Source organism: Siphonobacter sp. BAB-5405, from assembly GCF_002872335.1.
Taxonomy (GTDB): domain Bacteria; phylum Bacteroidota; class Bacteroidia; order Cytophagales; family Spirosomataceae; genus Siphonobacter.
On record NZ_NJAG01000041.1, the window covers coordinates 1 to 57,671 of the forward strand.

General features: G+C 48.8%; 43 protein-coding genes and 1 tRNA gene (1 of these 44 running past the window's edge). 7 read left to right on the forward strand and 37 right to left on the reverse strand.

Features of this window, described 5'->3' with window-relative positions; all coding sequences use genetic code 11:
• Positions 1–188 precede the first annotated feature (188 nt).
• From BWI97_RS21180 to tnpA, 6 genes are all read right to left on the reverse strand, one after another.
• Entirely contained in the window at positions 189–1,679 is a 1,491-nt protein-coding gene (locus tag BWI97_RS21180) for a RagB/SusD family nutrient uptake outer membrane protein (protein WP_102202697.1), read from the reverse strand.
• 27 nt (positions 1,680–1,706) lie between these two features.
• Positions 1,707–3,299, reverse strand: a complete 1,593-nt coding sequence (locus tag BWI97_RS21185) for a TonB-dependent receptor domain-containing protein (protein ID WP_369826629.1) — start codon at positions 3,297–3,299, stop codon at positions 1,707–1,709.
• Between the two features lie 9 nt (positions 3,300–3,308).
• Positions 3,309–4,880 carry a SusC/RagA family TonB-linked outer membrane protein gene (locus tag BWI97_RS21190; protein ID WP_102202699.1) on the reverse strand — a complete coding sequence of 524 codons (1,572 nt, stop codon included), beginning with the start codon at positions 4,878–4,880 and terminating at the stop codon, positions 3,309–3,311.
• Between the two features lie 297 nt (positions 4,881–5,177).
• Positions 5,178–5,969 (reverse strand): SDR family oxidoreductase, encoded by a 792-nt coding sequence (locus BWI97_RS21195; RefSeq protein WP_102202700.1) that lies wholly within the window; start codon positions 5,967–5,969, stop codon positions 5,178–5,180.
• Positions 5,970–6,140: 171 nt separating this feature from the next.
• Entirely contained in the window at positions 6,141–7,067 is a 927-nt protein-coding gene (locus BWI97_RS21200; RefSeq protein WP_102202701.1) for a polyketide cyclase, read from the reverse strand.
• Positions 7,068–7,168: 101 nt separating this feature from the next.
• Positions 7,169–7,642: an IS200/IS605 family transposase gene (gene tnpA, locus BWI97_RS21205; RefSeq protein WP_094814211.1), complete on the reverse strand. Its 474-nt coding sequence runs from the start codon at positions 7,640–7,642 to the stop codon at positions 7,169–7,171.
• 559 nt (positions 7,643–8,201) lie between these two features.
• On the opposite strand from tnpA, the gene BWI97_RS21210 reads away from it, so the two are divergent.
• Positions 8,202–8,274: transfer RNA gene (locus BWI97_RS21210), tRNA-Met, on the forward strand.
• 55 nt (positions 8,275–8,329) lie between these two features.
• On the opposite strand, the gene BWI97_RS21215 is transcribed toward BWI97_RS21210, so the two are convergent.
• From BWI97_RS21215 to BWI97_RS21290, 15 genes are all read right to left on the reverse strand, one after another.
• On the reverse strand, positions 8,330–9,748 hold the full coding sequence (locus BWI97_RS21215; protein WP_102202702.1) for a polysaccharide lyase family 1 protein: 1,419 nt from the start codon (positions 9,746–9,748) through the stop codon (positions 8,330–8,332).
• A gap of 247 nt (positions 9,749–9,995) precedes the next feature.
• Entirely contained in the window at positions 9,996–10,286 is a 291-nt protein-coding gene (locus BWI97_RS21220) for a hypothetical protein (RefSeq protein WP_146010997.1), read from the reverse strand.
• An 836-nt stretch (positions 10,287–11,122) separates the two neighbouring features.
• Positions 11,123–13,486 (reverse strand): FdhF/YdeP family oxidoreductase, encoded by a 2,364-nt coding sequence (locus tag BWI97_RS21225; protein WP_102202704.1) that lies wholly within the window; start codon positions 13,484–13,486, stop codon positions 11,123–11,125.
• A gap of 80 nt (positions 13,487–13,566) precedes the next feature.
• On the reverse strand, positions 13,567–14,409 hold the full coding sequence (gene fdhD, locus BWI97_RS21230) for a formate dehydrogenase accessory sulfurtransferase FdhD (protein ID WP_199182056.1): 843 nt from the start codon (positions 14,407–14,409) through the stop codon (positions 13,567–13,569).
• 257 nt (positions 14,410–14,666) lie between these two features.
• Positions 14,667–15,212: a cupin domain-containing protein gene (locus BWI97_RS21235; RefSeq protein ID WP_102202706.1), complete on the reverse strand. Its 546-nt coding sequence runs from the start codon at positions 15,210–15,212 to the stop codon at positions 14,667–14,669.
• Between the two features lie 452 nt (positions 15,213–15,664).
• Complete coding sequence (locus BWI97_RS21240; RefSeq protein WP_102202707.1) at positions 15,665–15,988, reverse strand: toll/interleukin-1 receptor domain-containing protein; 324 nt, start codon at positions 15,986–15,988, stop codon at positions 15,665–15,667.
• Positions 15,985–16,473, reverse strand: coding sequence for a hypothetical protein (locus BWI97_RS21245; protein ID WP_102202708.1), 489 nt, complete (start codon positions 16,471–16,473; stop codon positions 15,985–15,987). Before BWI97_RS21245 ends, BWI97_RS21240 begins: the two co-directional genes overlap by 4 nt.
• Before the next feature lie 64 nt (positions 16,474–16,537).
• Entirely contained in the window at positions 16,538–17,380 is an 843-nt protein-coding gene (locus BWI97_RS21250; RefSeq protein ID WP_102202709.1) for a hypothetical protein, read from the reverse strand.
• A 212-nt stretch (positions 17,381–17,592) separates the two neighbouring features.
• Complete coding sequence (locus BWI97_RS21255; protein WP_102202710.1) at positions 17,593–20,817, reverse strand: S41 family peptidase; 3,225 nt, start codon at positions 20,815–20,817, stop codon at positions 17,593–17,595.
• Positions 20,818–21,430: 613 nt separating this feature from the next.
• The gene (locus BWI97_RS21260) at positions 21,431–21,982 is read right to left on the reverse strand and encodes a pyridoxamine 5'-phosphate oxidase family protein (protein ID WP_102202711.1); all 552 of its coding nucleotides are present in this window, start codon (positions 21,980–21,982) and stop codon (positions 21,431–21,433) included.
• Between the two features lie 91 nt (positions 21,983–22,073).
• Positions 22,074–23,162, reverse strand: a complete 1,089-nt coding sequence (locus tag BWI97_RS21265; protein WP_102202712.1) for an AI-2E family transporter — start codon at positions 23,160–23,162, stop codon at positions 22,074–22,076.
• A gap of 55 nt (positions 23,163–23,217) precedes the next feature.
• Positions 23,218–24,819, reverse strand: coding sequence for an alpha-amylase family glycosyl hydrolase (locus BWI97_RS21270; protein ID WP_102202713.1), 1,602 nt, complete (start codon positions 24,817–24,819; stop codon positions 23,218–23,220).
• A 157-nt stretch (positions 24,820–24,976) separates the two neighbouring features.
• Entirely contained in the window at positions 24,977–25,822 is an 846-nt protein-coding gene (locus BWI97_RS21275) for an aldo/keto reductase (protein WP_094814412.1), read from the reverse strand.
• A gap of 447 nt (positions 25,823–26,269) precedes the next feature.
• Positions 26,270–27,214, reverse strand: a complete 945-nt coding sequence (locus BWI97_RS21280) for an AraC family transcriptional regulator (RefSeq protein ID WP_102202714.1) — start codon at positions 27,212–27,214, stop codon at positions 26,270–26,272.
• 586 nt (positions 27,215–27,800) lie between these two features.
• On the reverse strand, positions 27,801–28,685 hold the full coding sequence (locus tag BWI97_RS21290; RefSeq protein ID WP_369826630.1) for an SMP-30/gluconolactonase/LRE family protein: 885 nt from the start codon (positions 28,683–28,685) through the stop codon (positions 27,801–27,803).
• 367 nt (positions 28,686–29,052) lie between these two features.
• Between BWI97_RS21290 and BWI97_RS21295 the strand changes: the two genes are divergently transcribed.
• Positions 29,053–29,475, forward strand: a complete 423-nt coding sequence (locus BWI97_RS21295; protein WP_094814418.1) for a DoxX family protein — start codon at positions 29,053–29,055, stop codon at positions 29,473–29,475.
• Between the two features lie 59 nt (positions 29,476–29,534).
• On the opposite strand, the gene BWI97_RS21300 is transcribed toward BWI97_RS21295, so the two are convergent.
• The 5 genes from BWI97_RS21300 to BWI97_RS21320 form a co-directional block, all read right to left on the reverse strand.
• Positions 29,535–31,271, reverse strand: a complete 1,737-nt coding sequence (locus tag BWI97_RS21300) for a cellulase family glycosylhydrolase (RefSeq protein ID WP_102202717.1) — start codon at positions 31,269–31,271, stop codon at positions 29,535–29,537.
• A gap of 36 nt (positions 31,272–31,307) precedes the next feature.
• A complete protein-coding gene (locus tag BWI97_RS21305) occupies positions 31,308–32,162 on the reverse strand; it encodes a family 16 glycosylhydrolase (RefSeq protein WP_094814465.1) in 855 nt (284 codons plus the stop codon).
• A 53-nt stretch (positions 32,163–32,215) separates the two neighbouring features.
• Entirely contained in the window at positions 32,216–33,751 is a 1,536-nt protein-coding gene (locus BWI97_RS21310) for a RagB/SusD family nutrient uptake outer membrane protein (RefSeq protein WP_102202718.1), read from the reverse strand.
• Between the two features lie 74 nt (positions 33,752–33,825).
• The gene (locus tag BWI97_RS21315; RefSeq protein ID WP_233207938.1) at positions 33,826–36,861 is read right to left on the reverse strand and encodes a TonB-dependent receptor; all 3,036 of its coding nucleotides are present in this window, start codon (positions 36,859–36,861) and stop codon (positions 33,826–33,828) included.
• Between the two features lie 416 nt (positions 36,862–37,277).
• Positions 37,278–40,169, reverse strand: coding sequence for a triple tyrosine motif-containing protein (locus BWI97_RS21320; protein WP_102202720.1), 2,892 nt, complete (start codon positions 40,167–40,169; stop codon positions 37,278–37,280).
• Positions 40,170–40,565: 396 nt separating this feature from the next.
• Between BWI97_RS21320 and BWI97_RS21330 the strand changes: the two genes are divergently transcribed.
• Positions 40,566–41,057 carry a hypothetical protein gene (locus BWI97_RS21330; RefSeq protein ID WP_141217538.1) on the forward strand — a complete coding sequence of 164 codons (492 nt, stop codon included), beginning with the start codon at positions 40,566–40,568 and terminating at the stop codon, positions 41,055–41,057.
• 190 nt (positions 41,058–41,247) lie between these two features.
• Positions 41,248–42,009 carry a ThuA domain-containing protein gene (locus tag BWI97_RS21335; RefSeq protein WP_102202723.1) on the forward strand — a complete coding sequence of 254 codons (762 nt, stop codon included), beginning with the start codon at positions 41,248–41,250 and terminating at the stop codon, positions 42,007–42,009.
• Positions 42,010–42,027: 18 nt separating this feature from the next.
• Here the strand turns inward: BWI97_RS21335 and BWI97_RS21340 are convergent, their stop codons facing one another.
• From BWI97_RS21340 to BWI97_RS21390, 11 genes are all read right to left on the reverse strand, one after another.
• Positions 42,028–43,059: a YhcG family protein gene (locus tag BWI97_RS21340; RefSeq protein WP_102202724.1), complete on the reverse strand. Its 1,032-nt coding sequence runs from the start codon at positions 43,057–43,059 to the stop codon at positions 42,028–42,030.
• Between the two features lie 75 nt (positions 43,060–43,134).
• Positions 43,135–45,285: a molybdopterin cofactor-binding domain-containing protein gene (locus BWI97_RS21345; RefSeq protein WP_102202725.1), complete on the reverse strand. Its 2,151-nt coding sequence runs from the start codon at positions 45,283–45,285 to the stop codon at positions 43,135–43,137.
• Positions 45,286–45,289: 4 nt separating this feature from the next.
• Entirely contained in the window at positions 45,290–45,748 is a 459-nt protein-coding gene (locus BWI97_RS21350; RefSeq protein WP_094814439.1) for a (2Fe-2S)-binding protein, read from the reverse strand.
• 79 nt (positions 45,749–45,827) lie between these two features.
• The gene (locus BWI97_RS21355) at positions 45,828–46,388 is read right to left on the reverse strand and encodes a 4'-phosphopantetheinyl transferase superfamily protein (RefSeq protein WP_158242814.1); all 561 of its coding nucleotides are present in this window, start codon (positions 46,386–46,388) and stop codon (positions 45,828–45,830) included.
• Positions 46,381–46,632 (reverse strand): acyl carrier protein, encoded by a 252-nt coding sequence (locus BWI97_RS21360; RefSeq protein WP_102202727.1) that lies wholly within the window; start codon positions 46,630–46,632, stop codon positions 46,381–46,383. The genes BWI97_RS21355 and BWI97_RS21360 overlap by 8 nt, the downstream gene beginning before the upstream one ends.
• Positions 46,629–47,897, reverse strand: coding sequence for a beta-ketoacyl synthase (locus BWI97_RS21365; protein WP_102202728.1), 1,269 nt, complete (start codon positions 47,895–47,897; stop codon positions 46,629–46,631). Before BWI97_RS21365 ends, BWI97_RS21360 begins: the two co-directional genes overlap by 4 nt.
• Complete coding sequence (locus BWI97_RS21370; protein WP_102202729.1) at positions 47,890–48,327, reverse strand: 3-hydroxyacyl-ACP dehydratase FabZ family protein; 438 nt, start codon at positions 48,325–48,327, stop codon at positions 47,890–47,892. Before BWI97_RS21370 ends, BWI97_RS21365 begins: the two co-directional genes overlap by 8 nt.
• Before the next feature lie 31 nt (positions 48,328–48,358).
• Entirely contained in the window at positions 48,359–49,411 is a 1,053-nt protein-coding gene (locus BWI97_RS21375) for a type III polyketide synthase (RefSeq protein WP_102202740.1), read from the reverse strand.
• Positions 49,408–50,121: a methyltransferase domain-containing protein gene (locus tag BWI97_RS21380; RefSeq protein WP_102202730.1), complete on the reverse strand. Its 714-nt coding sequence runs from the start codon at positions 50,119–50,121 to the stop codon at positions 49,408–49,410. The genes BWI97_RS21375 and BWI97_RS21380 overlap by 4 nt, the downstream gene beginning before the upstream one ends.
• A complete protein-coding gene (locus BWI97_RS21385) occupies positions 50,102–51,220 on the reverse strand; it encodes an NAD(P)/FAD-dependent oxidoreductase (protein ID WP_102202731.1) in 1,119 nt (372 codons plus the stop codon). Before BWI97_RS21385 ends, BWI97_RS21380 begins: the two co-directional genes overlap by 20 nt.
• Positions 51,221–51,806: 586 nt before the next feature.
• On the reverse strand, positions 51,807–52,769 hold the full coding sequence (locus BWI97_RS21390; protein WP_102202732.1) for a TIGR03885 family FMN-dependent LLM class oxidoreductase: 963 nt from the start codon (positions 52,767–52,769) through the stop codon (positions 51,807–51,809).
• 475 nt (positions 52,770–53,244) lie between these two features.
• Between BWI97_RS21390 and BWI97_RS21395 the strand changes: the two genes are divergently transcribed.
• From BWI97_RS21395 to BWI97_RS21405, 3 genes are all read left to right on the forward strand, one after another.
• On the forward strand, positions 53,245–53,709 hold the full coding sequence (locus BWI97_RS21395; RefSeq protein ID WP_094814455.1) for a MarR family winged helix-turn-helix transcriptional regulator: 465 nt from the start codon (positions 53,245–53,247) through the stop codon (positions 53,707–53,709).
• Between the two features lie 151 nt (positions 53,710–53,860).
• On the forward strand, positions 53,861–54,886 hold the full coding sequence (locus BWI97_RS21400) for an aldo/keto reductase (RefSeq protein WP_102202733.1): 1,026 nt from the start codon (positions 53,861–53,863) through the stop codon (positions 54,884–54,886).
• Between the two features lie 268 nt (positions 54,887–55,154).
• A protein-coding gene (locus BWI97_RS21405; protein WP_102202734.1) for a M14 metallopeptidase family protein crosses the window boundary here: on the forward strand, positions 55,155–57,671 show its 5' portion. Its footprint extends 243 nt past the window's final position; the window shows 2,517 of its 2,760 coding nt (coding positions 1–2,517); its start codon is at positions 55,155–55,157; its stop codon lies beyond the right edge, outside the window.

A 57,671-nucleotide genomic window follows, 5' to 3' on the forward strand; every position in this document is an offset into this window, starting at 1 on the left:
CCGTGAAACTGGAAGACTTCGCCAAAGAATTTGCGGGGGCTTATCAGCAAGGATAGGTTTTTACGAGTTATTAGTTATCAAGGGTTGAGCTTATTGAAAATAACATCCGTTTATCGAAACCTTTGATTTAGATACGCAAAACCCCGTAAGTGAAAGCTTACGGGGTTTTTGCCTCAAAAAAGCTTTACTTATTGGGGATTCTGTACGACAACCCCGTTGGAGTTGTTGATCTCATCCTGCGGAATCAGAAACTGCCAGCGAATGTCTCCGGCGGGCACCTCGAATACGCCGTTGTTATAAGCCGCATTGTGGTTTCCACCGTTCCGGTTCAGGGGAGCATTGGTGCGTTTCAAATCGTAAAAACGGAAGCCTTCCCCCCAAAGCTCCATCCGGCGTTGCGTCATGATTTCTTCAATCAGAGCATCACCCGTTTTCGTGGATTTCACGTATTGCGGATCGCGATTAACGGCCAGGGGGTACAGTACATCCGCCGCCTCGGCATTTTTCCCCTGCCGGGCCAGGGCTTCGGCTTCAATCAGATACATCTCTGCCACCCGCATGTAGGGAACGTCTCCGATACTCAGGGATTGGTCTGCTACGCGGAATTTCCTGGAATGATAGGCATACCGCTGAAAGTTGGAAGCAGGCAGGGGGAATTCTGCCGTATTCCTGCCCGTGGGATCCCAGAGTTTTTTGCGAATATCCGTTGCGGAAATTTTGTCGTACAAGGCCGAAAAAATCAGTTTCGGGGCCGAACGGATAGCCGTTGAGTTGTAATTATTGGACATGTACGCGAAAAACGAATAGAAATAATTCGTCTGATCGGCCACAATGCGGGAAGACCACATCCACTCTGGATTGCTGTAGTTGTTAAAACCCGACAGATAATCTTCATTCGTCATGAGCGTAAACCGGGCCCGAGCCTCTTTCGCAAACTGAGCCGCCGTCGCGTAATCCTGCTGGGTCAGTGCTACGCGAGCCTTGATGCCTTTCGCTACGTTAATGTCAAAGTGCGATTTGTTGGTGCGGGTATAGCCATCGAACAGTCCAATCGCTTCCGTCAGGTCCTTGTGAATCTGGGTGTATACTTCCGCTACCGTATTCCGGGGCGTCGGCGTCGTTTTGGGTTCTAATACCAGCGGAATGCCCAGACCACTGTTCGGCTGTCCGGCTACGTAACGTTCCCCGTACAACTGCACCGCCTGAAAATACGCCCAGGCCCGGTACGTCAATGCCTCCGCCTTGATGGCTTTTTTATCGGCTTCCGGACCTTCGGCGTTATCGATACCAGCCAGCAGCATGTTTACGTTGCCAATGATGACGTAGTAAAATGTGTAGTTGTAGAAGGAACTGCTACTTGACGGATTTCGGTGGTTGATCCAGCGGTACTCATTCAGCAAACCATTGTTGGAGGCATTGGGAAACACGACGTCCTCTCCCATAATGTCCATATACATCATATTTCCCGACTGTCCCCCCTGTACCTGCGTACCAAAGATTTGGGAATACAGAATCCGGTGAATCCCGTTGAGAGCCGCCCAGGCATTCTTCGTCGAGGTAAACGCGTCGTCCGTCAGTACCTGATCGGTGGGTTTTTTTTCCAGAAAATCTTTATTACAGGAGGCTAACAAGCTCAGTGCCAGTACGCCCATCATTCCACTTTTCACTATATTTTTCATGATTCAATGCTTCTGTTAAGTGGTTTACTAAAATCCCAGGCGGGCTCCGATGGACAATACGCGGTTAAAGTTGTAGGTATTGTCAACCGTTCCGTTGAACGAGCCCGTTACGTTCATACCGCGACGGGTCGAGAACAGAGCCAGGTTTTCTCCCGCGAAATACAGACTGGCCGATTTGGCTCCAATACCTGATAACCAGCTCACGGGCAGCGTGTAACTAAGGGTAATGTTGTTGAGCTGGAGGAAGGACGCATCCGTCAGGAAGCGGGTGCTTTCGCCGGTCAGGTTCGCCACATCGCCGTTATCGAAACGAGGTACATCCGTTACGTCACCGGCTTTCTGCCAGCGTTTGAACGCATCTTTGTGCAGAGCCGTGCCGTACGTGCCGCCGTGCATCAACTGACGATACGCGTTGTCATACACTTTACCTCCCACCTGGAACGTCAGTACAAAACTCAGCGAAATGCCTTTGTAGGACAGGTTATGATTCATGGAACCATAGAACTTGGGAATCGACGAAAAGCCGGTATAGCGGTAGTTGGCTTCTGAAATCACTCGCGTCAGCGTATCCGCACCCACGATTTTTGCGTTGGTCGTCAGGGTGTTGGTTTTGTACATCGCTAAACCCGTTTCCGAATCAATCCCGTGGAATTCCCGCATGTAGAAATCATAGATGGAATGACCCACGCTGTACGCTTTGGTACCCGTCTGAATCAGGGGCTGACTTTCGGGCATCTTGGTAATTTTGTTCTTGAAGGACGTTAGGTTGAGCGTTACGGCGTAGCGGAAATCCTGCGTCCGAACCACCTCGCCCGTCAGTTGAAGTTCAACGCCCCGGTTGTATAAACTACCGATGTTGCGGTTTACTTCAAACTCTCCACTGGTCGTACCGCCATTCGCCAGGGCCAGGGGTACGCTAAAGATCAGTCCGTCGGTAGCCCGGTTGAAAAACTCCACGCTACCCGACACCCGGTTCCGTAGTACGCTGAAGTCAATGCCAACGTCGAAGTTCTTGGCCGTCTCCCAGGTCAGCTGGTAGTTGGCAATGGAAGCCTGCGTAAAACCCGGCTCGGCGTTGTTGTTACGGGCCAATTCATACAAACCCTGGTAGGGATAATAGCCGAGATCGCCGAGGTCTTCGTTACCGACCACGCCGTACGAGGCCCGCAGTTTCAGCATACTCAACCAGTTGATATTCTTCAGGAAGTCCTCTTTTTCGATGTTGTAAGCCGCTCCCAACGACCAGAACGTAGCCCAGCGTACGTCTTTGTAAAACTTGGAGTTCCCATCCCGCCGGATCGACGCATTCAGTACGTATTTCTTGTCGAAATCGTAGCTGGCCCGGGCAAAGTAACTTTCAATCCCGTAGTTATCTTCCCGCGAGGAAACGTTGAGTACCGTGGCGAAGTTGGGCAATTCCGTAATACCATCGACGATGATCCCCGCCCGGGCTCCGACCATGTAGTTATATTTGTATGTATAACTTTCGTGGCCGCCCAGTACATTCAGGTTGTGCTTACCGAAGGATTTATCGTATTCCAGCAACTGATTGAACGTACTGCTCATGGTCCGGTACAGGTAGTGGTACGAACGGCCCGCCGGAGCACCATCGCCAATAATGGGGTTGTCTTAGGTACGACGGTGGCGATCCTGCAAATCGAAGCTGATGTTGGACGTAGCTTTTAAACTGGGCAAAATGTTGATCGTGGCATAGGCCCGGCCACCGATAATGCCCGTTTCTTCTTTTCGGTCATTCAGCTCATTTTCCCAGACGGCGTGACGGCCACTGGAGAAAGGACGACTGTCGCCCATATCGTATACTTTGTTGCCGTCTTTATCCAGCACATACGCTCCCGTGGCCGGATCATGTTTGTAGACCGGGTAGATCGGCCCCATGAAACGGGTGATGTAGAAGGGATTAATGAAAGACGTTCCACCCGTACCAGCATCGGTATTGGACCGACTGTAGCTTCCGTTCAGGTTGAGACCCGTTTTGAACCATTGGGTCGGCTGCGTATTCATATTAACGCGAGCCGTAAAACGCTCAAAATCAGATTTCAGCAAATAGCCTTGTTCTTTCGTATACCCAACCGAGGCGAAGTAATCGGATTTATTCGCTCCTCCGTCGTAGGAGATGTTGTAATTCTGACGACTCTGTCCACCCCGCTGAATGGCTTTAACCCAGTTCAGATCTTCGGGATACAGCAACTGGGCATTGGGATTCAATACCCCATTCGCATCAACAATCTGATTATTCGCCACATTGAAGGGATTGTACTTCAACAGATCGTAGATGCCCGTATAGTTTCTTCCCAGATATTGAGTAGTCTGACCAGCGGCAATGCTTCCGGCTACTTCTTGTGGAATTCTCAGCGAACCGTATTGCAGCGTATTCCGCTGAACTTCCCACATCAGGGGATAGTATTCCTGAGCCGAAACGGTTTCGTATTCGGGTAAGCCCCGGGAAATGGTTCCTACGGATGCGTTGAAGTTCAGATTGTTACGGTTATTCTTTCCTTTTTTGGTCGTAATCAGGATTACCCCGTTGGCTCCCCTTGATCCGTAGATGGCTGTTGTAGAGGCGTCTTTGAGTACGTTAATGGACTCAATATCATCCGGATTGAGACTGCTGGTATTCATGTTGAAAGGCACACCATCTACCACGTACAAGGCCGAGTTGGAGGCCGAAATGGAACCGAATCCCCGAACGCGAATGGCAGGTGCCGAACCCGGAGCCCCGCCCGACTGGATGGTCTGAACGCCCGGAGCCGCTCCCACCAGTGCGTTGAGTGCATTGGATACGGGTCGCTTGGCAATGTCGATGGCTTTTACCTGAGCGGACGATCCGACGTGTGTTTCCTTACTGACGGTACCGTAACCCACGACCATTACTTCATTGAGTACCTGCGATTCTTCCTGTAAGATGACATCAACCGTGGTTTTGTTAGTAATGTCGATTTCGGACCTGGTAAAACCAATGTTACTGAAGACCAGAACGGTTTGCCCTCTGGGGACAATCAACGTATAACGTCCTTCGGCATTGGTAACGGTTCCGGTAGTGGTGCCCTTTACGGCTACGCTGACACCCGGTAAGGGTACGCCTTCCTGCGAAGAAGTCACGACCCCTTTTACAGTAGTTTGTGCATAGAGAAAGCTTCCTGTCAGAACTAGGAACAGAAAGCTGAGTAGAGATTTACTCATAGAGCGAGTGAATTAATAGTGGTAAGGGAGTACGAAAGAGCCCTAAAACTAGGTTCACTTGCAGGTAAATAAAAATTTGTCAAATAAGTTATTCGAAAAATCTTATATTAAGTTTATATATTAAAATAAAATTAAATTTCGTCTTTTCAACAAAGACCATACATATCCTTATATGAAAGTAGTGAATACATACTATCTATAGTTTAAGATGGCTACCAAGCAAAAACTCCCGCCAACGCTGGTTGACGGGAGTTTAACGGTGTGGAATTCCACGCATTACCTTATGAACTATATCCGCTATACGAAACCGTAAGCATTCGACTGACCACCATCAATGGCGATGGTTTGACCATTCACATAGCCACAATCTTCGCTTAACAGAAAAACAACCAGTTTCGCTACCTCTTCGGGCTGACCCAGCCGTTTGGTGGGGTTAAACGATGCGTATTCGGCTTCGGCCTTTTTCGGATCTTCGGGATTGATCTGATTGAAAGCCTCGGCCACCATCGGCGTCAGGATAGCTCCCGGAGCGATGGCGTTGGTCAGGATACCGAACCGACCGTATTCGAGTGCCGCATTCTTGGTGATGCCACTGACGGCGTGTTTGGTAGCAACGTAGGGCGTTTGGTTCATCACACCCCGAATACCTCCGACGGAAGCCACGTTCACAATGCGTCCGTACTCCTGCGTTTGCATGACCGGAATGATGTAACGTAGCCCATAATACGCACCCATCAGGTTGATGTCGATCACCTTCTGGAATACGTTCAGATCGTAATCCGTCAGTGAAGCCTGACGCCCCTCAATACCTGCATTGTTATAAAAACCGTCGATTCGACCGTATGCATTTACGGTTTCCTCGACGTAATTCTTCACCGCTTCTTCGCTGGAAACGTCCGCTACGACGGTCAGCACTTTCGCTTCCGGATAGCTCTTTTTAATCTGCTGCTGGGCCTTTTCCAACGCCTCAGCATTATAATCCACTAACGATAGGATGGCTCCTTCTTTGGCCGCTTCCAGGGCGGTAGCCAAGCCTAAACCCATGCCTGCACCCGTTATGACGATTACTTTGTTTTCTAGCTTTTTCATATCATTATAGTAATTGTACTTACTAAATAACCCTCTTACCAGCAGAAAGGTTTAGATCTTTTGAAAACTATCTGTATCTACATATAATTTCACTTTACGAGTGAACGGATTGTATGCGAGATTTCTTAACCCTGAGCACCAGACAGGTCTGGCCAGAGTTGTCTGACTTTACTAACGTCTGAGGTCTTTCGTGAGGTTGGCAAATACGTAATCATGCTCCTGACGGATGCCAAGTTTTTCCAGGGGCTCCCAATACCAGCGGGGCGTCAGTACGGACGTATAGGTGGTAATGCGGGTTAGTTTACAGGCCTTACCCTCTACGGCGTCGAAGTAATAGATGGCTTCTTTGAAACCCAGCCATTTCCGGCCAATGAGGTTATAGTCGATAACATCCATTTTCAGCACTTTACCTCGTTTCAGTTCGGTAATTTTCTCGACGATGGTTCCGCCACCAAAGTCGGAATTACTAAGTTTGCCACCTTTGAAATAACAGGTCCGCAGGCCCCCGACTGCTTCTTTTTCCAGGACACATTTCACGGGAATCGGTAAATCAAAATGCATCAGAAAGGGCTTTTCAGCATCCAGCGTATCGACGGATTTGATGGCGTCGTATACCTGTTCGGGCGTGTAAGGAAAGACTTGCTCCGTCCGTACTTCAATAATGGCTTCTTTGTCAGTATTCAGAAAATGTTCCGCAGGGGCGGCAATCAGGAACGGAATCAGGGGAAGCAACAGAACCGATACCCGATCGGTACTTTTCATCTGATCATACCGTTTCACCAGATGCGAAAGTACGTAACCGAAGAAGATCAGGGGTACGATCAGGGGCAGGGTCATGACAATACAAAGCAATCCGGATAAGCCGGGTATATACAGGGCCAGCAGCACGATCACGGTTGTACCAATCGCTCCCCAGAGCAGATACTTCTTGTTAGGCATAGCCCCGATGGAAATTCCCAGGACGAGGGGTAGTAGAATAAATAAAACCCAACCATAGTTAACCAGACCCAGGAACAGAAACGCAATGCCCGTACCCAGAAAAAGAAGCGTCACCAGAATGGAAATGCGAAAACTGCGGTCCGCTAAAATAGCTTTCATAAATCAGAAAATCGTTTTACCTGTCAGGACTAGAGGGCATCGGAGATGCAGAGAGGATTCAAAGTTACCACTTCTATCACTTGGCAGAACAAGACATTCAGTTATGAATTCATTAAGTTTTGAAACCCGTACGCTTCATTGAATTCAATCTGAAATTTTTCCAGTAAGCTTCGGTATTCGTCCTGAAACGTCTGCGTAGCGTGGTGCTTTTCCTGGTTCTGGATGTAATGATAAACGCTCGCGATTTGTGAATGGCTGTAAGAAAAGACGCCATAGCCCCGCTGCCACTCAAAACGCTCCGGCGTCAGTTGCTGGTCATTGATGTATTTAGAAAATTTGGCCTTGACGGTTTTCATTAACTCGGAGATCGATACGACTGGCTTCAGACTTATCAGGCCATGGACATGATCGGCTACCCCATTTACCAGAATCGTTCGGCAACCAGATTCGTTGATCAGGTTGCCGATTACTGCAAAAACTTCCTTCCGCCAGTCGTTGTGTAACATTGCCTGCCGATATTTTACAGCAAAGACCAAATGCAGGTAGACTTGATGATAGGTATTAGCCCTAATCATAGGGTTGAGAGGGCTAATGTATCGGTTGGGAAAGGGGGGTTGGAAGGGGTATTGGAAATTTTGATTGAAGGCTAGTTGGAAGGGAGGAGCGTCAGGAGTGGGATTTGGTCTTGGTATGTTTTGTCTTTAGATGTGGAGAAAGGGCGTTAAAATGCTGATAAAAAGGACGTAGGGTTGAAACCCTACCCTACAGGATGGTTCGAGCCTACGGCTCCTGTTTGGACTTTTTTATAGGAACTTACTTTTCTTGATGCCTCTTTATCTCTCAACCCAATTAATAAGAGCCATAGGCTCGACCCATCCTGTAACCTTGGTATTTTAATCCAAGTAAAGACTCTACAACACAGATTGAGGATTAAGTCTATCTGTGCTCAATCAGGCAATACCTTGATTTTCATTTACATATTCTTCCTACCGCTTCAAAATATGATAGTACATTTTACGCCTTCCGCATGTACTATAACCCATTCAAACCCGCTCATAGAAAAAGTATTTTCATAAATAGTAAAAATAAATTAGCTATTCGAGAAAAAGTGTTTACCTTTGTATCACAAAACACCGCGGGATGGAGCAGTTGGCAGCTCGTTGGGCTCATAACCCAAAGGTCACAGGTTCGAGTCCTGTTCCCGCTACTAAAAAAGCCGATCAGTACTGATCGGCTTTTTATTTTGTACCTACCTGGCTACACTACAGCGTATTCAGATAGACTTCCAGCATGGTATATCCGCTCTTATGAATTGTATTGCGATCCTCCGCATTGTTAGGATTCAGGCCATTCGCTTCCTCCCAGCGATCGGGCATTCCGTCTTGATCGGAGTCTAAGGGGGCCGCGGCAGTAGCGTACACGGGCCAGCCGCCTACCGCATTGGGATGATCAATGATACCAGGTTTGCCAAAACTACCCGAGCCCGAAGCCGAACCTGAGCGGGTTTCATTCACAACCCGACTATCGACGACATCGCGTTTGGGCAACGTAGCCCCCGCTTTCAGTAACACCGATTCAAACGCCTGAGTAGCCGATTCCTGTTTGATGTCGGCCACGGCAAAGGCAGTGGTTGACTTGATTTTCGGACGTTCGGCTTCGGGAATAGGAGCCGCATCCAGTCCCAGCCAATTGTCATTGGTCAGATCGGCCCGTCCTTCCATGATATTTCCCGACAAGTGCCATCTTCCCACCCCATACTGACCATTCACGTCATAATCGCAACGCATAAACTTAATGGTATTGGGTGCCGCAGGGCCGGGTTTGTAATAGTTGTTGACCATGTTGATCTCCGATTTTCCACCCGGAATATTGACGCTCCCTCCCGCACAGGCATTGTTATTCCCCCAGTTGTAGATTACGTTGTTCCGGTAATCAACCACTGCGGTAGTATCATGAGCCCGGGCTCCATTGAAGCGTATCGTACGGCTGTTCTGATGAGCAATCAGGTTGTGATGATACGAGGCGTACTGACCGCCCCACACCCCTCCGTACGATCGCGTTCCCTTGGCGTGACCGGCGTTGTACAGGCCTTCACTGACGATACTCCATTGTACGGTAACGTTTTTCGTGTCATACATCGCCGCACACTCTTCGTTGGCCCAGCTAAACGAGCAGTGATCCACAATGACGTTATGACAATTCTCCATGTCGAACCCATAAATACCTTTGGGATTATCGCCCCCCGGACGCGAACGCAGGTAGCGAATGATGATGTTTCCGTGATTGCCGCCCTGGCTGGCCGCCCGGGCTCCGTTGAGAATAAACGAATGCCCTTTCAGACAAATGCCATCGCCGGGAGCCGTTTGGCCGGCAACGGTAAAGTTGGATCGGGTTACTTTAATCTCAGACTGAAGTTCAATCGTCCCTCCAACCCGAAACACAATGGTGATCGGCTCACCAGGAAAAGCCCGCAGAGCCTCCCGAAAGCTTCCCGCACCACTATCGTTGAGGTTGGTGACTTCTACCACCTTACCGCCCCGGCCTCCAGTGGCATAGCGGCCAAAACCTTCCGCTCCGGGAAAAGCTAAGAGTTTTGCAGGTTCTTCCGGATTTACGTGGTCGGTACAGGAACTGGAAACCAGCGATAAAGCAAGGAGAGAAGTAATGGTTAATGCTTTCATGAAACTCAGGTTTTGTTTGAGCCGCAAAATTCAGCCCCACTCCACCCTATTCTCTGTACTATTTTTTCATTGTATAGTTAAATTTTAGCAATGTATGAACTAGTATCTGATAATTTTGCCTGTCTATCTTCGTAGCTAGGAAAGACCTCTTTCGAAACAACTGATGATTTTTTATAAGAATGCCCTGCCTATACTGCTTCACTTGACACTTAACGTAAACTGAGATTTCCTATGTGACTTAAGCTCATTAATCCGTAGGTTTCATCCTGCCAACCGTTTCCACTTTTCCATCTTTATAGTTTACTTCTATCTGGGATGATTCAAAAGTGAAACCTGGTTTTTTTCCCATAAAATATCTCCAGGAATCGCTCTTTAATTCATTTCCCTCTAGTCCTACTATTTGAACAACCTCCGCTTTTGTTTTTCCGACCAATAATTTGTTATTGATAAGATCATCTTCCATCTCATAACGCGTCTCTTTTTCTGTAGCCCACCTATTTTCTGTAAAGGCGTGTTTAGGATAATAACTTGTAACCATAAAAAAAAAAGACAATACAACTTACAAAAAATACAGGCGTAGATAAAATCGTCAACAACCAAAGCATTAGCCTTCTATTCGTCTTATTTTCAATGCGTTTCTTCAACAAGTGATGGATTAAACTATATACAGGAATACCAAAAAGAGAAAGAATACTCAAGGGAACTAAAAAAAACATAACAGTTGCTGTGGCAATGAAAAATGTTTGCATACCGATAGGGATAATTCAATAAAACGTTCATTATCAGAAAATGTGGATTATTTTTTATAAAGGTAATCCACTATAACCTGAATTGCAGATGAATCCTAGTTGCTTTATAAACATAATTTAACGCTGAAATTCTATCTATTCTGAAACAACTTTAGTAACAAATAGTAGATTAACCCGTTAGACTACATGCCACCACTTCTAAACGGAACATGGTATACGTTTTTAGCTTCCCGGTTCATTCGTTCCAGCCTCGTAAACCCTTTGGCTAATCGCTTCTCTTTCTAATACACCCTGGCTACATGGGCATAAGTCTGGATGGATCTGATCCATATACCTCTCCAACTTCTTTTAGTTTATGGTAAACCAGATCACTACCCCGCTTGCTACTTATCGCCGTAAAGGTAAACGCATTTACTTTGCAATTCAAAGTTCTTTGAAAGATATTCGCGATTTAAATCAATCATAGCCCAAGCATGTATCCGGGAAAATTTTAATCTGTAAGTGAAGCAAGTGATAAACTATAATTTCAAGTGTCTCATTAACGCTTAAACGAACAGGTGCCTATGTGTTAAACCCATACCTAGGTACAGATTTAACACATAGCACCTGCCACTACTAGCACCTATTAACCTACCGTCTTATCCAGTTCAGGCTTATGCCTACGAATCTTAATCTTAACATACTTGGATGCCGGCATATTTGCCCCTTTCACCACATTATTAATCGATACCAAGACATTGGCTTCCGGGAAATACGTCATCGTACTTTTTTGCGGAATCGAATATTTTACAACGATAAATAACGGAGCAACCCGCTCGATTCCATCATCATAATTGAACAAATCCACCTTATCGCCTTCTTTAAGTCCGGCTTTCGCCATATCTTTTTCGTTCATCATCACCACTCTCCGTTCATTGAAAATCCCGCGGTACCGATCGTCTAAACCATAAATAACGGTATTGAATTGATCGTGGGTTCGAGTCGTTCCCATCAGATATTCGTCGTCGGCCAGCGTATTATCCGGAATTGGGGTTACGTTAAACGCTGCTTTTCCGGGATATGGTTCGCTATTGAATTTACCATCTCTGGCTGAATTCGGCAGATAAAACCCACCCTTCTGCACGACGCGTTCATTATACTTTTCAAAGCCCGGAATACACTGCTCGACATCATCACGAATGGCGTCATAGCTGTTCATGAAACGATCCCAATCAATCACGGAACGTTCACCCAAAACCGCTTTCGCCATTCGGCAGGCCACGTGCGTTTCATTAATCAGGTGTTCCGAAATGGGTTCCAGTACGCCACGTGACCACTCGATTACGCCCATTGAGTTTTCCGTACTCACGTGTTGCAGTTCGCCATTTACTAGGTCTTTTTCACTTCTGGAAATAACCGGAAGGATCAAGGCTTCTTTGCCGTGAACCAAGTGATTACGATTGAGCTTGATGGAAACGATTACGGACATTTCCAGCTTTCGCATCGCTTCGGCGGAATAGGTAGTATCGGGAGCGGCGGATAGGAAATTTCCGCCCATGCAGAACATAAATTTCACCTTCTCCTCGTGCATGGCTTTCAGGGCCTTCACCACATCGTAACCACCCGCTCTGGGAACGTTAAATCCGTAAAAGGACTCCAATTTATCCAGTTGTTCTTTAGTCGGATGGTGATTGATCAGTAAGGTTCGGTTGCCCTGCACATTGCTATGACCACGCACGGGACACACCCCTCCCCCTTTGATTCCGATACTGCCTTTCATTAGCAACAGATTCACGATGTTGTAGATCATTTCCACGCCATTGTGCTGCTGCGTGATTCCCATTCCCCAGGCAATCAGGATTCGTTTTCGGGCGGCAATCATTTGGGCCGCTTCGCTCAGTTTTTCAACCGAAACGCCACAGGCTTCCGAAAGAAAATTTAAATCATACTGCTTTAACTCCTCCACCAGGGCGTCAAAACCCGCCGTTTCGTTCGCGATGAATTCATGATCGAGTACTTTTCCGGGATTTTTGGCTTCTTCTTCCAGCAATAGGATTTGCAGGGCTTTCAGCAGGGCCATGTCTCCGTTGATTTTAACCGGAAGATACAGATCCGATAATTCGAGCGGTTTCCTGAGCAGGGCACTCGGACTTTGCGGATCTTTGAAACCCATTAACCCGGCTTCCGGAAGCGGATTGATGGCCATAATCTTCGCTCCATTTTTCTTCCCTCGGGCTAATGCCGAAAGCATCCGCGGAGAGTTGGTACCCGGATTTTGTCCGATAATAATGATGAGTTCGGAGTCATAGAAATCTTCCAGCTTCACCGTCCCTTTGCCAATACCAATGCACCGGGTCAGGGCGTAGCCGGAGGTTTCGTGACACATATTGGAGCAGTCCGGGAAGTTATTGGTACCGAACTCGCGGGCGAATAACTGATACACCCAGGTCGCCTCGTTACTCGTTCTTCCCGACGTATAGAAGATGGCTTCATTGGGCGAAGCCAGGCCGTTTAACTTTTCAGCAATTTTAGCGAAGGCCCCTTCCCAGCTGATGGGCTGGTAATGCGTTCCACCCTGGGGCAAATACATCGGTTCCGCGATTCGACCCAACTGACTAATTTCATAATCAGACCGTTTAGACAAGTCGTATACCGAATTTTCTCTGAAAAAATCTGCCCCGATCTTCTTGGAAGTAGCTTCCTCGGCCAGTGCTTTAGCTCCGCTTTCGCAGTATTCGCCCAATCGCGAACGCTCATCGTCGGGATCGGGCCAGGCACAGCTGGGGCAATCGAAGCCGCCAAACTGATTCATGGCAAACAACGCTTTTCCGCCCCGCAGCACCGAATCATTTTTTACCAGCTGCTCCACCGAATGCTTGACGGCCGGAGCACCGGCGGCCCAGTTTTTAGGTGATTTGTGTTTTAAATTCAATAACTGATGCGGGGGTTCTGCGGCAGGTAATGGGCTGGATGGATCGCTTAATTTTTCATTATTTTCATTCGTTTTCATAAGGCGGGTAGCTAAGATTTAAGTTTGGGTAGTAGTTAAGTTACTCGTGCGGGGTATCGGCTATACGAAAGCAAGCACTTTCAGTATCCCTCAATGTTAAAATGGCTTCCGGAATGGTACATATTGAATCGATTATGACGCATAAATCCCAGTAAAGTAATATCAAATTCCTTGGCCAGATCCACGGCTAAACTGGAAGGAGCCCCGATCGCTGCTACTACCGAAATACCAGCCATGGCTGCTTTCTGAATCAGCTCGAAGCTGGCTCGGCCGCTTAGTACCAAAATCCGATCCCTGAGCGGTAATTGCCCGGTAAGGAAAGCATTTCCGATGAGTTTATCCAGGGCATTATGCCTTCCTACATCTTCCCGCAGGGCCAGCAGATTTCCCTCAAAATCAAAAAGTCCCGACGCGTGGATGCCGCCAGTAGCACTGAAATTGCTCTGAAAGGGTTGTAATTTTTCAGCGAGCTGATAAATCGTTTCGAGGCGAACGACCTGCGGCTTTTGGTCCAGTTTTTGAAAGGCACTGACCGTTCGGATCGAGGCGATGGAGCCTTTGCCGCAAACGCCACAGCTGGAAGTAGTATAAAAATTCCGATCGGCATGCATCAGTTGGGGCACGAAACCCGCGGCAAGTTCAACGATGATCACATTCTCAGCATTACGGGAACATACCGCCCGAGCATGACCAACGCTCCGGATCTGCTGCGGATCCGAAAGAATGCCTTCCGTGAATAAAAACCCAAGGGCCAGCTCGGCATCATCGCCCGGCGTCCGCATGGTTACGGATATATTTTTGGTGATCGTCGTGGCCTGATCCTCATACGAAATTCTGATTTCCAGCGGCTCTTCCACGGAAACCGCATCGGTATAAGGAAAACGCTCGTTCTCCGTCACTTTGACAATTTCGATCGTTCGCACAGAGTTTTGTTTCAAGGTATGGGCTTTCATGCCAATAAAACCGCTAACCCTGGGGTTTTGTTGTCTGCTGCTCACCCGATGGATATAAGCCTAACTCAGCAGGTTACTTCTATAGAACTTAAAAGGAATCGTGAAAGGAAAGAAAGAGCGGATGTAAACCTAAAGTACCAACAAACGCAGTAATAGAGGATTCACCTGGAAAAGTTGCTGGTGATGCTTCACTAAACACCAAAAACGGCGGTTAGCCGTATCGATAGCTAGACGCAATACTTTTGAATCAAGGCTTCTTCAATCCCCTTCTTACGTCCCAGATAAGCCAGCACGCTAACCAGGGGCGTAGTGATGAGTCCTGCCAGACCCGTCAACCGCATATCGCTCATCACCGCACCTATTCCCATATGATAGAGATTACTGGGAATATTCGCTTTTGAATACTGTCCATCCTGAGCTAAGCCACACAGAATTCTTAGCGTATTCTCCAAGCCCGTAGAACCGGGGACTACTTTATTGGTAAAGGTAATGGGATGGTCGTTCTGATTAAAGAACCGGTGATTTTCTCCTTTTTTTACTAAATACGATTCTCCCGGTTTCAAAAATATCTTCTTCCCATGCTTCAATTCCATGCCCAATACGCCTTCCTGTGCGGTAAATAGTTCCGTATACGCTTTGTGATAATGCATGGGATTGCCGCCACCCGGTTCCAGAGAAATTTCAAGTTCAGAGTATGCACCGGAAGTTTCTTCAGAGGTCGTCACGAATATAATGGTTTCCTTCAGTGCAGGGTTGTAAATCGTTCTTTTCATATCTAGTTTATGAATTATTAAGCCTTTATCGATGAGATCAGTTAGGCTGTTATCTTCTTGGTTTGCCCGCCGTTGTTGGTATTTAGTGAAGCGTCACCAACAAATTCCGCTTAAGAATTATCCATATAACAATGATCCAAGATCATGCAAACTAATTTAGTTTATTAAGAATAATAGGAATTGTCTACACATGCAGTGATTAGATCCTCTTAGGGTTATAATCATTCCAGTATATTATATCGAAACGCTGATCACAGCAATACTTCTACGACAAAGGGTTTATTTTTGTTAATAAATGAATAATTTTTACTTGTGTAAAGTTTAAAATTAAAAGGTTTAAGTGTATATTAGACCCACTTCGGAGAAATTGTTGGTGACGCTTTGCTAAACACCAACAACGGCGAGTATCTTGAGACTATTTTATAAAGAAAAAATAAATTTACTCAACTCATCTAAACATCATTTTCTATTCTAATATCTGCAATAGTTGGATAAATTTCAAAAATATTTAAATATAAAACTGGTATCTCTAAAATAGTAGCAGTTTGTAATTCAAACTTTACCCAATTAGATTTTAATGCGTTTGGAGTATTAATCAAGACTACTAAATCTGCTTGGTGGAGCTCTTTTACAACTCTCTCCTGTTTATCAAAAGAATCATTATCTATCAAATCAATAAATACTTTACCAAAGAAACTTATTTGCTCCTTCAAGTCTTGAAGTAATTCAATAGTAACTTCATTTTCATGCGTTGTATAGCTTAAAAATATATTCATTTTATTATATCTGTTGCATATAATACAAAAGCAAATGTATTAAGTATTAATATAACAATGTAAAGAGATATTGAAACATTAAAAATAGATCTTATAAATCTATTTTTACTTGTTCTATCGTTGTCTAAAGTAAAATCTATATTTTCATTCTCTACAGATGAAAGTTTATCAGCATTTCTTGCTTTAATAATTCCGAAATGTTTATCCATTTTTTCTCGTAGCTTTTCTTGAAAGAAATATGTAAAGCTATCTAGAAACCAAAAGGTAAAAGATAGCAAATATATTGTAATAAATAGAGACGTATCTAACTTATCACCTGCCAACTTAATCAATGAAGGAACGCATATACCGACTAGTATAATTAACAACTTTTTTAATTCTAAACTTGTAGTTGAAAAATTTAAAGTTGCACTATGTAATTGATCTATTATTTTCCAATCAATCTCATCATCTAAGGATTTTACGTACTCTTTACTTTGTTCCATAAGTCATTAATTTTATATTACATGAAGTAATTTTTATAGAATTGCATTTATTAAACTAATTAGCTTAACTAGTAGCCTTTTTATCTAATCCCGTATTTTTAAAAAAACTTTCAAATACGCAAATAAACTCACTTTTGTTTAGTTCAGGAATAAATTTCAATGTATTATTCCATAATAAATCATCATCAAAAGCCTGTTTTATATTATATAAAGTATTGTAATCCATAATACTTGATTTTCTTAATCTATTAGTTGAATTGATCAAAGCTGTCAAATCAGTACTTTGGCTAATTGTTAAAAAAATATCTAATGAATCTCTATATCTTTTTTTTACAGAAACACTACTTGACTTAGTTATTAAAGTTCCGAGTTCTCCCATTAATGGAACATTTTGATTCAACTCTATCCCATCCTGAGCCGTAATTTTCAAATTATAGTTAAAAAAAATATCATTATCAAATAGAATCTGAGAACTTGGCAATGCAATTGACTTCATCATAAAATTACGTCGTCTATACTTATTAGCTGGAATCTTTAAATCTATATGTTCTACATATAGATTTTGTGGATTTGTAGTTTCTAATGGATGAAGCAAATCAATATTATATATAAATTCTCGACCTAATACATTTATTAATTTAAATAATTGAAAATCGTGTTTTGCAGATAAAATAAATTCATTTTCTAAAAATGCATCAATTACTTCTTTTAACTTTCCTTTCTCATAGGCACCATCAAACAAAACATCTACATCTTTTGTACCCGGGTGTTCGATAGGCTTTGAATTAAGAAGAAAAGGAGCCCAACCACCAACAATTATATACTTCACATTAAGCTCATTTAGTAAGCTACAAGTGTCATAAAGCAGCCTAAGTGCTCCTGTTTGAATATCTTCGTACTCGATCATAAATTTATAAATTCTAAACAAGTTAAATGGGTATAAAAAAGACTTAATACATTATACTTCAAATTTAATTAGATCTAATAAAAATAATCAGACTTTTAGATAATAATTTATATTTACTAACCGTGAGATTGTTAAATGTGCTCTAATTATTTGATTTTTTATGGTCCTAGCTCCAAAAATAGCTAGGACCATAAAAAATCAAAATAAACTTCTTACTTCACCTCACCCAACAACACCTCAACCGCCTTTTCCAGCTGCTGATCTTTGCCGGTGCTTACCTGCTCGTAGTCGTTCCAGACTTTGATGTCGGGTTCGGTTTGCCAGTTTTCGAGGTATTTGCCGTTCATGGCTTTTACGCCCAGCGGCGGTACGCCCCAGCGAACGCTGTTGTCCTGCAGGGATTCCCAACCAGCGAAGGTACAGGTGCCCGGTACGGGCTGACCTACCAGTTTGCCCAGCTTCATTTCCTGTACGGTAAAGGCGTAGCAGTGACCGTCGGAATAATTCGCCTCGTTGGCCAGCGAAATGCTCGGCTTCGTCCAGCGGAAGTTGGGTTCGTAGCCGTTACTGCGGGTATCCGTGGTGTAATCCAGGAACTTCTTGCCCGAGAGGAACATCGCCAGATCGGCCACGAGATCGCCTCCGCCGTTGAAGCGGGTATCAATGACAATCCCTTTCTTATCGGCATACTTGCCCATTACCTCCTCGTAAGTCATACGGTACGCTCCGTCGTTCATGCCCGGAATGTGTACGTAACCCAGTTGACCCTTGCTCAGGCGTTCGACTTCATCCTGATTACGTTTCACCCAGCGACGGTACAGCAGCGTACTCTCCTCACCCAGCGATACGGGCTTCACAATGATTTCGCGACGTTCTTTGCCGTCTACCACCGTCAGCAAGGTATTCTTACCCGCCTTGCGGTTCAGGTACTGGGCCAGATCGCGGGCGGGCGTAATCGTTTCGCCGTCGATAGCCTCGATGATCATGCCAGGCTTTACGTTCAGATTCGCCTTCGATAGGGGACCATTGGCCAGCACTTCTTCCACCTTGATGCCGTTTCCGCTAAAGTTCGGATCGTAGAAAATACCCAGCGACGCCGTCTGATCGGCATTGGCGTTAAAGCTTCCGTAGGAAGAACCACTATGCGACACGTTCAGCTCACCCAGCAATTCGCTCAGCATTTCCGAAAATTCGTAGTTGTTGCTGATGTGCGGCAGATACTTTTCGTAATCGGGTTTGTAGCTGTCCCAGTTGATGCCGTGGTAACCGCCCGTGTAGAAGGTCTCCTTGGTGCGACGCCATACGTGCTCGAACATAAACTGCCGCTCGGCCAGCGTATTCAACATCATTTCACCGCTGACGTTAATGCCTTCCTGTTTCGAGGTAGCCGGATCAATTTTCACGATGCGACCGTCCGTATTCAGGAAAATGTTCTTCTGGTCTTTGTCCCACACCATTGAGCCCCCGCCGGAGTTCAGCGGAATCAGCATTTTGGTTTCTTTGGTACGCAGGTTCGTCGACCACAGGTTATAGCCTTTCTCAAAACGGGCGAGGTAATACAGCGTTTCACCGTCTTTACTGATCAGTGCATCGGCCAGCGAAGCCGAGTGGATGGTCAGTTTCGCCTTACGATCCGCCAGTCCTTCCCACTCGATCAGGATATTTTTGACGCTGTCTTTCTTGGCAACTTTGGCGTCTTTCTTCTTGGTAGTATCGGCTTTCGCGTTTTTTTCGTCGATGTCCTTCGCCAGAGCCGCCTCTTCCTTACTCAGTTTAAACTTGTCAAAGGCTTCCTGCGTAAAGAACATCGCGTATACGTCTGAGGTACCGCCGCCGCTCATGGCCGCCGCCCGCAAACCGTCGCGGTTACTGAACCAGAGCATGGCTTTACCCCCCATGACCCACTTGGCCCGGAAATCCTGGAAACCGCTTTCGGTCAGGTTGCGTACCTTGCCCTTACCGCTGGCTTCTACGATACCAATTTCTCCGGCGGCGATGCCCGGCATGCTGTAATCAAACAAGAACCATTTACTGTCGGGACTCCACTGGAAGTACTGGTCATTATCCCGCATCGAGAATAATTCCTTATCGGTCAGAATACTACGGGTCTGCTTGGAGGCGATGTTGTATACCTTCAGCGTCATCCGGTTTTCGATAAAGGCGATTTCCTTGCCGTCGGGCGAATACTCCGGCTCGTAGTTTTCCTTGCTGTTGTCAATGATCGGTGTTTCCTTGATCAGCGTGGAAGCATAGAAATAGGGTTCTTCCTTGCGGGTAATCCGGGTTTCGTAGATCTTCCAGGTATTACCACGTTCGGACGCGTACAGCAGGGCTTTGCCATCGGGCGAGAAGCTAACGTCGGTTTCCTGCTCGGGGGTATTGGTAATGCGTTTGGTAATACCACCTTCAAGGGAGCTGACGAATACTTCGCCCCGGAATAAAAAGGCCACTTCTTTGCCATTGGGAGATACGGCCATACCGCGAACACCACCGCTGACGGGCAGTACTTTTTCATTGTTGCTACGGGCATCGGCGGCGATACTAATACTCAGCTTTTGCGGTTTGCCGCTGGGCTGCATCGTGTACAGATCACCGTCGTAACTAAAACAGAGCGTACCGTTCTGAGCCTGACTCAAAAACCGCACGGGGTGTTTTTTGAAGGACGTCAGGGCCTGCGGCTGCGTCGGATTATCCAGCGAAAGTTTGTAGACGTTGAAGGAGCCGTTACCTTCGCTCAGGTATACCAGACTTTTATCGTTATCGGCGAAAATCGGATTCCGATCCTCCCCAGCAAAGGTGGTGAGTTTGGTATGCTTCTTAGCTTTGGCATCGTACACCCAAATGTCCCGCGTAATGGAGGAAACGTGGTGCTTCCGCCAGGCGTTTTCGCCGCCTTTTTTATCGTGGTATACCAGCTTGTTGCCGTCTTTACTGAATTTCACGTCCTCAGCGGGCGTCGTGAAGAGCTGCTCGACGCGGCCCCCCTGTAGGGAGACTTTGTACAATTCCGGTTGTGATCCGGTTGGAAACTGCCGGTTGCTGGCCACGTCCATGCGGGCAGAACCAAACACGACCTGCTTCCCATCGGGCGTAAACTCGTAGGGGTACTCGGCCGCCGAGTGATACGTCAGGCGTTTGGCCTCCCCGCCGTCGACGGCAATGGTAAAGACATCGAAGTTTCCGTAACGATCCGACGCAAAGGCGATGGTTTTGCTATCGCGGGACCATACGGGCATGAAGTCATGGGCTTCGTGGAATGTCAGCGGTGTGGCGACACCACCCGTAGCGGCCACTTTCCAGAGATCACCCTTGTAGGTGAATACTATTGTTTTTCCATCGGGCGAAAGGGCCGGATATCGCAGCCAGGAAGGCGTTTGCTGAGCCTGCGAAACCAGTGCCCAACTTGCCAGCAGTAAGGCGGTAATAATCTTTTTCACGGGAGAATGTTAGTTTGAGACAAACAGGCAAGATAAGGGTTTTCTTCGTTTGTTTTTAGGGATTTTGAGTGGATGTGAGGAGTAGTAGGTGTTTTTCTATAATGTTTATTTTATAGAGTCAAAAACTAGGCTTCTCTTGGGGGCTTGATTTGGTTCATACAATCAGTATTTCGTCCCGCAACCATGGCTGGTTTTTTAGTCCGTATGCATTCCATGCCGGGCATCCCATGCCGGCACGCCCACCGCTGACTTCCTCTTGCTCAGGCCACCGCATTGCCGAGGGAGCCACCATGGAATGGCCCCCATGGAATGGTAGACGGCTTGAGCCCAGCATGGAATGCGATAGGACCGGGATCGGGTTTATGTCGTCCATGAAGGTATTCAACTGTAGTTAACAACTGTGAACTATAAACTATTGCTGGAAAATGAAAACCTCTCCCGCCGGTGAGCAACGGAACGACCTACGATAGCCGCAACGCGGTGGCCTAGCGTAGGCTATCGTTAGTCGTGGAAAGGCTCATCGGCTACTAGCCAGCCAGTGAGGAGGACCGCACTACGTCTAGGTGTATAACGCACTTATTTCAAACCCATTCACAAACCCCTTAAAATCTTCCTACAGCAATCCCAGATCCGTCACCAACCCATCCAGACTTTTGAGGTTGTTTTTCTGTACATACTCCGCTAGTCCGTCTTCTCCTTTTTTCTCAGCCCATTGAAAATGAATGTCGCGTTCGCCGACGTAATCGTACAGGGGTACGCCAAAACCGCAGGAAGTCTGTACCAAATCGATGTCGGCGACAATCAGCTGACGCGTACTGGGATAAATCGTAAACTGCGGAGCAAGGCTTTCCCACTCCTCGGAGCCGGGCAATACGGCGTGACCTTTACCGTACAGTTTGAGGATCAGCGGGGAGCCTTCAAACGAGCAGAACATGAAGGTAATGCGTCCGTTTTCCAGGGTATGGGCGGAGGTTTCGTTGCCGCTACTGATCAAATCCATGTAGGCCACCTGGTTTTCGGATAGTACGCGAAAACAATCCAGTCCTTTCGGTGAAAGATTAACCCGGCCATCACCGCTCAAAGGTGCGGTGGCGACGAAGAAAATATGTTGTTTTTTGATAAATGCCTGCTGTGCATCAGGAATCACGGAATAGAATTTGCCCATAATCTTGAATAAGAAAAGCCCAAAACGATACGTGGCAAAAGTAGTATTCTTTTGCCACGTATCGTTTTGGGCTTTTCAATCTACTAGTGCCTTACTTTTTCCCGAACCAGCCTTTGACTTTATCCATGAAGTTGGACTCCTTTTTCTTGGGTTCCTCGCCAATCAGGAATCCGTACGGTTTCAACGGCTCAATATGATCGCAGATAATCTTGACGATACCCAGTAGCGGCAGGGCCAGAATCATGCCCGGTATTCCCCAGACGGTTTCGCCCACGACGATAATGAAGATCGTAAACAGCGGATTGATGTTTACCCCACTGCCCACAATGAGCGGTTCGAGTAAATAGGTTTGGATAAACTGTACCAGGGCGTAAACGATGACAATCCCAATAATCGCGTTGCTATCCCCGCTCTGGGCTAACGTAATAAGAATGGTTAAACCCGTTCCCATCAGATTTCCGATAAAAGGAATGATTTCGAGCAAACCGCATAGAATCGCCAGAAAGATCGCGTGTTTAACGCCCACAATGCTAAAGCCGATTCCGTACAGCACCCACAGCATGACGATCATACTGGCCAGTCCCATGAGGTACTTCTGACCAACTTCGCTGGTTTTGGAGATGATGGTACGGGCTTCGAACTGGTCGTCGGCGGGTGTTAGTTTGAGGATGAATGTTTTGATATGACTCCGAAAGAGCATCAGCAAAAACAGGTACACCAGCATCAGTATGGTATCCACGGCCATTCCCATAACTCCGTTTAGCACGCCCGTCACCACGGAAGAAAGCTGTCCGGAACTGGAGGACTGCTGTTCTTTTACCATCTCCTGCTGCTTTTTGGCATCAATACCCAGCGTCTGACTGATGTACTGTTTGGCTTTGCTGACCATATCAGTGATTTTCTGATCGATGCCGCTCATGTCTTCGATCAGATCGGACAGTTGCCACTGAATCAGAAAGGCCAGTCCGGCAATAACCAGCAGAAAAAGGAAAATGCACAGCAGGGCGGCGGGTCCGCGACTGATCCCTTTTCGTTCGAAACGGGTACTGAGCGGCAGAAATAACATGGCCAGTAAGCCTGCAATGACCAGTGGTACCAGTACGGGTTTAGCCAGGAATAAGGCTCCAAACAGGAGAAATAGAAAAATCAGAAAGCGGGTGGGCTTTACAAGTGCTTGCATCGGACAATACGGTTGAAGGTAAAAAAATAAATTGCTAGAAAACAGTGCCAGCGGTTCATTCCAACCGGATGATCACACCCGCCTGTTTATCCAGCGTTAGGGAATTATCTTTCCACTGTCCTTCCAGACTGGTAGAAGTAGCCAGCTCCACGTGCCCTTTGAACGCATACGCTCCCGTGTGAACGTAAACGGGTTCATCACTCAGATTCAGGGCAATCAGGAAGCGGTCCCGCCCTTCCCAGCGACGAGCGTAGAGCAAGGCCTGTTCATTGGAAAATACCGGAATGTATACGCCGCTGTGCAGGGCGGGTTCGCGTTGCCGCAGGGCCATCAGTCGTTTGTACAGCCAAAGGATCGAATCCGGGTCCTGTTGCTGCGTTTCTACGTCACTTTCGAACGTACTGGCCCTGATCCAGGGGCTGACCTCACTGAAACCACCGTACACGCTGGGGTTCCAACGCATATTCGTTCGAACGGAATCACGCATGAAGTACTGACGTTCTTTCACCAGCGGCTGCGGGTCTTTTCGTTCGGCTACCGGAATTTCGGTCTGCGTCATCCCGATTTCGTCGCCATAGTACAGCGTGGGCGTTCCCCGAAGCGTCAACAGTAGCATTGCTGCCACGCGGGCCTGAGGGGCTCCTACCCGACTGGCGATGCGTCGCTGATCGTGGTTGGCCATGACCCAGTTGGGCCAGGCCTGCGGAGGTAGCAGCCCTTCGTATTCATCAATGGCTCGGGCGATTTCACTACTCTTCCAGGGTAACACCAGCAATCGGCTATTCATGGACAGGTGAGCCCCTTCGCCTTTGATGCCGTGATAAAATATGGTTTCAGGCGTAGGCAGATTCACTTCCACGAGCATTAACCGTTCCTCGTATTCATCGATTAAACCCCGCATTTTGCGAACAATGTCATAGATTTCCGGCTGATGGGCCGAATACGTTGTTAGCAACTGTTCATCTTCCGGCATATCGGGTGTAAAGGCGGAATTATGCGGATTATCCCGCCAGTGTTCGTCTTTGATGAGGTGCCAGAAGGCATCGATGCGAAAACCATCCGCTCCGCGATCCAGCCAGAACCGCATGATCCGGAGCATTTCCTGCTGTACTTCCGGATTCCGCCAATTCAAATCCGGCTGATGTTTCCCGAAGGCATGGTAGTAGTATTTTCCAACGGCAGGCTCCCATTCCCAGGCCGCTCCACCGAATTCGCTGAGCCAGTTGTTCGGCGGATATTGATTGGCCCGGGGTTCTTTCCAGAGGTACCAATCATGTTTCGGATTTTCGCGGGAAGAGCGGGATTCCTTAAACCAGGGGTGTTCGTCAGAGGTATGGTTGGGTACTAAATCCAGAATGATTTTCAGTTGACGCCGATGAGCTTCTGCTACCAGTGCCTCGAAATCGGCAAACGTGCCTGCTTCGGGATCGATGGCCGTATAGTCCGAAACGTCATAGCCAAAATCGTAGTGGGGTGAAGGATAGAACGGCGATAACCAAAGGGCCGTTATGCCCAGCCATTGGAAATAATCCAGTCGCTGGATCAGGCCTCTCAGATCGCCTACCCCATCGGCGTTACTATCCTGAAAAGATTTGATGTATACCTGATAAATAATTCCCTGTTGCCACCAACGTTGCGTAGTTGAGCTGTTTTCCATAGCTGATTCAAAAGTCCCGTGATGGGTGCGAAACGTGCTTGTATCAGGGAAACGATCTAAAGACCATTCTGTTTATACGTCATACTTTTTCGGAAAAACGCAACAGCCGAAATCACCTTGAGGTGATTTCGGCTGTTCCTAAGGTATTCTTTGTCCGCTACATCGAAAGTTGTTCAAACTCTTCCTCGGAAAGCTCAATATCGGCGGCCTTGAGGTTTTCCTGCAAGTGTTCGATGGAACTGGTACCGGGGATGAGCAGAATATTGGGTGAACGCTTCAGCAACCAGGCCAAAGCAATCTGGGCCGTAGTAGCCTGATGGGCTTCGGCAATCTGCTGAATTTTATCTTTGAGTTTGTCTGGACCCGATGCCAGCGGAAACCAGGGGATGAAGGCCATCCCCCGTTCCACGGTATAGTCGAGTACGGATTCCCATTGCCGGTTACCAAGGTTATACAGGTTCTGCACGGACACGATGGGTACCACTTTTTCGGCCTGTTCAATCTGTTTGACATCTACTTCACTCAGGCCTACGTACTTGATTTTACCGGCTTTGACGGCTTCGGCTACCGGAGCCAGCGTTTCTTCGACGGGAATTTTAGGGTCAAAGCGGTGCAACTGCCAGAGATCGATGGTATCGACGTTGAGACGTTTCAGACTTCCTTCGATATTTTCCTGAATGTACTTGGGATCACCGTTGGGTACCCACTTGTTGGGTCCCGGGCGGTTAAAGCCCCCTTTGGTTGCAATCACCAGACCCGAGGCATACGGTTGCAGGGCCTCGGCAATCAGAGTTTCGTTGTATTTAGGTCCGTAGGCTTCGGCCGTATCAATGAAGTTGACACCCCCAGCCACGGCGGCCTGAAGTACTTTTTTTGCATTTTCGCGGTCGGCTACTTCGCCAAACACACCAAAGCCGGTGAGTTGCATGGCTCCGTATCCCAGACGGTTGATCGTCAGATCTCCGCCCAAATCATAAGTCAGGGAATTGGTTTGTGTTGACATGGTCATTCATTGGTTTCAAACGAAAATCTTCTTAAGAATCTCATGCCATGCGTGGTGACGAAAGTATCCCAAAGCTCCGGGTTCTCTATTTCCTACGTTTGGGTTGTACCTAAAGCACAGAGCTTTGTATAAACATCAACGTTTGGTGGAATGGTACTCCTTAAAGTTGGGCATGCTAACCCCGAAGGGGTTCCATTTGATTAGCCCCGTATGCAATGCGGGGTACAAATGCGAGATTAAAACTCATGCGGGGGAAATTTCGATCCATGGGTGCAATGCGGGGTACTAATGCGGCATGAAAGAGAAATGCAAAAATCCTCCATGGGTACAACCCATGGCTATGGATATTGAACCCCTTCGGGGTTGGGCTTGCTAATCCTGAGGCGGTTCAATATCAATACGGGAAGCCTAAGTGCGGGACGAAGACAAATGCGTGAAAACAGTAAACTACGCCATCGTCTGCCGCTGCAACTGATGCGAACTGCGGCGGAACTCGGCGGGTGTGATTCCCGTATTTTTCTTAAAAAACAGACTAAAGTTCGGCTGATCGGCAAACCCGATGCTATAACCGATATCCTGTAGATTCCAGTTGGTCTGCAGTAAAAGCGATTTCGCTTCTTCGAGCAATCGGTTTCGAATGTGCGTACTTACGTTCTGCCCCGTGTATTTTTTGAGTAAGGCATTCAGGTAGTTAGGGTGCACCGAAAGATTGGCCGCGAACTCCTTCGCCGTTTTGATGGCAATGGGCTGCGTATAGTTGACATGAGCCGTTTCCTTCTCTAGTAAATGGAAAAACTCGTGCACATGTTTGTACTCTTCCGAAACGTGATTGGGTTCTGGAAAATCAGCGATCCGAGCACATTCAATCATCACTAGCTGCAAATATGCCTGAATAACATCTTCGTTGAGTTTCTGGCCGGACCGCTCCTCTTCCAGCATGCGTTGAAAGAGCGGATTCAGAATGGCCACCTGTTGTGGACTCAGTCGGATAACGCTCTTTTTCTTGTCGAGAAACAGGGTGTACTTGTCCAGCGTAGCTTTCAGTAGTGGGTGATGATCGAGCAGCGTCTTTTGAAAGTTACAGGAGTAGCCGCCCGCGTTACACGAGCGTTTTTGCCAGGAAATGATATCACTGGGGTGAATAAAAATAATGGTGGGGTCATCCAAATAATAGGTATGCGTACCAATGGTCAATACGCCCGAGCCCTCAGTAACTAAGAGGATTTTATAAAATTCCCGGCGGTTGGGAGACAGGTAATTCCGGCAGGGATGTTCAGCCCGGTTGATAATGCGGACGGGTAAGGTCTGAAAGTTGTCCCGAATCACGGGGATCAATTCCGGCACATCCCGTAAGGTATCAATGGTTCGCGTATCCAGGGTTTTGGGTTCCATCGGCGATAGGGAAAAGGTCAGGATGAGGTAAAACGGGTATTCGAAAATCCGAAGATTTCTGGAGGATTTCAGCCCTGCCGCTGAAATAGCTTCAGTAGCAAACGTCTGATAAAGGTTTGAACGGAAAAAGGAAAATGAAAAGTTTCCGCGTTCGGGAAATTCTGTAGGTTATTGGTAACAGAACCTTTATTTAAAAGCAAGTGCGTGTACCGTTCTACTTCATGTATAGGAAACAAACCAAAGTCCTGCATTAAGAGTAAAGGCTGCTATTGCGAACCATACCGCTTGCAATCACCAGTAATGGCCAGACTTCTCGTTTTCTGTAATTTAATCATAAAGGACATTTTGTCCATTGTACGTAAAAAACTAATTTCCAACGGATTAACAAAAAAATAACATCCTAAAAGTGAAGCAACTTTTAGGATGTGAGAGTTAAACACTATGCTTTAATTGATTGTCAGAATTTTACCCCACTCATACTCTATTCCAAGTAAAGACGAAGGGATACATCTACCTGAAAATCAGAAATCAACTGATTAGAGAAAATAGTACGAGTAAGCAGAACGGATCACTAAATGCCTCCTGATTATTTCGCACCTTTCACTTGCATATCCATCGTATATACCGCCTCGGAGGCCGTGATGAACAGGGTACGGCGATCTTTTCCACCGAAACATACATTTCCTACCCAACCCGCCGGTACGGGGATGGTCTGGATCAGCGTTCCCTGGGGACTATACACCCTGACACCCTTACCTGTCAGATAGATGTTTCCCCGTTCGTCGATGGTCATACCATCGGACCCCTGAGCCGTAAACAGTCGCCGATTGTTCAATCGTCCATCGGCAGCAATATCGTACTGGTACGTTTTGTTGGCCTGAATGTCCGCTACATATAAACGTTTCCCGTCGGGCGTTCCAATGATTCCGTTGGGTTTCACAACCGTACTATCCACGAGTTGAGCTTCTTTTTTTCCCTTGGGCAGGAAGTAGACGTACTGTCCCGGAAGTTCAGGCTTTTTTCGCTCCCAGTAATCCCGTTGGTAATAAGGATCGGTGAAGTAAAGATCCCCTTTGGGGGTAATCCACAAATCGTTGGGGCCGTTCAATCGGTTTCCGGCTTCACGGGTCAGTAGTACCGTCACTTTTTTGTCCGGACTAATGGACCAGATCTCATTATTTTCATCCGCACAGGAAATCAGATTCCCCCTGGCATCGAAATACAGTCCATTCGAGCGACCCGTTTTATCCATGAACAAGGAAAGTTTACCTTCCGTATCCACCTTCCATATCTTATCGTTGGGTTGATCCGTGAAATACACATTCCCTTTTTTATCGGCGGCGGGGCCTTCCGTAAAGCTGAACTGTTTAGCAACCAGTTTCAAGGCGGCACCCGGACTCGTTACGGAATCAGCCCGCGGGCTGATTTGACTAAACCCCGGAATTCCGGCCAGCATCAGTACGGCAAGCATTCGTTTCATATGGTAGCGTTTATGGTTAGACTTCTTGTGAATGTATTGAAAAACGGTGAGCTCTTAAATGTCGCAATCTCACCCGCTGAATGCCGGACTTACACACCTCGTTCCAGCCAAGGCTACATTACTTTTGTATTGATCATCGCACCTAAAGGATGAACATCCAGGAACTTCTTCAGAACCAGCAGCAAATGACGTAGAATTTCGTTGGGAGCTAATCCTTTTTTATCGGGTCCCTACGCAACGGCATACGTATCTGTTAAAAAAAATTCAGCAGGGCCTGTAAAAGGCCAGCAATCTTACGCATTAAACGGCATATTCTTACCCGTACTATTCTCTTCCGTTCACCTCTCATTCAATTACGATGAAACCGAAAACGATCAATCTATGGTACTGGACTCTGACCGTTCCCTTTGCCCTTCTGATGTTCATGGATGGCATAGGCGGCCTGATGCGAGCCGAAGCCGGTCAGGAAGTCATGCGGCATCTGGGCTACCCCTTGTACGTGCTCAGTATTTTTGGAATGGCCAAAGTACTCGGAGCGATTGGCCTCATCCAGCCCTGGTATCCCACGCTGAAGGAATGGGCCTTTGCGGGCTTCACCATCAATTTTATCGGAGCAGCAGCTTCCCGGGCGTATGTAGGTGATGCTATGTCGCTTATACTGATGCCCCTGGTGATGCTTGCTTTGCTGTTGGGTTTGTATGTTCTGGGAAAAAAGCGGGACCGTATGCGGGGAAAGTCGCTTGAACTAAGGTATTCGACTGACATGCGTAAACTCGCTTAATCCTATTAAACACAAACGGCAGAGAAACCCCTGCCGTTTGTTGCGGATTCTATTGAACATTACCTATTAAAATGTAGTGATTCCAGTTTAAAACCGCCTTTATCTACGTACACCCGCAGAGTATTTACACCCCGATTCAGCCGAATGGACTGAGCGGGTGTTAAGCTCCAAGCTTCGCCCTGGTTTCCCAGCGGCATTGCTTTTACGACGCGTTTGCCATTGACGTCTACTGAAAGTGTTCCACCGGGTGAAGCCACCCGAAAAGACAGTTGATACGTACCCGCTTTTTCGGCCTGAACCGTATACTGCAACCATTCGCCCGCTTCGCTATGACTGATGTAGTATCGGTCTCCTTCCCGTTCAATATCCACACCGTCGTTGCGGTACTGGCGACCTCGGTTGCCGACGGTATTGACGCCGGGTGTGTAATGATAGCTGGCGGAGTCCGTATCGAAGTACGCGGACCGCTGACGACCCAGATCGAAATCCACGGCTTTGATCACCGTATTTTCCCTGAGTTGATGGGTGGCAAAAGGTCGCGTCTGGCTGGACTGTACCTGTCTAAATAGGGCGTCCACTACATCTGGATGAAAGCGGTTATTCTCCAGTTTGAGATTTTCCAGCAATTCATTTAGAATTCGTTCGGCTTCCGCAGCGGAAGGTTTCGCTCCCTTACCGGACCAATACGCCAGGAGTTGTTCATAACCCGGCGTAACTTTGATTTCCAGCGGATTGTTGATTCCCATCTTCTTTTCCTGCCACCAGCACCAGCCGATGTCGTGGCGTTCCATCAGGCCAATGGCATCCGTGAACCAAGTATTCGAATTTTCCCCCGATTCACCCAGCCAGATGGGCACTTTATAAGTATCCCGCAGCGTAAGGAATTTCTGAATGGCTTCCTGATTATTGAAGTTTCCGTATTTGTGAAAACTCAGGGCCATGTTGGAATCCCAGGTGGGAAGAATGCCCTCGTAATTATTACCGAACCCGTTGCCTTCGATGATGATCAGGTGATTTTTATCCACTTCACGAATGGCCTGCGTAATCTCGACCATCAGTTTCCGTAACGGAATATTCTTCTTCTCGGCCGTACCCCGGACGTCTTTCGGATCTTCGAAGCCCCAGTTGGGTTCGTTGATGATGTCATACCCGCCAATCCAGGGATGGTTTGCGTACCGCTCGGCCAGCTTCCGCCACAGGGCTATGGTTTTTTGCTGATTCGCCTCGCTCTGCCACAGGGAAGGTTTACTTGGGTCGCGGTCCGAAATGGCCAGGTCATTGCCCTGTCCACCCGGCGTAGCGTGCAAGTCGAGAATCAGGTAGACCTGATTAGCCTCACACCAGTTCAGCAGGCTGTCCGTTAGAGCGAAGCCCGTTTCCAGCCAGGTATGCTGACCAGTCACCGGCTCCTGCTCCGTCGGTAAGGTATAGAGGTTGTAGTGCATCGGCAGCCGGATGGAATTGAATCCCCAGGCAGCCATGGAATCAATGTCAATTTTTCGGGTATGGTTGTTCAGCCAGCGGGTGTAAAAGGCTTCCGTCTTCTCCGGTCCGATAAGCTCGCTGATAGCGGCTTTGATACGGTACTGTTGCCCCAGGTTACTCAACCGGAACATGTACCCTTCCTGCAGCATCCATCCCCCCAACCCCATCCCCCGCAGGATGATCTTTTTGCCCGCTCGATCAACCAGTTGAGTACCTTGGGCTTTCAAATACCCCTGACCACTGGCTGTTAGTGAGCACAAAGTCGCCAGTGCCACTCCGACGAGCAGCTGTATTCTTTTTCTAAAAATCATTGGTTCAATGGTAAAACAGGCGGTAGAGGCTACGCTTTATTTTTCGATCATTTTATAGACGCGGACGTAATCCACTTCCATCGCCGCCGGAAAAATAGTGGGATCAACGCCCTTGGCCCCGCCCCAGTCTCCCCCAACGGCTACGTTGAGCAGGAGGTGAAAACGCTTGTCAAACGGCCATACGGCGGAACCTTTGCCTTCGTTGACAAATTCGAAGATGAACTCGTCGTCAATGTACCCGCGGATGGCGTAGGGCGTCCAGTCCACGCGGTATCGGTGAAAATCCTCCGTAGCCCGGTCGATGGTACGGGTAGCCGTTTTTTGAGTATTGATTTTGAAGTAGTAGGCCAGGGTGTGCGTCGTAATGTGAACTACATTGGGGTCGTATCCCACGTGTTCCATGATGTCGATTTCGCCCGAATTCGGCCAGCCGCCGTAGGCCCAGTCGGTGGGCAACATCCAGATGGCAGGCCAGGTACCTCGCCCCGCCGGAAGCCTGGCGTTGATCTCAAAACGTCCGTACAGAAAGTCGCCCTTGCCTTTACTCACCAGTCGAGCCGAGGTGTAGTCTTTCCCTTCCTTACTTTCCTTGCGGGCTGTAATCGTCAGTTTTCCGTTGGCGACGCGGGCGTTGTTTTCGCTGTCCGTGTAGTACTGTAGCTCGTTGTTACCCCAGCCACTACCCCCCAGATCGTACCCCCATTTCTTGGCATCGGGTAATCCTGTGTAGTCAAATTCATCCGCCCAAACCGGCGTTTTTTCAAAAGTCCAGCTCAGGTCTTTGGGACCGCTGGTAACCGGTGGAGCCGGACTGACCGGCGTTTTCTGACCCGAACAGGCTCCGATACTGAGAGCGAGTAAGGCGGTACAGGAAACCGTTAGCAATTTCATACGCATGATTGAATAAATCGGCGGAGGCTAAAATGCCTCCGCCGATTGTCCGATTATTTCGTTCCGCCCCACTCTTTATTCTGCTCGATCTTGGTGTTCTCCATTTCCAATAAAGGAATCGGCAACACCTCATTCCGGCCTGCTACGAAACCTTTAGAGGCCAGTACTTTCGCCGCCGTACCCCAGCGAACCAGGTCAAACCAGCGATGACCTTCGCCAGCCAATTCCACCCGACGCTCCCGCATGATGTTGTCAAGCGTTGCGGGTACGCGGTGCAGGTTGTCCTGATAGGCCCGGTCGCGTACGGCGTTCAGCAGAGCTGCCGCCCGTACCTGGTCTCCACCTCCCCGAACCAATGCTTCGGCTTCCATCAGGTAAGTATCAGCCAGACGGATTTCGTAGATATTCTGAGGATAGTTCAATTCCGGTGCACCCGCTCCCGTCGGCCGATCTGCCTGACGAGCCGCGAGTTTGTTCAGGAAATAACCCGTATTCATGTACCCTTTTTCGTAGCTAGCGATTCCGTTTTTCTCCAGACTGTCTAAGTTAGCAATCGTTGCCTGATTACGCGGATCAAAATGAATGGCATTGAACAAATCCGGCGTCACCACCAGGAAGCTCCAACCCGATACGTAATCCGGAGCACCTTCTTTCAGGGGCTTGTAGCCCCGGGGACCAATCATGATGTTCAGCACGTTTCCTTCCGTACAGGAGATACAATCCCAGGTTCCGGCGGAAGTATTGGTGAACGAAATCTCAAAAATGGACTCGCTGTTGAATTTATTCCGGGTTTTGAACAGATCGCCGAAATTGCTCAACAGCTTGTACCCATACGTATTCGCACCGCCCGGTGTACCATTCACCAAAGCCAGTTCCTGAGCTGCCTGGGCAAATTTTTCCTGCTGTAGATACACTTTCCCGAGCAGTGCATGAGCGGCTCCCTGCGTAGCCCGACCCGCTTCCGTAGCTACGGGTACCGTGACCGGTAATACCGCCATGGCTTCGGTCAAATCCTGTTCAATTTGCTTGTAGACGTCTGCCGGAGGAGCCTGTAGTACATCGTACATCTCACTGGTGGAAACGGTCTTCGTCAGTAAAGGAACGTTCTTGAAGAGCCGCACCAGATCGAAGTAGAAGTACGCCCGCAAAAACTTGGCTTCCGCTGCGTAGCGGTTTTTCAGGTTTTCGTCCATGGGAACGCTGGGTAACTTCTGCAGCAGCGTGTTTGCCCGGAATACGCCCGAAAATCCCTTTCGCCAGAGTTCGCCCTGCGGGCCTACTGCTGGCGTCAGCGTGTAGTTGGAGAATACCTGATAATCGGTTACGTCGCTCGGACCACCACCACCGGCGTAATGATCATCGGAAGCTGCATTGACGGCCCCTACTTTCGTGACGTAGCCACCCCCCTGCCATCCGACAACGTCATACACGGCCACCAGCCCGTTAAAGGCTTCCTGCTGATTCCGGTAATAGTTGGTTTCCAGATCGGTACCGCGAGGTTTTACTTCCAGGAAGCTGTCCGAACAGGAACTTAAGAAGAGCAAACCCGTCGTTAGGAGTACGCCCAGTGATCTATAATTTCGTTTCATGTGTTTACAAAAAGAAGGGAATGTCGCCGGAGATTTCTTTTCTGGAGAGGACTCCAGCGACGGTTCCAAAGTCATTAAAATCCAACATTTAAGCCCAGCATGAAGGAACGAGCCTGGGGATAAATCCCACGGTCGATGCTCAGTACACCACCACCAATTTCCGGATCATAGCCCGTGTACTTGGTGAAGGTCAGCAGGTTTTGACTCATCAGGTAAATACGGGCTCGTTGCATACCCACTTTCGAAATCACCGCTTTTGGCAGCGAATACCCCAGTTGCAGGGTTTTGATCCGGAAGTAACCGCCGTCTTCCAGGTAGAAATCAGAAGGATTCAGGAAGTTTTTGTTTGGGTCACCGCTCACAATCCGGGGATAGCTGTTCGTCGTTCCGGGTCCGGTCCAGCGATCCAGTACCTTGGTTTGCCAGTTGGCATTCTGAATATCCAGACGGCGTAAACCCTGGAAGATTTTGTTGCCCGCAGCACCCTGACCAAAGAAGACCAGATCGAAAGCCTTGTAGGCAGCATTGAGCGTAAACCCGTACGTGATCGTTGGCGTAGGATTACCCAGGAAGGTACGGTCGAGGTCCGTGATTTTTCCATCACCGTTCAAATCGGCCCAGCGGAAATCGCCTGGTTTGGCACCCGGCTGAATGACGGTACCATCACTACTCTTGTAGTTATTTACGTCTTCAATCGTCTGGAAAATACCCATCGTCTGGAAGCCGAAGAACGAGTTGATCGGCTGACCTACCGCTGTGCGGGTGATGGGATAACTACTGGCCTGGAAGCTTTGTCCGCCCGACAGATATTCCACCCCGCGACCCAGGTTGGTCACTTTGTTTTTGATGTAGGATACGTTCCCGTTCAGAGACAGGTTAAAGTCACCGAACTTCTTGTTGTACCCCAATTCCAGTTCAACCCCCTGGTTCGAAATATCGGCTACGTTTGCGGCTGGGTTCGAAATGGCTCCTACGTACTGAGGAATCCGGGGATTCTGTAAGACATCCGTAGTCACTTTCTTGAACCACTCCAGCGTCACACTGACGTTGTTAAGCAGCGTGGCATCGAAACCAATGTTGGTCTGACTGGTTTGTTCCCATTTCAGGTCCGGGTTGGCCGGAGCGTTGGGGCTGTAGCCGATGATGTAGCTGCCGGATGTTCCGAAAGTGTAATTCCGTCCGCTACCGATTGTTGAAAGGTAGGCAAAGTCACCGATCGCATCGTTACCCACAATACCGTACCCACCCCGCAGCTTGAAGAAATTCACTACACTTTGGGAGGGGAAGAAGTTTTCGCGGGAAAGTACCCAGCCCAGCGACAATGAAGGAAAAATACCGTATTTATTGTTGGCACCGAAACGCGACGAACCATCGCGACGAATCAAGCCCTGCACCAGGTATTTTTCGTTGTAGTTGTAGTTGATCCGGGCAAAAAGCGAACTCACTTTGTGCAAGGCTCCTTCCGAACCATCGGATGACCGCTGGTCGGTCGGACGCTTGTAGTTGAGCGAAGCATCTTCAAAACGATCGGCGGGAATGTTGTAGAAGGTGACGCTTGTCATCTGCGTATTGTTATCCTGGTACGCTCCCTGGCCTAACAGTACAGAGACGTTATGAGCACCGATTTCGCGGGTATACGAAAGGGTGTTTTCCAGGTTCCAGTCCAGCCGACGGTTATTGGATCGGTTGAATGAAGTTTGCGAAGTAATCGTCGTAGCGTTTAGCCAGGCCAGCGGCGAAAAGTTTTCACCACCCCAGAAGGAAAGTTTTGCCCCCAGCGTGGAGCGTACTTTCAATCCTTTGATTGGTTCAGCCTCCAGATATGCATTACCTACGAAGTTATCCGCCCAGCTGTTGTTACCCAAACGGGTTTGGATATACGCTAACGGGTTGGTGATTTCCTGAGCAACGGATTGTGAAATACCGTACGGGTTACCATTTGCGTCGCGGCGGATACCAATGTTGGTATACGGAGCGGCTCCCGCTACAGCAGGATCGGTGACGACCGTCGGCGTCAGGGGATCAAGGTTGATTACCGAGCTTAGCGGACCACCGAATTCACTGTTGGTATTGCCCAGACCGATGGATTTATCCCGGGCGTAACCCAGGTTCTGTCCGAAGTTGAGCCATTTTGCAATCTTGTGCGTCGAGTTTAAACGCAGGTTCAGACGCTTGTATTTGGAAATATCCGTGGCTACGATACCTTCCTGATCAATATAACCCAACGACAGATAGAACGTCGATTTTTCACTACCACCACTCAGGCTCAGTTCGTGCTGCTGGCGGCGAGCGTTGTTGTTGAAAATGATGGATTGCCAGTCCGTACCCGCTCCCAAAGCTGCCGGATTAGCGTATACGGGCTGTCCACCGGCGTTTACCGAAGCCTCGTTCCGGATGGTGGCGTATTGCGTAGCATTGAGCAGATCCAGTTTTTTAGCGGGCGACGATACGCCGTAGAAACCGTTGTAATTGACCTGAATGCTACCGGCTTTTCCTTTTTTAGTGGTTACCAGGATAACCCCAGCGGCTGCCCGTGCTCCGTAAATAGCTTGCGAAGCGGCGTCTTTCAGTACTTCGATGGATTCAATGTCTGACTGGTTCAGATACCCAATGCCGCCGTTATCGATGACGACACCATCCACGACCCACAAAGGATCATTGTTGTTTAGGGTTGTAATCCCCCGTACCCGTACCGAAGAACCGGAACCGGGCTGGCCAGAACTCGACGCGATGGTTAAACCAGAAGCCCGTCCCTGTAACGCTTCTTCCAGACGCGTGATGGGCATCGTCGCCAGATCCGAAGACTTGACACTGGAAATGGCCCCCGTAACCACACTTTTCTTTTGGGCTCCGTACCCTACGACCACGACTTCGTTGAGATTACCCGCTTCCTCTTCCAGCGTTACGGCTAACTGGGTTTGATTTCCTACCGTAATCGTTTGGCGTAACATGCCCACCTGGCTAAATACCAGTACCGATTCAGAGCCTGGCACGGAAATCTTAAAGTTTCCGGCGGCGTCTGTGGTTGTACCTGTCGTTGTACCCTGCACCTGCACGGATACACCCACCAGGGCGGATCCATCAGACTTGGCGGTTACTTTCCCCGTCACAGTGAGCCCTTGAGCCCACGCTCCTATCGAACTTGTTAGCAGGCATAAAACCCAGACTAATCCCGTAAATTTTCTCCTCATCTGAGATGAATATGGTTTGAGTAGAACTAATAAAGTAATTGTGCAAAGCAGGCTCAAAAGTAGAGTGACGTACCTGGGATTCGGCTTTTTCACCACCCCTACATAAGCTCTACAACTTCTGATTTTTACTGCATTTTTTACGTTTACTTCCTCTACTTAACCACTACACTCTTTTTGTAATATCCTGATAATAAATACGTTGTAAAGAATATTTTTTTTATAACTATATTGATAATTTATAGAACTACTTGACCTGGTTTTTAAACCTTTTCAACCTCTGGATTTCAGGAAAATCACAACGTGTGTGTCTTAATGAGCCATCAGTACTACACTTCTCACTTGCTTTCTTTAGCCAGATCAACCAGGAATTCATACAAATTGACTTCCGTAGGCAGCAGTAGTTTTTTACGAAGCCGATAGCGGCCAATTTCAATGGCTTTGACCGTTACGTTCATTAAGCGGGCGATCTCTTTGGAAGACAAATTCATCTTTAGATACGCACATAGTTTTAGGTCATTGGGGGTGAGTTCCGGGTAGCGGTCTTTCAACAAATGGAAGAAATCGTCATGAACGGTATTAAAGTGAAGGGTGAATTGTCCCCAGTCCGCATCCTTGCTTTCAACATCCCGAATCAGGCGTAGCACCTGCCGAAAACTTACGGCACTGTCTTTCGTATCCTGTTTTTTCGCCAGTGTAGATACTACTTCTTTTACTTTAACCAATACCTCGCCCCGTTGCACTAATTGCATGGTCATCGCCGCCAGCTCGCGGTTTTTGAAGTCGACATCCGCTTCCAGCTGTTCATTCTGCAGGCGTACCAACTCTTTCTCCGCCCGGTCCAGTTCCAATTGATGGAGATACGTTAACTGCTTTTGTTCCAATCGATGCTTGCGTTTCTGCCAGTGAAAGAGATAATAAACCAGCCCGGCCGCCAGCAAAGCGTATACCAGATAACTCCAGTAGCTTTCGTACCAGGCGGGTTCAATGTACAGTTGATAGGAAAGTATCGCCGACTCGTTTCCCTGATTGTTCCGGGCTTTGACCTGAAAGGTATACGCCCCCCAGGGCAAGTTGGTGTAATCCTTTTCGCTTTTGGTACTCCAGGCTGACCATTCCTCGGTTTCCCCCTGCAATCGATAACTATATTCGGTAGTATTCGTCTCATATTCCAGGGGTGAGGCATAGGCAAAATGTAGCGAGTTCATGCCCGCCGCCAGTTGCAGGCGTTGCTGGGAATCTTGCGTAGCCTTTACTTTTCCCTGCTGTACAAAATAGCCCCCGAAGACAACGCTATCTCCACTTGCCTTGATTTCACTGAGCAGAATAAGTGGTTTACTGACCTGCGTACGATACTGCTCGTAATTGATGTGAATAAAGCCTTTGTGACTGCCGACGAAGATGTTTTGCGGATCGACGGGGTACAGGCATTCGAAGCCACCCACCAGTTTATCCGTTAACTCAGGGAAGTATACGATTCGGAATTTCTGTCCATTCCGGGGCTGAAAGTCAATAACGCCGAGCCGCTTATGACTCACAAACCAGATATTCCCCTGGGCATCTTCTTTCAGATACTGAACGGCCAGATTTCCCAAAATGGGCTTGAACAGGCTGGAAGGTACAAAGCGATTTTGAGCCTCATTAAATTCATAAATGCCTCGTTCGGTACTGACAACCAACCGACTTTTGACCGAGTACACATAATTATATAGACTCGACGGAAGTCCATCCTGCTGGGTATAGAGGCGAATTTTCTGCAATTCCGTATCTCCCGGCGACCACTGCATCCTAAATACGCCCCGACTGGGATGGGAAGCCCAGATGGTACGCCGGACGCTATCGGCGTAGACAAAGCGGAGGGATTCTTTCAACCCTTTCAAATCCTGAATTCCATTCAGTGAGCCGTTTTCATAGCGTAGATGCCGTAAACCGTCGTACGTGCCCACCAGATAATCCGTACCTGAAAAGGGTATCCACAACCAGGTTCCCGGAAAGTGATAGACGGGTTTTACCTGGTCCTGTTCAATTTGAAAAAGTCCATTTTCGTGCCCCATGTATAGTTTCCCCCGCAGTTCGCCTAATCGCCAGACCTGCCCTTTAGCGGCTGGAATTTCTGTAAAGGCCCCCTGAGCCCGGCTTAAATCCTGCGTAGAACCTTCGAGCGTGGCTCGAAATAATCCATTTGATGTACCCGCGTACAGCGTCCGGCCCTGTTTGTACAAAGCATAACCCGTCGTATGTTTATTGCCACTGGGGTACAGGTATTGAATGGGGCTGTTGATGGCAATAAAATCAATGCCATCGTCGAGAGCCAGCCACAAGTTCTGATTACGATCCAGCCAGATCGCCCGGACATTGGAGTTCTGTAACCCTTCCGCACTCGTGTACTTTTGGAGAGCTTTTCCGGCCCGATTCATCAGATACACTCCCGCGGAGGTTGTGCCAAAGGCGAACGTCTCCTCGCCTACCTGAGCGGAACAGTAGATGCGGTCCGAATGGAATATGGCATCCAGGGCTGTGGCCTTCCGTTCCATTTTCTGGCCATGTAAAATAAAAAGGCCTCGTTCCAGCGTTGTTAGTAACAGGGTGTCCTGCCCGTAAGCTCGCAGCGAAGTGATACCAAACGTTTGCAGCGGTTCTTCGGATGATTGTAGTACCCAAGTTCCGCGTTCGTAACGAAACAGCCCTTTTTCCCGGTCCTGAGCGTATAACTGTTGATTGGCCATTCCCAAAAACGACCAGCTATGCGTAGGTTTATATACCGTCAGTTTTCCCTGATACAAACGCATAATCTGCCGGAGCGACTGAAAAAACACTTCCTCGCCCCGAATGCAAATGTGCCAGACATCGCTGAAATTACGATCTTTTGAATTCAGCAATGGCATCAGCGAATGATAAGTCAGGACGCCATTGGCATTCGGGAAAAAGTAGCCGATTTCTCCCAGACCCCCTACGTAAATTCGGTTCTGAGCGTCGATTTCCAAAGCCCGGACTGCCGTATGATTCGCTAGTGGATAGGTACTCCAGAAACGCCCGTTGAAGGTAAGTAAGCCTTCATTGTTACCAAAGTACATGATCCCCTGGTGATCCTGAGCCACGTCCCAGTTCTGCATACCGGCTTTGTATTCGGTCGTACTGTAATGGATAATTTGAGGCGAGGCTAGTTGGTGCTGGGCATGGCTCTGACCAAAGAAGGCTATGCTCAGCAGTAGGCACAAGAATCGATTCATATGTGTAGGGAAGTGGGCGGAGTTTTTCGACGCAAAATGGACCCTGTTGATTCCCCATCCGCGTTCCAGCGTTTTCGCTATCCAGTCAAAAAAGTGATGAAAAATCATCCTTTAAACTTCCAAAATTAATAAAAATACCCGTTGGAATGCTACGGATACTGGCAGGTTTTGTATGGGCGGCGAAGCAATCGCCCTTGTATTTGCTTATTGTTTTTGACTCATGCAGAGTTAATGCTCCTGTTATTGTTCACTTCATCGGCCAAAAAGCCCCAATCATCGAAAGAAACGCCCTTTTGACTTCTTCACAGGCTACATTTGAAACATGAAAGGACAACACTTCAGCTTTTGAAGTACCCGTCATCCCCCATCTGAACACCGCCTTAACTTGAACTTTGTATGAAACGTTTTTTACTCCTTTTCGCATTACTGTCTTTCCCAATGCTAAGCTGGGCAACCACTCCGGTAAAATCTGTTTTACCCTTAGGGCTTAGCTTCGGCATGAATCAGCAAACCATGGAAACGACCTTGATTCAACCGGGTCAATCCCTGCAAAAAAGCGTTTCTGAAGATTGCATTACGTACCAGCTTCGTCTACAGGACCATGATGCGGTAGTGAAAGGCTATTTTAAAAATAACGAGCTTTACTTGATTTCTATTGAATATAAAATTCAGCAAAAAAGTGAATTTGATGCGTTGAAGGAGCAATTAATCAAACAGCAGGGTGCCTGCTCGAAAGAAAGTTCTTACAACGCCGATCTTCAGGCAGCCACGTGTCAGTGGAATTCTAAAAATGGATTTGTTTCCTTGGTTTTATTAGATCATTCATTGGAAACGGTTTACGCTCAAACGGCTCGCCCTTCCTGCTCTAAAGCAATGCTTCAAGAATAACTAACTCCCCCCTTGCATACCTATGGGTACCGCTCACGAGTGGTACCCTTTTTTATTTTCAGTAAGTTCTGGATGAAGTACTGTAAGTTGAGTTATTCTTGATCCGGAAAAGATTTGGTCGTTCACGTATGTCTTTCTGTTCGTGATTTGACTACGTTTGCCTGTTGCATAAGCCTTCCGCTACTCCGGTATGAAAAAACTGATTTTGCTTTGCTGCTTTATTGCTGTCTCCGGTAGTCGCATACAAGCCCAATCCAAACTTTTTCGAGTAGCAGTACTCGCCGAAAAAGATGGCGGCGTACATGCTCCTTTCGTAGCTGCGGCAAAAATCTGGTTAGCTCAATTGGCCACCCAGCAGGTCTTCACGATTGATTATCTGGAGGATACCCAGCCAATTACGGATGCTTTTCTAGCCAAACACGTCTTGGTCATTCAACTCAACTATCCGCCCTATCGCTGGACGGAGCAGGCAAAAAAGGCTTTCACCACCTACATCGAGCAGGGCAAAGGTGGCTGGATTGGCTTTCATCACGCAACGTTACTCGGCGAGTTTGACGGGTACCCGATGTGGCCCTGGTTTTCGGAGTTTATGGGCGGGATTGTGTACAAGAATTACATTCCTGATTTTGCTACGGCTACCGTTCGAGTAGAAGCGGGTAATCATCCAGTTATGAAAGGCGTACCGGCGAGCTTTGAGGTAGCCCGTGAAGAATGGTATACGTACAATCAAAGTCCGCGTCCCCGCGTGAAGGTGCTGGCAGCGGTGGATGAATCAAGTTATAAACCTGACTCGAAGATTAAAATGGGTGATCATCCCGTAATCTGGTCAAACGAAAAAATGAAAGCCCGCAACGTGTATATTTTCATGGGCCATCACCCGGACTTATTTCACAATCAGGCTTTCACTACGATTTTCCGAAATGCCGTCTTGTGGGCGTCGCAAACCCGTTAATTTATTTCTCTTTCAGCCCTATTCCTCGTTTGAAGCACGACTTTTTAGCAATTCCTGCTCAATGTCTTCAATGCTGGGCAAGGTTCCTTTGAGGTCGCTGGGAATGGACTCGGTAAGTTCGTACGCTGAGATGCCAATGGGTTTATTGATGTCTTTCAACGAGTATTCTGCCACCACTTTATTCTTCTCCTGGCAAATCAGCAGACCGATGCTGGGCTGATCGAATTCGTTTTTTAGCTGATCGTCTACAACAGAAAGGTAGAAATTCAGTTTCCCGGCAAACTCCGGGACAAACTTTCCCGTCTTCAGTTCGACGACAACATAGCAACGAAGTTTGACGTGGTAAAACAGCAAGTCGATATAGAAATCCTGCCCGTCCACTTCCAGGTGATACTGTTTCCCCAGAAAGGCAAAACCAGCTCCCAATTCCAGTAAAAACTTCGTAATGTGCTCGGTCAGGGCGTTTTCGAGGTCTTTTTCCTGATAATCTTCCCGCAGGGTAAGAAAGTCGAAGATGTACGGATCTTTGGTTAGCTGTTGAGCCAAGTCCGACTGAATAGCCGGTAAGCGGGCTTCGAAATTACTGATGGCCTTACCCTGCCGCTCATACAGACTGGATTTAATCTGCAAGCTCAATACATCGCGTGACCAACCGTTTTCCAGAGCTTTCTGCGTGTAAAATTCACGTTCTTCCGGAGACTTTACTTTATCCATTAAAATAATATGATGACTCCAAGGCAATTGGGCAACGGGCGGTTGCCCAATTGAAAAATCTGGATAAAGGGCGGCAAACTGTCTCATATACTTGATATTACGATGAGACAAGCCTTTCATCTCTGTAAACTCTTTCTGTAAATCTATTGACAATTGAGCCGTAACTTTATCGCCCCATTGTGCCTGTTCTAATTGAGTCATAATGGTTTTACCTATTCGCCAATACAGGTACAATAATTCGGCATTGGCAGCTAGTACCGCCCGCAAGCGGGATTTGCTGATTTCATTGCGAAGTTCGGCCAGTAAAGAACCATAGTTGCTGGGGAGTGTCGACATGCGTTCAAGATTAACGACCGAAATTAGTACTTTATCCCTAAAATTTCATCAAGAAATTAGGGTACGGTCCTATTTTCAGTTTTTGAGTTTTGCGGGTATTAAAGGCAAGTCCCGCACGCGTTTGCCACTAGCCCGGTACAGAGCATTGGCCAGAGCTGCCGCCGTGGGTCCCTGTACCGCTTCACCGGCTCCCAGCACTGGTTCCTGGGGGCGATCGATCACGACTACCTCCACTTCCGGTATTTCACTCATGAGGAAAATCGGATACGAAACCCAATCCCGACTCGTAATCTGCTGGGCATCGAACTGTACCTGTTCTTTCAGCGTCCAGCTCGCGGCCTGAATCAGTCCACCTTCCGTCTGATTTTTAAGCCCGTCCGGGTTGATGACTTCACCGGCGTCAATCACGCTCCACAAATTCATAACCTTAATCTGATTGCCAGTTACGCGTACCCGAGCCGCTACGGCACAATAAGCCGCCGTGTTTTTATAGCGGGCAAACGCAATGCCTACCCCCTCTTTCGGCTTTATCCGCTCGTTTTGAATCAATTCTTGTAAACGACGCAATACAGCAATGGCCCGCTCGTCTTCCAGGTGCATGATTCGAAATTCAAAGGGGTCTTTCCGGGCTTTTTCGGCCAGTTCATCCATGAACGATTCAATCGCAAAAACATTCCCGAATGCTCCCAGAGCCCGCAGGGAAGAAACCCGCAAAGGTCCTTCGAACTGATGAGCGTCCACGGCTATGTCAGGAATGTTGTAATAGGGTTCGGAATTACGGATAGTACCGCCATTGATACTGGATGCCGGTTTTTTAGGGATCGGCGGATCGAGGTAACGGGCAAGGAGCAGATTCGCTGGATCCCCACCGGGGCGGGCCGTATACGTATCCGACCAGAGGGTGTAATTCCACTGCTCAATCCGACCCGCAGTACTCAGCCGAGCTTCGGCTTCCAGAATCATGGCACTGCCGTAAGGTTCCCAGGCGTGTTCTTCATCGCGGGACCATTGCAGACGAATCGGATGTTCCGGATACGCCATCGCCAGCCAGGCGGCTTCGGCGGCTACATCGTCGGCTCCGTTGTGCCCGTAACAACCCGAACCCGCCATACCGATAACATGAATCCGATCCAGGGGCAGCTTCAGCAACCGATGTAGCGTTTCACGCAGCGGAAATACGCCCTGACTGTGCGACCATACCCGCAGCGTCCCTTTCTGATACCAGGCTATCGCACACGAAGGACCAATGGAGCCGTGCATCAGATAGGGCTTGTAGTACTGAGCCTTGATCGTAGTAGGTCCGGTCGGTTGCCCTTTTTCGTGCACGCGTTCAATGCGGGCGGGCAGGGACTTCAGGTAAGAAACGAGTGCCGTACCCGTTGGTAAGGGTTGTACGTCTGTCCAGCGAACACTTTCCTGCAAGGTCCATTGGGCCTGCATGGCCTGAAACTCTTCGGTAGCGATCACGCCGACCAAACTTCCCTGTACGACTACTTTCTGAATCCCCGGAATCTGTTTTCGTACGGCTGACTCATCGAGTTTTTCGAGGCGGGCCCCATACGAAGGCGGTCGCACCATGCGGGCGTGTACCATGCCGGGCAATCGTAAATCCTGAATAAACCAGGTTTCTGCCCGTACCATCCGGTTGATTTCGGGACGCGGCATGGGTTTACCCACCAGTTGATACTGTCCCTTGGGTTTAAGGGCTACATTCCCTCGTACCTCATCCTGTAATTGCTTTCCGTTGAGGAGTTCCTTCCAGCTAATCTGCTTATTCTTCCATCGAATGGTACCCGCGGCAAACTGAAGTTCCTCTACCGGCTTCCGCCATTGCTTCGCCGCCAGTTCGAGTAATTTCTGCCGGGCTGCCGCTGCTGCGTACCGAACGGCCATGGCACTGTTTTCGATGGATGCACTGCCAGCCGTGTAACTTTCATCGGGCGTACGGTCGGTATCGGCCATTACTACTTCTACCTGACTCAGCGGCAAACTCAGCTCTTCGGCAGCTACCTGGGCCACGGCGGTGCGAATCCCCTGGCCGAGTTCCATTTTTCCGGTAAAAACGCGGATTTGACCATTTTCCAGTATTTCCAGCCAGGCCCGAATGCGGGGATCTCGTTGCAGGCTGCCCGGCAGTTCATCCGCTTCGGGTACCCAGGACGGTAGCGTGAATCCAATCGTCAGCGTACCCATCGTTTTCAGAAAATCTCTTCGTGACGTCTGCATAGGCTTAATGACTGGCTCGTTTAACGGCCCGCAGGATACGACTTTGCGTACCACAACGGCAGAGTACACGTTCGAGTCCTTCCCGAATCGCGGCTTCGTCGGGTTTGGGATTTTCTTTGAGCAGGGATACCGCCGACAGGATCATGCCGTTGAGGCAGTACCCGCACTGAGCAGCCTGTTCGTCAATGAAAGCCTGCTGCACCGGATGGAGTTGCGTGCCCTGAGCGATGCCTTCCAACGTCGTAATTTCCTGTTTCTGTACGGTTTCGACGGCAATCAGGCAGCTGGGCTGAGCTTTCCCATCCAGCAACACCATACAGGCTCCGCATTGCTGAAGCCCGCAACCGTACTTGGGACCGTTGAGCTGCAACTGATTGCGTAAGACGTACAATAAAGGAGTAGCCGGATCAACGGTGAGGCGGTGCGACTGCCCGTTGACGCGTAAGTGTAGGGTAGCTTCCATCGTTTCGCAAACTGGTATGCTTGCTCTAACGCTGGTACCAGGGGATTGTTTTGGGGGAAGAACGCTTTGGGATGAAAGGTTAGACGGTGGGCAGTACAAACGCCCCATAGTGTCCGTGGTGTGATATACCAAGGGGAATGTTTAGTCCCGTTGTGGTCTGTTGCCAGTAGGGTGCCCCATCGGTATCCTTGACGAATGCACCGTCACCGTAACGCAGGGCCGCTTCCGATCGAATGGCCTGCCGCAGAGCCGCGTGCTGAGATGCGTACGAGGATTCGGACAAGCCAAGCACCCGGGCCCGGTCGAATACCGGAACCGTACTAGCCAGAGTCAGGATATACGGATGAGTATGTTGGGTTTGGGTGTACAGGCAGCTCTGCTGGTAGCTCACTCGTCCCAGTCCGCTATCCCTATCCAGTTCAAAACAGTGAATGTGCAAAGGCACGAAGGCCCGTCCAGCGGCGGGATGCTGCTTGTACACGCTTTCCTTCATACTCCAGAGGGTCCAGACCATGCGGTCGGGATCGGAGGCCGTACGAATGCGTTGCTGCTCATCCGGTAGAAAAACCTTATCGAGAAAGCCCCGACGTTGCCAGTTACTGTCCCGCCGGGCCTGAGCCAGATCGACCAGGTCAATCACTAACTTTTTCCCGGATAATATCCATGGCTGCTCCGACGGTTTGCATGCGTTCCATGGATTCGTTGTCGATTTCAATTTGATAGGCCTCTTCCACGTCCAGCACAATATCCACCAGATTGGCCGAATTGATTTTCAGATCTTTAATGAAGTTTGATTCCGGTGAAAGCTGGGCAAAGGCTTCTTCGTCCTGTACGTAAGGTTTAATAATCTCTTTCAGACTTTCGATCAGTTGGGCTTCGTTCATACGTATTTTTTGAATAGGACACAGGCGTTTACATCACCAAAGCCAAAGTTAGCTTTAGCAACGACCTGAATAGCTTTTGAAATAGATTGCTGAGGAATTTTTTCGGGATCAATCAAGGCGGTAATGTCGGGATGTAAGTCTTCGCTGTTTCGGGAGGGATAGATAAATCCTTCGCTCAGTTCGAGTACCGCCGCTACACTTTCAATGGCTCCGGCAGCACTCAGGCAATGGCCGATCATGCCTTTCAATGAGTTAATGTACGGGAAATCTGCACCGTCTCGGCCCAGGGCCTGCGTCCAGGCCAGAATTTCGGCGGAATCTTTGGTGGTCGCCGTCAAATGGCCATCGATTAGATCCACGGCTTCCGGGGCTACTCCTGCGTGAGCCAGTGCCTGTTCAATGCAACGGCGTACGGCCGATGGATTCGGAGCCGTCATGGAGCCACCACCCCGCTGGCCCCCTGCGTTGACGTGGCCGCCGAGTACCTCACCATAAATCGCCGCATCCCGGGCCAGGGCACTTTCCAGCGACTCAAGAACCAAAGCACCCGCTCCACTACCAGGTACAAAACCGCTGGCCGTAGCACTCAGGGGTCGGGAGCCGCGTTCGGGCGAATCGTTGTGCTGGTAAGTCATCACCCGCATGGCGTCAAACCCGCCCCAGATGTAGGGACCATGATCGTTGCAACTGCCCGCTAACATCCGCTGGGCCTGACCGCTGGCAATGCGGTCGTAGGCCCACAAAATGGCTTCCGTGCCCGTGGCACAGGCGGAAGAATTAGTTGTCGTCTGGTTCCCGCAGCCCAGCATCCCACCCAAATAGGCACTGATGCCGCTAGCCATGGTTTGCGTCACGACCGTACTGCCCAGTCGCCGTACCTGCCCTTCGTCTACTTTATAAATGGCTTCCCGAAATTTGTCCACGCCCAGCATCCCCGTACCAAAGACAATGCCGCTGTCCCAGTCTGGTTCGGTCGGTTGTTCGGGCAGACCCGCCTTTCGCCAGGCTTCAACCCCGGCCATGACACCGTAGAGAATGCCGCTGCTATTGAGCTGTTTTAACTGCAATTCGCTGAAGTACTGTTGTTTCTGCTCCTCGGTAACGGGCGGTATACCGCCGATCTGACAGGAGAATTTCAACTCCGCCAGTTGGGGTTGAAAGCGGACGCCGCTTTCCCCCGCCCGCAAGGCCTGCGTAAAAGCCGGGATTCCTACGCCATTGGGAGCAGCGACCCCCAAGCCCGTAATAACGACACGTTTACGCATAAGCCTCTGGTTTAATCATGCCCGCAATGCTGCCCCGGGCGACTAATTCGCCCCGACTGTTGAAGAGTTGTACCTGACACTTTAATTTATGAAAACGGAAATACTCTTTTTTTGAACGAACGGTGACGGTTTCGCCGGGATATACCGGTATGAAAAAGTCAACCTGAACGGACGACAGAGCCATTTGAATGCCCTGTACCGAGGCTACCAGAAAAATACCCAGGCATACCACCCCGATCTGAGCCATGACTTCGGTCAGAATGACGCCGGGCGTCACGGGTAAATCCTTGAAGTGACCCTGATAAAAATACGAGTCAGCCGGGAACGTATAGGTCCCTTGCACGCCGTTTTCGTCCACGTGCTGCAAGGCATCTACGAATAAAAAGGGCGTCTGGTACGGCAGCAGGGCCAGAATTTCCTCGGATTTCATGAATCAATTAATTCAAATAAGGATACAGAATTTACCAGCGAAGCAGGACCCGCTGGGCCGTGAAACCGGGACCAAAACTTAGCATCAGCCCAATGGATCCTTTTTCGGGCTGTTTTTGCAGGAACCGTTCGAGTACGTAAAGAACCGTGGCACTCGACATATTGCCGAATTGCCGCAGTACTTCTTTGGTATCATCCAGGTTTTTATTCCAGGCACTGAATAGCTCTTCTACCGTCTCCACGATTTTCTTGCCGCCGGGGTGAAAAATCAGGTGCGAAACGTCGCCAAGCGTCAGTCCGTTTTTAGCCAGAAAAGGCTCGACAATGGCCGAAAAATGAGCAGCAATGGTTTCCGGTACGGCTTTATCAAGTACCATTTGCAGGCCGGAGTTAGTCAGGTCAAAGCCCATGATGTCGATGGCATCGTAGAAGTGATACATCTCTTCATCGATGATTTCGGGGCCTGTGTCGTTGGGATGCGAAGACACCAGTACACAGGCCGCACCGTCGCCGAAAATGGCCGCACTGACGATGTTTGCCATCGAAAAATCATCGAGCTGAAAGGTTGCCGTGGGAGCTTCGATAGCCAGTACTGCCGCCCGTTTACCGGGGTTGGCTTTCAGGAAATTTTTTGCGTAAATCAGTCCGGATACCCCCGCCACACAACCCATTTCGGTGACGGGCAGGCGTACAATATCCTGCCGCATCTGAAGGCTATTGATTAGAAAGGCATCGACCGACGGGATCATCATACCCGTACAGCTCACCGTAATGAGAAAGTCCAGATCGGTTGCCTGCCAGCCCGCCTGAGCCAGTGCCTGACTTACAACGGTTTCACCCAGCTTGACGACTTCCCGCCGATAAATCAGGTTTTTTTCTTCAAAAGACGTACGGGTAAATACCTCTTCCGGGTCCATGATGGAGTATCGCTGATCGACCGCCGCGTTTTCGAAGATTTTTACGACTTTTCGCTGAAAACGAGGTTCCTGACCAGCCAGCCAGGTTTCCAGAAAAGGCATAATCTCTTTGGTAGCCCTGGAATGCGGCGGGGAGGCTTTGGCTACCGTGGTAATGGTTACACTCATACGTTTTTCAAAATCCATTGGTAGCGGAACGCCCACTTCCAGGTGATACGAACCGAAGCAAAGGAAACCTGTTTGGAAAAAGCTTCGAGTTCTGATTTTTTAAAGCCCCGCAGGATGGAAATAAGTCCGTCCTGTCGGGTCATGGGATGCAGTCGGAACGCCCAGCAGACGAGTTCAAACAGGCGGTAGGCCCAGGTACTGCGATGCAGGTCATTGACTACTACACCGATTCGAGCCTGAGCGTTGAACAGGTTCAACAGATACCGAATTTCAGTGTCACTGAAATGATGGAGGGTCAGCGTGGCTAACACCACATCATAATTCAGGGCTTGAAAATCAGAGCTGAACACATCCAGCACTTCATAGGAAATTTCGGGATATTCTAAGGAACATTGCTGAGCGTGATCGATGGTAAAAGCATTGGCATCCACCCCGATGATTTGCAAAGACTGGCCCGTTTTTCGGCCCCAGTCGGCTACGGCCCGGCACATATCGCCATTGCCACAACCTATATCCAGGATGGTCACTGTTTGCTGACGATCTACCTCCCGAAGTAGCTGTTTCACACCGTTCAGCGTAACCGCGTTGCCACCCAGCCAGCGATTGATGGCAGCGATTTCGTCCAGGGTATCCCGCAATTCCTCACCTTCCAGCGAAAAATCATCCATTACTTCGGGTTCACGGCTGCGATTACGAGTATTCAGGGGCATACGAAAAGGGTTTGCCGTGCGTTTGCCGGACGATAGCAGGAAGCAGTCCAGCGAAAAGCGGAGCGGATTTCATCACCAGCGAAGTCAGTACGGGTCGTTGTAACAGGGACTGTACGAGACGTCCGGCCGTGAGTCGGTTTCTAAAATTCTGGTTCCATTGACGGGTATACTCCGCTTCGAGCTTCGATCGGTCGGCGTGACGGAAAAAGGCCGTAATGGCTTCCGCCGCCAGTTTGGCACTGTGGATCGCCATGGCCATTCCATTTCCACACAAGGGATGAATGAGACCAGCCGTATCACCGCAGCGTAAGACGTGATTCTCGACGGCTGGTTTAGACGCAAATGATATTTGGCTAATGGCTAATGGTTTATCAAAAAGCGGCTCGGCTCGTTCAAAGAAATCCCGAAGAAAGGGGTTTTGCGAAAGCACTTGCTGCTGAAACGTTTCCGGATTTTTATAAGGCTTGAATACTTCCGCCTGTACCAGATAGCAAGCGTTCACTACTTCGTCTTCCACCTGCGACATACCGCAATAGCCACCCCGGAAGGTGTGCAGGGATACCAGATCATCCGGAAAGGGAACCCGGTAATGAGCTTTCACGGCCATCCAGGGCGAAAGGGGTGTTTGCGAATCCAGCCGGGAGCGTTTTCCGTACGCCGCAATAACGACCGGAGCTTCATACAGATAGTCTTCTGAAGTAGTGACGGTAAAGCGATTTCCGTCAAAGTCAATCCGCTGTACGTGAGCCTGTTCGATTTGTACCCCCGCCTTACGAGCCTGCTGATACAGATAGGCGTCCAGCCGATACCGACTAACGCCGAAACCACCCAACGGCAGAGCACTGCGTAAGGTCTTTCCCTCCAGCGTAGTCAGTAAAAACTTCGAAATTCGGGCCGGATTCAACGTATCCACCTCAATTCCCAGCGAAGCCAGATACGGACGCACCTCGTTGGAAATGTATTCACCGCACACCTTATGTTGCGGGTACTGTTGCTTTTCAAGCACGACCACCGCAAACCCCTGCCGAGCGAGATGCAACCCCGCCGTGAGTCCGGCCAGGCCCCCGCCAGCAATGAGTATATCCGTTTGTGTGGGCATCGTACGGGTTTCGAGGAGTTAGGAGCTTGTTGTATACCGATAAAGAGCTTTTTGGAAAAATTGTTTTCACTATCTCTAAATTAAAAAAGACACTTCTGTTTGTCTTCTTCGGGCGAAACACTACTCAGACTCTGGCTTTCGCTGCTACTTCCATACGCAGTAAGCTAGTAGGTGGACTTCACAGGTGATCCATTTTTCTTATATCAAGGAAATTCTTTACGGCACTAAGCATACCACTTATTTTCAATGGGTTGCTATGATAAAATGACCACGGGTTACACCCATGGCTAATCTAATGAAACCCCTTCGGGGTTAAACGATCCAATTTCCCCTATTACGCCTCGCCAACCCCGAAGGGGTTCAACATCAATAGCCCCGTATGCAATGCGGGGGAATCCAATACGAAGCTAACTATGGGTTGCACGCATGGCTATTTAGATGCCCCCCCGGGGTTAAAAGGACATATCTTCTTATTTCATCCAGACTTGCATGCCGCCTCCCCAACCCCGGAGGGGTTCAATGTAAATAGCCCCGTATGCAATGCGGGGACTCGGCCAGCCCGATAGGCTATGCCGGGTTTATCCTACTACCCCTGAATCTGCGGAATTACCTTTTCTCCGAACGTATCAATGAAAAGTTCCTGTTCGCGGTTGACATTATGAATGAGTAGTTGTTCAAATCCCAGCGACCGGTACTCTTCCAGCCAGGCAATATGTTGCTGAATATCCGCCGAAATATTGATCATTTCTTCCACTACCGCCGGGTTCACCTGATCGCCTAAGGCATCGAACTGTTCGGGATTCCGGATTTCGGTAAGTACCGTATTGGGTAATACGTTACTTCGCCATTGTTCGTAGGCCAATTGTTTGGCTTCCTGTTGCGTACGAGCATAAGAAATCTGGATTTTCAAATGCATGGGCTTCCCTTCGCCCCCACCCCGCCGGAACGCATCGACCACTTTCTGAAGCTGGGCTTTCGGCTGAGAAACCGTAATTAATCCATCGGCCCAGCCGCCGATCCACTGGGCCGTTTGCGGCGTAATCGCCGCTCCGAAGATGAGCGGATTTATTTCCGGTCGACTGTATAGCTTCGCCTCTTCCACCGTCACCAAGCCTTTGTGCGTTACGGTTTCGCCCGCCCATAAAGCCCGCATAATATCAACGCATTCTTTCAGGCGGGCATTTCGTTCGGCTTTCATAGGCCAGCCGTCACCGGTAATGAGTTCATTCAGAGCCTGACCGGAGCCTACCGAAATCCAGAATCGTTCGGGAAACATCTCCGCCAGCGTAGCCGCCGCCTGAGCAATGATGGCCGGGTGGTACCGCTGACCGGGAGCATTCACTATGCCGTAGCTAAGAGAAGTAGCCTGCATAGCCGCTCCGAGCCAGGACCAGGCAAAACCGCTTTCGCCCTGACGGGTTGTCCAGGGATGAAAGTGATCGGAGGACAGAGCGGCGGTGAAGCCAGCCTGTTCGGCCCGTTGAGCAAACGTTAATAGTTCACTGGGTTTAAATTGTTCGTGAGAGCAGTGGTAGCCTAGTTTGAGCATGGATACAAACAGATTAGTGGGTGATACAACGCATCTAAAGCATCCTTTTTCTGAAAGTTTTATGCCACCCAGACAAAGACTAAAGGATTGAAATCTAAAAACGGGATTAAAAAACGATTATTCCCATTCTTCCCCATCTCCTTTATTCCATTAACATTCAGGATATTTGTCCGTTAAGACCTCTCCGTAGCAACTAAGGGTTCGCTGCCAGAAACCGGGTCTTAAAATGACCTCTTTATCTATTCGTATGAAAACACTTTATAACTACCTAACCCGGAGTCATTCCCTCCGTGCCGTTGGGCGAATGTTCCGTAACGAGTCTGTTTCTGAACAGGCAGTCATTAGATCCCTAATCTGGTAGTGTAACGACGATTCTGAACGTCCCCGTACTCTTTCTTTTGCAGCGTTTACGGCTTAGTCTAAAAGACTCGTAAACGTATCTCAAATTTGTATACAGTTAGTATTCTTTCTTCGTATGGAAAATGAAACCCATGTGAGTATCAATACCTTCAGTATGTCTGAAGATAGCAATGGCTTTTTACTCTGGAAAGTCAGTAATCTTTGGCAGCGGGAGTTGAAAAACCACCTGGATCCTTTCGGACTTACCCATTGCCAGTTTTCTTTATTGGCCAGCGTCTATTGGAATAATCAGTTTAAAGAGCAGGTTACGCAGGTTGATCTCTCGGAACACACCCGAATCGATCCGATGACTACCTCAACGGTGGTTCGAACGTTAGAAAAAAAGGGACTCATATCCCGTACCGAGCATACGACGGATACGCGGGCCAAAGCCCTGGGGCTAACACCCCAAGGAATAGATACCCTGGAAAAGGCGATTCAGAGCGTAGAGGCCTTTGAAGAACAGTTTTTTAATCTATTCAAGGATAAAAACGAAGACCTCCGGCAAACGTTGCAGCTATTACTCAACTACTCCCGTTGAGTAAGGTATCCCGTGACTTTTGTTAGTAAAATCTGCTTTGAAAGTCTCTAGCAATTCCATTGTACGATAATTTTCTCAGCTTTACCAGCCCTTTCTTTCAACCTTGAAGGTCAGGGCTGGTCCTTTTTTCTACCTCTTATTCAAAACCTGTATGGAATACAGAACCTTAGGAAACACTGGTTTTAAAATCCCTGTTCTGAGTTTTGGTACGGCCACTTTCGGAGGCGGAACCGAGTTCTTCAAGGCTTGGGGTAACACTCAGCTGGAAGAAGCCAGTCGGATGGTAAACCTTTGCCTCGACGCGGGCGTCACCCTCTTTGATACGGCTAACGTTTATTCCCGGGGCATGTCCGAGGAAATTCTGGGGCAGGCCCTGTCGGGCATTCGGCATCAGGCACTCATTTCTACCAAAGCCACGTTCAAAATGGGCGATGGCCCCAACGACTACGGCTCCTCACGGTATCATCTGGTCAAGGCCTGCGAAGACAGTCTGCGTCGGCTGCGTACGGATTACATCGACATTTACCACATGCACGGTTTTGACGCCCATACGCCGGTAGAGGAAACGCTGCACGCGTTGAATGATCTCGTTGAAAGTGGGAAGGTTCGGTACATTGCCTGTTCCAATTTTTCGGGCTGGCATTTAATGAAATCGCTCTCCGTTTCAGAACGCTACGGCTGGTCGAAATACGTGGCTCATCAGGCCCACTATTCCCTGATCAGTCGGGAATTTGAGTGGGAACTCATGCCGCTGGGTATCGATCAGAAGATTGGCACCATCGTCTGGAGCCCATTATCCGCCGGGCGACTGGGTGGTAAGTACCGCCGGGATAATCCCCTCCCCGCCGATAGCCGCCTTGCTCAGGGCGGTGGTGAAGGCCCCGTCATTCCCGACGATTTTCTGTACAACCTGCTCGATGTACTCGACGAGGTAGCCGCTGAAACCGAAAAATCGGTCGCTCAGGTTGCTCTAAACTGGCTTTTACAGCGACCCACCGTTTGTAACATTGTCATCGGAGCCCGTACGCCCGAACAACTCCAGCAAAACCTGGCGTCTGTGGGTTGGAATTTGTCCCCGGAGCAAGTCAAGAAACTTGATGCGGCCAGTGATCGATATCCCGTGTATCCGTACTGGCACCAGCGAAAATCACCGCAACTGAATCCATTGCCCGTATGATTCTTCCGGGACGATCCGTATCCGTTCGCGGGTACGGATCGTTGCTTTTCAAAGTCCGGATACAACCCCTCAAAACCGGGATTTAGTAGATACAATAAAGCGGTTTGGCGTATTTCGCTTGCCTAACGCTACCGAAGCCCTATCTTGTCTTGGGCAAAACGGGATTCTAACCAATCTTTCTTTGGCGAATAGTAAAAAAACGAACTTTTGTACGGTTTGCTGACGAATTCCTTTCCCATTGCTTTTTTCCCAACATTCCTTTTCATCTATGATCCGTAAATTTTTACTGGGTAGTGCATTTTTACTGGCGGTCACGCTCGCTCAGGCACAAACCATTCCTTCGCCCAAAGAGCATTTCGGCTTCACGATTGGCGATGACTACCACCTGTCGAACTACACCCAAACCGAAGCGTACTTCAAAAAACTAGCTGCCTCGGATCGGGTTAAACTCGTCGACATTGGAATGACTGAAGAAGGTCGGCATCAGTATATGCTGATCGTTTCGTCGCCGGAAAACCTGAAAAAACTGGATCGGTACAAGGAAATCTCTACGAAGATGGCCCGGGCCGAAGGTCTGAACGAAGAGCAGGCTCATGCGTTGGCAAACGAAGGAAAAGCCGTGGTCTGGATTGATGGCGGACTTCACTCAACGGAAACCGTGGGTACGATGCAACTCATCGAAACGGCCTGGAACCTCGTCAATCGGAAAGATCCCGAAACGATGCGGATTCTGGATAAAACCGTGATCCTCCTCACACACGCCAATCCCGATGGCCATGAACTGGTGGGCAACTGGTACATGCGGGAAAAATCCCCCGAGAAACGCTCGCAAAGCGGCTTGCCCCGGCTGTATCAGAAGTACGTAGGTCACGATAACAACCGCGATTTCTTCATTCAAAACATGAAAGAATCGCAGAACATTGGTCGGCAGTTGTTTGTGGAATGGATCCCGCAAATCATGTACAACCACCACCAGACGGCCCCGGCAGGTGCGGTCGTGGCGGGACCTCCGTACCGTGATCCCTTCAACTACGTTTTTGATCCGCTGATGATTACGGGGATCGACGCCGTAGGAGCTTCGATGATTAACCGGCTGAACGTGGAAGATAAACCCGGATTTACGCGTCTCGGCGGATCGGTGTTTTCGACCTGGTACAACGGCGGTCTACGGACAACGACGCACTTCCACAATATGATTGGTCTGCTGACGGAAATGATCGGTAACCCAACACCAGCGGAAGTCCCGTTGGTACCCAATCGTCTGATTCCGAATGGCAATACGCCTCTGCCCGTTACACCGCAAAAATGGCACTTCAAGCAATCAATTGATTATTCAGTTTCGTTGAACTACGCCGTACTGGATTACGCTTCGCGACACGCCGATGAGCTTTTGTACAACATTTACAAAATGGGCAAAAACTCCATCGATCGGGGTAGTAAGGACTACTGGTCGCTGTTGCCCAAACGCGTAGATGCCCTGACGCAGGCGTATCAGGCCGATCAGAAAAAAGAAGGTGGTCGTTCCGAAGGTCGGGAAGGGCGTTCGGAAGGCGGCGTACCGATGAAATACTACGATAACATCTTTAAAAACCCAACGCTTCGCGATCCCCGTGGCTTTATTATCCCCGCCGATCAGGAAGGTTTTTCCAATGCCACGACGTTTGTCAATGCGTTAATTCGTACGGGTATTCAGATTCATCAGGCTACGGCTGACTTTACGGTTGCGGGTAAGAAATACCCGGCGGGTTCGTACATTGTGAAGACGGCTCAGTCGTTCCGTCCGCACGTGCTGGATATGTTCGAGCCGCAGGATCACCCCAATGATTTCCAGTACCCCGGTGGCCCTCCGATCCGTCCCTACGATGCAGCGGGCTGGACATTGGCCTTTCAAATGGGTATTAAATTTGATCGGATTCTGGACGGATTCGACGGACCTTTTAAAGCTCTGCCCTACGGTGAGTTAGTGAAAGCTCCAGGTAAGCTGGCAGCTTCGGCGGCGGCGGGTTATACCCTGAGTGCGAAGGAGAACTATTCATTCATCGCCGTTAATGATTTGTTACAGGCCGGGGTTGAGGTGTATCGTTTGCCACAGGGTATTTCGGGTAAAGAAGCGGGTACCTTCTTTGTTCCGGCTTCGGCCAAAGCCAAGCAGTTGCTGGACAAGTCGGTAAAAGACCTGGGCCTTGACGTAGAGGGGGTTAGCAAGAAACCAACGGGTTCGTTAGTGAAAGTATCACCCATGCGAATTGCCTTGTGGGATACCTACGGCGGATCGATGCCTTCGGGCTGGGTACGCTGGATGATGGAGCAGTACCATTTCCCCATGAAGTTACTCTTCGCTCAGGAAATTGACGGCGGTGATCTGAACAAGAAATATGACGTGATCATTTTCGTAACGCGGGCGATTCCGGCCGTACGGACGTCGGGTGCTGGCGAATACGGTGGCTACATGATGCGGGAACCCAAAGCCGACGAGATTCCGGCGGAATACCGCTCGACGCTGGGTCGGATTACGCCCGAGAAATCGATTCCGCAACTCAAGAAATTCCTGGAAAACGGTGGTAAAGTAGTAACGATTGGTACCAGTACCAACCTGGCCTATCACCTGGATTTACCCGTAAAAAATGCCCTGGTGGAAATGACGGCCAGCGGAACCGAGCGTTCCCTACCGAACGAGAAATACTTCATTCCTGGCAGTATTCTTCAGGTAAATCTGGATTCGACCCAACAGGCGACCTGGGGTATGTCGAACCTCTCGGATGTCTACTTTGATTCAAGTCCGGTA

Bases quoted from the DNA above. Each gene is read 5' to 3' on its own strand.
- BWI97_RS21180 (WP_102202697.1), bottom strand. From the start codon at position 1,679: ATGAAAAATATAGTGAAAAGTGGAATGATGGGCGTACTGGCACTGAGC.
- BWI97_RS21190 (WP_102202699.1), bottom strand. From the start codon at position 4,880: ATGAGTAAATCTCTACTCAGCTTTCTGTTCCTAGTTCTGACAGGAAGC.
- BWI97_RS21195 (WP_102202700.1), bottom strand. From the start codon at position 5,969: ATGAAAAAGCTAGAAAACAAAGTAATCGTCATAACGGGTGCAGGCATG.
- BWI97_RS21200 (WP_102202701.1), bottom strand. From the start codon at position 7,067: ATGAAAGCTATTTTAGCGGACCGCAGTTTTCGCATTTCCATTCTGGTG.
- tnpA (WP_094814211.1), bottom strand. From the start codon at position 7,642: ATGATTAGGGCTAATACCTATCATCAAGTCTACCTGCATTTGGTCTTT.
- BWI97_RS21215 (WP_102202702.1), bottom strand. From the start codon at position 9,748: ATGAAAGCATTAACCATTACTTCTCTCCTTGCTTTATCGCTGGTTTCC.
- BWI97_RS21220 (WP_146010997.1), bottom strand. From the start codon at position 10,286: ATGGTTACAAGTTATTATCCTAAACACGCCTTTACAGAAAATAGGTGG.
- BWI97_RS21225 (WP_102202704.1), bottom strand. From the start codon at position 13,486: ATGAAAACGAATGAAAATAATGAAAAATTAAGCGATCCATCCAGCCCA.
- BWI97_RS21235 (WP_102202706.1), bottom strand. From the start codon at position 15,212: ATGAAAAGAACGATTTACAACCCTGCACTGAAGGAAACCATTATATTC.
- BWI97_RS21240 (WP_102202707.1), bottom strand. From the start codon at position 15,988: ATGAATATATTTTTAAGCTATACAACGCATGAAAATGAAGTTACTATT.
- BWI97_RS21245 (WP_102202708.1), bottom strand. From the start codon at position 16,473: ATGGAACAAAGTAAAGAGTACGTAAAATCCTTAGATGATGAGATTGAT.
- BWI97_RS21250 (WP_102202709.1), bottom strand. From the start codon at position 17,380: ATGATCGAGTACGAAGATATTCAAACAGGAGCACTTAGGCTGCTTTAT.
- BWI97_RS21260 (WP_102202711.1), bottom strand. From the start codon at position 21,982: ATGGGCAAATTCTATTCCGTGATTCCTGATGCACAGCAGGCATTTATC.
- BWI97_RS21265 (WP_102202712.1), bottom strand. From the start codon at position 23,162: ATGCAAGCACTTGTAAAGCCCACCCGCTTTCTGATTTTTCTATTTCTC.
- BWI97_RS21270 (WP_102202713.1), bottom strand. From the start codon at position 24,819: ATGGAAAACAGCTCAACTACGCAACGTTGGTGGCAACAGGGAATTATT.
- BWI97_RS21275 (WP_094814412.1), bottom strand. From the start codon at position 25,822: ATGTCAACACAAACCAATTCCCTGACTTATGATTTGGGCGGAGATCTG.
- BWI97_RS21280 (WP_102202714.1), bottom strand. From the start codon at position 27,214: ATGGAACCCAAAACCCTGGATACGCGAACCATTGATACCTTACGGGAT.
- BWI97_RS21290 (WP_369826630.1), bottom strand. From the start codon at position 28,685: ATGCTTGCCGTACTGATGCTGGCCGGAATTCCGGGGTTTAGTCAAATC.
- BWI97_RS21295 (WP_094814418.1), top strand. From the start codon at position 29,053: ATGAAACCGAAAACGATCAATCTATGGTACTGGACTCTGACCGTTCCC.
- BWI97_RS21300 (WP_102202717.1), bottom strand. From the start codon at position 31,271: ATGATTTTTAGAAAAAGAATACAGCTGCTCGTCGGAGTGGCACTGGCG.
- BWI97_RS21305 (WP_094814465.1), bottom strand. From the start codon at position 32,162: ATGAAATTGCTAACGGTTTCCTGTACCGCCTTACTCGCTCTCAGTATC.
- BWI97_RS21310 (WP_102202718.1), bottom strand. From the start codon at position 33,751: ATGAAACGAAATTATAGATCACTGGGCGTACTCCTAACGACGGGTTTG.
- BWI97_RS21320 (WP_102202720.1), bottom strand. From the start codon at position 40,169: ATGAATCGATTCTTGTGCCTACTGCTGAGCATAGCCTTCTTTGGTCAG.
- BWI97_RS21330 (WP_141217538.1), top strand. From the start codon at position 40,566: ATGAAACGTTTTTTACTCCTTTTCGCATTACTGTCTTTCCCAATGCTA.
- BWI97_RS21335 (WP_102202723.1), top strand. From the start codon at position 41,248: ATGAAAAAACTGATTTTGCTTTGCTGCTTTATTGCTGTCTCCGGTAGT.
- BWI97_RS21340 (WP_102202724.1), bottom strand. From the start codon at position 43,059: ATGTCGACACTCCCCAGCAACTATGGTTCTTTACTGGCCGAACTTCGC.
- BWI97_RS21345 (WP_102202725.1), bottom strand. From the start codon at position 45,285: ATGCAGACGTCACGAAGAGATTTTCTGAAAACGATGGGTACGCTGACG.
- BWI97_RS21350 (WP_094814439.1), bottom strand. From the start codon at position 45,748: ATGGAAGCTACCCTACACTTACGCGTCAACGGGCAGTCGCACCGCCTC.
- BWI97_RS21360 (WP_102202727.1), bottom strand. From the start codon at position 46,632: ATGAACGAAGCCCAACTGATCGAAAGTCTGAAAGAGATTATTAAACCT.
- BWI97_RS21365 (WP_102202728.1), bottom strand. From the start codon at position 47,897: ATGCGTAAACGTGTCGTTATTACGGGCTTGGGGGTCGCTGCTCCCAAT.
- BWI97_RS21370 (WP_102202729.1), bottom strand. From the start codon at position 48,327: ATGAAATCCGAGGAAATTCTGGCCCTGCTGCCGTACCAGACGCCCTTT.
- BWI97_RS21375 (WP_102202740.1), bottom strand. From the start codon at position 49,411: ATGAGTGTAACCATTACCACGGTAGCCAAAGCCTCCCCGCCGCATTCC.
- BWI97_RS21380 (WP_102202730.1), bottom strand. From the start codon at position 50,121: ATGCCCCTGAATACTCGTAATCGCAGCCGTGAACCCGAAGTAATGGAT.
- BWI97_RS21385 (WP_102202731.1), bottom strand. From the start codon at position 51,220: ATGCCCACACAAACGGATATACTCATTGCTGGCGGGGGCCTGGCCGGA.
- BWI97_RS21390 (WP_102202732.1), bottom strand. From the start codon at position 52,769: ATGCTCAAACTAGGCTACCACTGCTCTCACGAACAATTTAAACCCAGT.
- BWI97_RS21395 (WP_094814455.1), top strand. From the start codon at position 53,245: ATGGAAAATGAAACCCATGTGAGTATCAATACCTTCAGTATGTCTGAA.
- BWI97_RS21400 (WP_102202733.1), top strand. From the start codon at position 53,861: ATGGAATACAGAACCTTAGGAAACACTGGTTTTAAAATCCCTGTTCTG.